Source organism: Novosphingobium sp. NFX11, from assembly GCF_057376415.1.
On the sequence record NZ_CP080384.1, the window covers coordinates 2,102,654 to 2,159,420 of the forward strand.

A 56,767-nucleotide genomic window follows, 5' to 3' on the forward strand; every position below is an offset into this window, starting at 1 on the left:
ACCGTCCCGCCTGCCTGCGCCAGCGCCGTCCAGTCGAGCCGCAGCGGCTCCCCGGCCTTGAGATGCGCCGTGACCAGCGTGATCCCGCGCGCCCGCCCACGCAGCGTCAGCGAGGCATTGGCGCTCGCCGCCGCCGCGCTGGCGGTGGTGACGCCGGGGCACACGCGTACCGGCACTCCCGCCGCGGCAAGGTGGTCCATCTCCTCGGCAGAACGGCCGAAAACGGATGGATCGCCGCCCTTGAGGCGCACCACGCGCCTGCCCTGCAGTGCCGCGTCCAGCAGCAGGTCGTTGATCGAACCCTGCACCTTGCTGTGGCGGCCAGAGCGCTTGCCGACGCTGATCGCTTCAGTCCCGGCCGGGATCAGCTCCAGCACGCCGGGGCCGACGAGAGCATCGTAGAACACCACATCGGCGGCCCGGATCAGACGTTCCGCCTTGCGCGTCAGCAGGTCCGGGTCGCCCGGTCCGGCGCCGACCAGCCAGACTTCACCGGCGGCGATCAGTTCATTCGGCTGCATCGAGAACCTCCTCGTGGGTCTGGGTGAGAATCTTGGCGAGCGCGGGGCGGCACGATCCGCAATTGGTGCCCGCGCCCAGCGCCTTGCCGATGGCGGGAACGTCCACCAGCGCCTGTTCGCGGATGGCGGCGACGATCTGGTTGAGGCCGATGTCGAAGCAGACGCAGACGGTCGCGCCCTTGTCCGGCTGGCTGCCGGGGCCGCGCGCGGCGAGCACGGTGGCGCCCACGTCGCCCGCCGCGAGCTGCCCGATCAGCCAGTCGCGCGAAGGCAGCAGGCCGGTGCGGGTGACGAAAAGCACGCCTGCCAGCCTGCCCTCGACGATCACCGCGATGCGGCGCGAGCCCCGGGTATGGTCGATGGCCTCGATGCGCTCGCCCTTGGGCAGGCAGGCTTCGATGCGCGCGGCATCGCCATTGCCCGCGATCTCGTAGAGCGCGCCGCCGGGCACCGCCACGCGCGTCGCCCACAGGCAGGGCACGCGGGCGGGTTCATCGCCGCGCAGGATGAGGAAGCCCTTCCATTCGGTCTCGACTTTGGCGAGCGCGGCGGGGGTGGACTTGAAACCGGGCTGGCCGGAGTGTGGATCGACCAGCGGGCGCGGCAGCAGGCCGGTGCGGCCGCCGGTGGAGATCTGGTCGGTCCAGTGGATCGGCGTGAAGATCTCGCCCGGACGCTGGCCGTCGCTGAGCAGCACGCGAAAAGTGCTGTTGCCCTGCGGGGTCGAAACGCGGGCGAGATCGCCGTCCTTCAGGTCCTGCGCGGCGGCATCGGCGGGGTGGACCTCGACCAGCGGCTCCTCGCGGTGGCGCGCCAGCTTGGGGCGAGCCCGGTGCGCGTCATCGTGTGCCACTGGTCGCGGTAGCGTCCGGTGTTGAGCGTCAGCGGCCAGTCGGCGAGCGGGGCCTGAAGGTCCATCTGCCCGACCTTGACCATCCGCGCGCGTCCGCTCGGCGTCGGGAAGCGGCCGTCGGCGAACGGTATGTCGCCCCAGCGGAACGGCTCCATCGCGTCATAGGCAAGGTTGCCGATCGCGGCGTGGGCGGCAAGGTTCAGGACGCGCGCGCCATCATTCTGATAGGCCGTGAGGCGCGCATGTTCACGCCAGATGTCGGCGGGGGTGTCATAGGCGAAGGCGCTCCCCCAGCCCATTCGGCGGCCCACTTCCTTGACGATCCACCAGTCCGGCTTGGCCTCTCCGGGCAGGTCCATGAACGGACGCTGGCGGCTGACGGTGCGCTCCGAATTGGTGACGGTGCCGTCCTTCTCGCCCCATGCGGCGGCGGGGAGGCGAACGTCGGCATAGGCGGTGGTGTCGGTGTTGGCGATAACGTCGGAGACGACGACGAAGGGGCACTTCTCCAGCGCGGCGCGCACGTTGCCCGCGTCGGGCAGCGAGACGGAGGGGTTGGTCGCCATGACCCACAGCGCCTTGATGCGCCCCTCGCCGATGGCGCGAAACAGGTCCACCGCCTTGAGACCCGGCTTCGTCGCCATCGTCGGTGCGGCCCAGAAGCGGCCGACGCGCGCGACGTTCTCGGCCGCGAAGTCCATGTGCGCAGCCAGCGTCGAGGCGAGCCCGCCGACCTCGCGCCCGCCCATCGCATTGGGCTGGCCGGTGATCGAAAACGGCGCCGCGCCCGGCTGGCCGATCCGCCCCGTCGCGAGGTGGACGTTGATGATCGCGTTGACCTGATCGGTGCCGCGGATCGACTGGTTGATTCCCTGGCTGAACATCGTGACCGTGCGCGGGTTCGCGGCGAACATCTCGTAGAACCGCAACAGCAGCGCGGGGTCGAGGTCGCAGGTCTTCGCGGTGGTCCACACGTCATGGCCAGTGGCGAGGTGCTCCCAGAAACCCTCGGGCACATCGACGTGGGCAGTCATGAACGCCTTGTCGACCATGCCCTGCTCGGCGAGCCATGCCAGCAGCCCGTTCATCAGCGCAACGTCGCTGCCGGGGCGCAGCGGCAGGTGGAGGTCGGCGCCCTCGCACGTCTCGGTACGGCGCGGGTCGATGACGATCAGCTTCGTGCCCCGCTCTGCACGAGCCGCCTGGATGCGCTGATAGACGATCGGATGGCACCATGCCGTGTTCGAGCCGACCAGCACGACGAGGTCGGCCTTGTCCAGATCCTCGTAGCCGGCGGGCACCACGTCCTCGCCGAAAGCGCGGGTGTGGCCGGCCACCGCGCTCGACATGCACAGGCGCGAATTGGTGTCGATGTTGGCCGAACCGATGAAGCCCTTCATCAGCTTGTTGGCGACGTAGTAGTCCTCGGTCAGCAGCTGGCCGGAGACATAGAACGCCACGCTGTCCGGGCCATGACGCGCGATGGTGTCGCGAAAGCGCTTGGCGACGAGGTCCAGCGCCTTGTCCCAGCGTACGCGCCTGTCGCCGATCATCGGGTGGAGCAGGCGGCCGGTCAGTCCGACCGTCTCGCCCAGATGCGTGCCCTTGGAGCAGAGGCGCCCCGCATTCGCCGGGTGTGCCTCATCCCCCGGATCGTCACCTCGCGCGCACCCGTGGGGAGGCCGAGATGCCGCAGCCGACGCCGCAATAGGCGCAGGTCGTGCGGACCGCCTCGCGCATCAGGCCGCGTCCCTCATCACTTCGGGGCTCTGGGTTTCGGGTCGGGCCAGCAGGATGCGCCCGTTCTCCTCACGCACGGCGATGGTCGGGGTGCAGCCGCTGTCCGCCCCTTGCGCCTCGCCGCTCGCCAGCGCGATGTTCCAGTTGTGCAGCGGACAGGCGACCGCGTGGCCATGGACGATGCCCTGGCTGAGCGGCCCCTTCTTGTGCGGGCATTCGTTGACGAGCGCGAAGACCTTGTCGTCGCCGGTGCGGAACACGGCGATCTCCGGCTCCCCCTCGAACCGCACGGTGCGCGCGCCGCGCTGGGGGATGTCGCTCAGTGTTCCGATATCGATCCAGTCGGTCATGGGTGTCACTCCGCCGCTTCGAGGGCTTGGGGTTCGAGGTGCTGGTGCAGGTCGGTGCGATCGCCCGAGGCGCGTTCGGCCCACGGATCGTCCTGGCTGAAGCTCTGCGAATAGAGGAACCGCGCGGCGAGCGCCTTGCGGCCCGCCTCGTCCTCGACCACGCGGGACTTCACGTAGTCGACGCCGACGCGCTCGATCCACGGTGCGGTGCGTTCCAGATAGCGCGCCTCCTCACGGTAGACCTGGATGAAGGCGGCGCAATATTCGAGCGCCTCCTCCTCGGTCGCGACCTTGCACAGGAAGTCGGTGGCGCGCACCTTGATGCCGCCGTTTCCGCCCACGCTCAGTTCGTAGCCGGAATCCACGCAGACGATCCCGAAGTCCTTGATCGTCGCCTCGGCGCAGTTGCGCGGGCACCCGGAAACCGCGATCTTGAACTTGTGCGGCATCCAACTACCCCAGGTCATCCGCTCGGTCTTGACGCCGAGGCCGGTCGAATCCTGCGTGCCGAAGCGGCACCATTCCGAACCCACGCAAGTCTTCACCGTGCGCAGGGACTTGCCGTAGGCATGGCCCGAGACCATCCCGGCGGCGTTGAGATCGGCCCAGACGGCGGGCAAATCCTCCTTCTTGATGCCGAAGATGTCGAGGCGCTGACCGCCGGTCACCTTCACCATCGGCGCATCGTACTTCTCGACCACGTCGGCGATGGCCCGCAACTCGCGCGGGTTGGTGAGGCCGCCCCACATGCGCGGGACCACCGAATAGGTGCCGTCCTTCTGGATGTTGGCGTGCATACGCTCGTTGACGAAGCGGCTCTGCTGGTCGTCCACGTATTCGCCGGGCAGCGCGCAGAGCAGGTAATAGTTGAGCGCCGGGCGGCAGGAAGAACAACCATCCGGCGTCGCCCAGTGCAGCTTCTGCATCACTTCGGGGATCGAGCGCATGTCCTGCGCCACGATCTCGCGGCGCACGTCGTCGTGAGTGAAGCTGGTGCACTTGCACAATGTCTTCGGCCCTGCCTCGACCTCTTCGCCCAGCGTCAGCGCCAGCAGGCTCTCGACAAGGCCGGTGCACTGCCCGCAGCTGGCCGAGGCCTTGCAGGTAGCGCGCACCGCATCGAGGCTGCAGGCACCCGCCTCGATGCAACCGACGACCTGGCCCTTGGAGACGCCGTTGCAGCCGCAGATCTCGGCATCGTCCGAGAGCGCCGCAACGGCCGCCTTAGGGTCCAGCGCGCCTCCTCCCGAGGCGAAGGCCTGGCCGAAAATCAGCAGGTCGCGGACCTCGGAGACGTCCTCGCCCTTCTTCAGCAGGTCGAAGTACCAACCACCGTCCGCCGTATCGCCGTAGAGTACGGCGCCGACGACCTTGTCTTCCTTCACCACGACGCGCTTGTAGACCCCGCGCGCGGCATCGCGCAGCACGATGTCCTCGCATCCCTCGCCGCCCGAGAAGTCGCCGGCCGAGAACACGTCGAGCCCGGCGACTTTCAGCTTGGTCGAGGTGACTGAGCCGCGATAGCCGGTGTGGCGGTCGGTCAGCCCGTCGGCGAGGCTGCGGCACATGTCCCACAGCGGCGCGACGAGGCCGTAGACGTTGCCGTCATGCTCCACGCATTCGCCGACCGCGAGCACCGAGGGGTCGCTGGTGACCATGTGGTCGTCGACCTTGATGCCGCGCCCGACGTCCAGCCCCGCCTCGCGCGCCAGCGCGGTGGCGGGACGGATGCCCACGGCCATGACGACGAGGCTGGCCGGAATCTCGCGCCCGTCCTTGAGGCGCACGCCCTCGACTTTGCCCTCGCCATAGATTTCGGCGGTGTCGGCGCCCGTCAGGATGGTCTGGCCGCGACCTTCCAGCGCGGACTTGAGCAGCCAGCCCGCGGCCTCGTCCAGCTGGCGCTCCATCAGCGTGGACATGAGGTGGATGACGGTGACCTTCATGCCGCGCAGGGTCAGACCATGCGCCGCCTCGAGGCCCAGCAGGCCGCCGCCGATGACCACGGCCGAGCCGCCGCCTTGCGCTTTTCCGGCTTCGGCAGCCGCCAGCATCGTATCGACGTCGTTCATGTCGCGGAACGAGATCACGCCGGGCAGATCCTTGCCGGGCACCGGAATGATGAACGGATCGGAGCCGGTCGCGATCAGTAGGCGGTCGTAATGCACCGTGCGGCCCGAGCGCGAGGTGACGGTTTTCGCCGCGCGGTCGATCGCGGTGACGGGGTCGGCGGTGATGAGGTCGATGCCGTTCTCGTCGTACCACTCGCGGGTATTGATGACGATCTGGTCGAAGGTCTTCTCACCCGCCAGCACCGGCGAAAGCATGATGCGGTTGTAGTTCACATGCGGCTCTGCGCCGAAGATCGTCACACGGTAGCGGTCCGCATCGCGCGCCAGCAGTTCCTCGACCGCGCGGCAGCCCGCCATGCCGTTGCCGACGACGACCAGATGCTCGCGCACATCGTCCGACGGGACGTTCAGCGCGTCGTCGTAGTCGGAATTGGGTTCGATCCCGTCCTGAAAGTCCATGTTCGAAACTCCGGCAATGTCATGGGAAAGGGAGTTGAAAACGAGAAAAGGCCGCCATCCAGACCCCCGGTTCGAAACCGGAAGTCAGGATGGCGGCCTTGCCATCATTCGGTGCCTACGTGCCCCGTCAGTGGGACATTTCGGCGATGTAGGAAGGACAACGCTGCCCTTTGCACTGCAACATAAATGGAATCGCCCGAAGGCTCAAGCGATTCCGTAACGAACCTGTCAAATCGCCCAGTCGAACTGGACCCAGACCTTGTCGGTATCGGTCGCGAAGGTCTTCGCGTCATAGTGGGCATAGCGCAGCGCGATCGTCGTCTTGCGCAGTTTTGCCGAGGCCAGGAGATTGATTTCGTTGCCGTAGTGCTGGTCCAGCCGGTCGCTGTCGAAGCGATGCCAAGTCGCCTGCAGGGTGACGGCGGACAATGCGCCGATCTGCTTCGTGCCATACCCGCCGCCGACATAGAGATCGCGCACGCCGTTCGCGGGGGTGGTCAGGAACTTGTCCGCCCAGCCCTGGAACTTGAAGTTGGTGCCCAGCGGCGTCTGGAAGCTGGTCAGCGCCGCGCCCTTGTCGGAGCCAAGCACTTCGTAACCGGCATTGGCCTTCCAACCCTTCACGTCGAGCGTCGCGTCGGCCAGCCAGTATTCGGCGCTGTAGTCGCTGGGATTGCGGTGCCAGTCCGACTGGCGCGCGTAACTCGCCTGATACGCCAGTTTCACCGCCTTGCCGAACGCATGAGTCCCCGCGAAACGGGCACCATATGTCTGGCTGGAGAGGCGAAACGCCTGCACCGCCGCCTCATCCTGATCGACGAGGTAGGCGAACCCCGTCAGCACCCCAAGCGGTGTCTCCCACGAGAGGTTGGCGAGCAGATTGTCCCCGCCCACCGCCTGCTGGCGCGCGGCGTTGCCGTCGATGCCCCAGATCGTGCGCACGCTCCAGGCATAAGCGAGGTCCAGTTTCAGGCCCTTGACCGGGGTGACCTCGGCCCGCACCGCGTCGAAGGTCTGCGCATTGTCGCGGAAGGCGACGTTGCCGACGAAGCGCTCGTCGTCCAGAGCGATCTTCTGGCGCCCGGCGGTCAGCGTCACGCCTTTCGCCTTGTACTGCAACTGCGCGATGTAGAGCGCGATGTTCTGCGGATCGGCCACAAGCGGCCGCGTGGCCGCGCCGTTCACGCCATCGTAGTAGTCGTCGACCACGGCGAGGTTGCCCTGCGCGACCACGGTGGCGCTCAGCGCCCCGCTGGTGGCCTGCGCGCCGCCGCGTACCCGCAAGGTCAGCGCATCGGCCTTGGCGGCGATGCCGTCCTGATCGACATGCTCGTAGCGCACCCGCGCCTCGGCGACCGGCTTGACGGTGATGTCCTGGGCCTGCGCCGATCCCGCGCAAGCGACCCCGCCGACGACCAGCACGGCCGCCGCTTTTGTTATGTTTTTCATGGTGAAAGCGTCCCCCTCAGGACGAAAGGAAGTGGGGCGGCGGCGCTGGGGTGCCGCCGCCCCGGTTGTCGGCTCAGATGCGCGCGCCGGTTTTCCAGGTCGCGCGCCAGCGGCCCTTGACGCTCGCCACCGAGGCGAGAGCCACGACCGCAAGGCCGGCAAAGATCAGGAAGCCCGGCGCGAAGCTGCCGGTGAACTGCTTGGCAAGGCCGAGCGAGCTGGCGAGGTAGAACCCGCCGACACCGCCCGCCATGCCGACGAGGCCGGTCATCACGCCGATCTCGGCCTGGAAACGCTGCGGGACCAGCTGGAACACCGACCCGTTGCCGGTGCCGAGCGCCAGCATCGCCACCACGAAAAGCCCGAGCGCCGCGATCAGGCTCGGCGCCTGCGACACGCCGACAAGCGCGATGGCGGCAACCGCATAGACCATCATCAGCGCCTTCACGCCGCCGATCTTGTCGGCCAGCGCGCCGCCCATCGGACGGACCAGCGATCCGGCGAAGACGCAGCCCGCCGTGCAATATCCGGCGACGACGGTGCTGAGACCGAACTGGTCGGTGAAGTAGATCGGCAGCGACGCGGCGAGCCCCACGAAACCGCCGAAAGTCACGGCGTAGAAGGCCATCAGCCACCATGCGTCCGCCTGCTTGAGCAGCGCCGCATAGTCCACCAGCTTGCGCGGCGCGGGCTGGTTCGGTGCGTCCTTGGCGAGCGCGAGATAGATGCACAGCACCACGGTCAGCGGGATGCAGGCAAGGCCCAGCACCGCGTTCCAGCCGAACATCTTCGCCAGCGTCGGCGCGAAGAGCGCGGCGAAGACGGTGCCCGAATTGCCCATGCCCGCCAGGCCCATCGCCTTGCCCTGATGCTCGGCCGGATACCAGCGGCTGGCGAGCGGCAGTGCGATCGCGAAGCTCGCCCCCGCAAAGCCCAGGATCACGCCCAGCGCCAGCGTGCCGCCAAAGCTGGTGACGCCCATCGACCAGGCGAAGAACAGCCCGGTGATGACGATGACCTGATTGATCGCGCCCGAGCGCTTCGGCCCGATACGATCGACCAGCAGCCCGTTGACGACGCGCAGGAGAGCGCCCGCCAGCGTGGGAAGCGCCACCATCAGGCCCTTCTGCGCGGGCGTGAGCCCGAGAGTCTTCGAAATCTCCGGCGCCAGCGGGCCGAGCAGGACCCAGACCATGAAGGCGAGGTCGAAATAGAGGAAAGCTGCGATCAGAGTCGGCGTGTGGCCGGCCTTCCAGAAGCCGACGGCGGGCTTCTGCGCGGGCGCAAGCACGTCATTGTCTTCGTCAGGTCGGAAGAATGCGGTTGCCATGGTACGTCCCCCATAAATCATGAAAGCGGACACGAAAAAAGCCGCAGGCCGGACGTCACCCTTGCGGTGAGCCCGGTCAGCGGCTTTGCTGCGAATTTCGGTGAGGATGGCGTCCCGCCTTTGGGACAGCCTATCCGGTGTGGTCGCGCTTCATCGCGAGACCCCTATATAGTCACGCGATTCCGCAGATCTGGCAAGACGTAAAATTATGCGCGTTTTCAGCGCACTGGTATTTTCAATGCTGCAAAATCCCGGAAAGGCCAGCCCTACCCTCGATCGTCATTGCGAGCGCAGCGAAGCAATCCAGGGTGCGTAACACTGCCCTGGATTGCTTCGCTGCGCTCGCAATGACGAGGGGTGGGTCAACCCATTGACACCGCATTCTAGCGGGCAAAACCGGCAAGGTAGTCCTCGATCCGCTCCGGGTCGAACACGCGGCCGTCGAAGAACCGGTCAGGCCCCAGCAGCAGGTCGCCCTTGCGCGAACCCACGCCCAGCGGCGCACCCACCGCCCCTTCCAGCTTCATGCTCGCCCCTGGCATCGGCAGGTCGCTGCCCGCAAGCGCGCGGCGGTAGACGTCAGGCCGGAACACCGCCGCCGCTCGCGCCTCTGTTTCGGCGGAAGGCTCCACCATGTTCCAGCGCACCAGCTGCGAATAGATCCACAGCGCCTGGCTGCGCCACGGAAACGGCGTCGCCTCGCGGGAGAACAGCACGAAGTCGGGGCAGGACACCGCCGCATCGCCCGCCCTGGGGACGATCGTGCCGCTCAGCGTGCGCAGGATCAGGTCGGAAGGCTGCCCGACATAGCGCGGGTCGGCGAGAATATCGGCCAGTATCTCGCGGTTGTCCGGCTCGTCGCACCAGACGGCGGCGCGGGCGAGCGCGCGCAGCAGGCGGTCGGTGGTCTCGGGGTTCTCCTCAAGCCATGGCTCGCGGAAGGCCAGCACTTTCTCCACCCCGCGCTGCCAGATGCGCTGGCCGATCGCCACCGCCTCCGCGCGTCCGGACTCGATCGCGGCGCTGCCCCAGGGCTCGCCCGCGATGAAACCGTCGATCTCGCCGGCATGGATCGCCTCGACCGTCAGCGAGGGCGGCAGCACGCGCAGCACCACGTCGCGGTCGGGATCGATGCCCGCGCTGGCCAGCCAGTACCGCAGCATCAGCGCATGGCTGGAAAAGCGGTGGACGACGCCGATGATCGGCTTGCGGCGCCACAGCCCGATGGCGGCGGCAAAGTCATGCGCGGTGCCCAGCGGGTCGGCCAGCCGCGCGGCGGGATCGGGTGCGAGGGCGGCGGCGAAGTCCTTCGCCATGACCAGCATGTTGCCGTTGACGCCCAGCTTGAACGGCGCCGCCAGTGCGGCGGGCTGCTGGCTCAGGCCCAGCGTCACCGCGACCGCCAGCGGCGCCAGCATGTGCGCGGCCTGCACTTGTCCGTAGACCAGCCGGTCGCGCAAGGTCGCCCAGCTCGTCGTGCGCACGAGGTCGAGGGCGAGGCCCTCCTCCTCGGCAAAGCCGCGTTCGCGGGCGGCGGCGAGCACCGCGACGTCGTTGAGCGGCAGGAAGGCGATGCGAAGATTGGTCGTCATTATACCCCTCCCAGCAGGTCGCTGGCGGTAATCAGCGCCTGCGCGACCTCGGCGATCTTCTTGCCCTGGTTCATCGCGGTGGAGCGCAGGAGCGCATAGGCGTCCTGTTCGGACAAGGCGCGCTGGTTCATCAGGATCGACTTGGCGCGGTCGATCACCTTGCGGTCGGCAAGCGCGGTGCGCGCCTCCTCAAGCTCGGTCTGCATGCGCGAGAAGGCGTTGAAACGGCGCACCGCCAGTTCCAGCACCGGCTTCACCCGCTCCTTGCGCAAGCCATCGACGACATAGGCGGAGACGCCCGCGTCGATGGCGGCGCCGATCATCGCCTCGTCCGACTGGTCGACGAACATCGCGATCGGCCGCGCCAGCGCCCGGCTGACGGTGAGCATTTCCTCCAGCGTATCGCGGCTGGGGCTGCCGAGGTCCATGAGCACGACGTCGGGCGCCATGCGCTCCAGCCGCGCCACGAACGCGCCGCGCGGGGGACGATGTGGATGTCGTCGTAGCCCGCGTCGCGCAGGCCCTCCTCGAGCACGGTCGCGCGAAGGCCGCTGTCATCGATGATGACGATTCTCATGTAACCCGCCCCGACGTCATTTCGCTGCCATCGCCCAGCAGGAGCGCCGCGTCAACGCGCGGTCGCTCAGCGCATGCACAGCCCCCGCGCGACGTCGGGGCGCAGTTGCCAGCGGCCCTGCTTGAGCAGCCAGCTGCGCGCGCCTTCCTTGCTGACGGCGTAACCCTCGATGTCCTCGCGGCGACCTCCCCGCCTGTGACGGCGCCCGCCTGCTGCGGCTCGATCGCGCAGGACATGAGCCGCCCGGCGCTGTCGTAGACCAAGCTGGCCCCGGTGGCGCCCATGAAACCGCTGGCGTCCCGATCGGTGAAGCTGCGGCAGACGACTTCGAGTACGGTGCCGAACTCGGTCATGCCGCCGGGGCCGGGCCTTGCGAAGCTGCGCAAGCCGACGATGTCGGCGCGGGTCTCGCTGCCCGCGCCTTCGAGGCCCAGCAGCGCCTGCCACGCCGCCGCTTCCTCGCCGTTCATATGCGCGGCGACGCGCGCCGCCTGAATCGCGGCGATGTCGAGCGACAGCAGGTCGCCCGGATTGCCCTGGAACGCGGTCTGCGCGAAGCTCAGCATGGCGAGATCGAAGGCCGCCACATCCTCCGGCAAGGGCCAGGCCAGCTGCTCCTCGGCATAATGCAGCCCGTCGCTCGGGAAGATGCGGTGGTGCCGGAACGCTTCCATCCACGCAACGCGGATGTTCTCGTCGTCCACCGGCACGAGGCGCATGTCGGCCGAGATCACCGCGCGCAGGAAGGTGAAGAAGGTGATGCCGAACGGCGGCGCATAGTCCAGCGCGCGGATCAGCATCGACTGGAACATCTGCGCCGTCTTGCCCAGCCGCGCGGCGATCTCCTGCGCCAGCGCGGGCGACAGGGCGCCGCGCGGGAGGATGCCGCTGCCGTTGGTGGCGATGGCGATCAGCCCCTCGATCCGCGCGCTCGCGACTTTCTGGAAGGCGCGGTAGACTGCCTGCACCAGCACGTTGCCGAGCTGGTGCGGCTCGTCGCCGATCTCCGGGCTGTCGTAGAGCAGGTCGCCGATCAGCGGGCGCAGCGTCGCGCCGCCGCCCGCTGTCTCGGAGAACGTGCGCGCCAGCGATCCGAGCACGCCCAGCCGCTCTATGTCGCCGCGCGCCTCGGTGATCTGGGCGGCGACGAGTTCGCCGTAGGAGTAGCGCTGGAAGATCGCCGCGAGGTCGGCGAAAGCCTCGTGGAAGGCGAGCACGTCGCGGTGGGTGGCGGTCATGAACTCGGGCTTCACCGCGTCCAGCAGGGCGTGCGTCATCTCGTGGACGATAACGTCGTGCGACAGCGCGGTGAACACCCGGCTGCCGGGGGATAGCCCACCGTGTCGCTGCGCGCCTTGTAGTAGCCGAAGACCACGCAGGCGCGCGCCGGGTCGAACCACGCCTGCGCCTCCTCGACCTCCCACGGCGCGAGGTGGAAGCGATCCGCGCGCGACCATTCGCCGGTCGCCGGATCGTGCATGAGGCCGAGCACGATCTCGCGCCCCAGCGCCTTGCGGAAGGTGCCGTAAAGCTGCGAGGCGGTGGCATAGACCATCTGCGCGATGAAACGCGGATCGCTCAGCGAAGGCGGATAGCCCGCATCGGCGATCGTGACGATGCTGTTGGGCTTCATCGCGTCGATGATCGTCCGCACCGAGCGCCACTGCGGCTTGTCCTCCGACCAGACCGGCAACGTGACGGCGAAGCGGCGGCCGCGCAGGTTCTTGCCGTCGCCTGAGAACTTCAGCGGCTCGTAAGGCTCGGACACGGTGACGACCCCACCGCGATCGGAGCGGGCGGTGGGGTCGATGGCGAATATCCGCATCCGGCGCACCATCGGCATGTCGGTCTCGGCGCCAATACCGGGGGCAGTATCGGCGGCCGGGCAGCGGTCCCTCGCCCGCTTGCGCTCGTCCGCCTCGTCCTCGGCGCTGCGCACTTCGCGCAGGACGCGGGGGAGACGGTTATGACCACGCCGTCAGTCATGCGGGCAGACCGAACAGCGCCTGCGCGCTGTAGAGCGCCGAGCCTTCGAGCAGCGGCTTCTGGTCCTCGCCCGCCATCTCGCGGGCAATGGCGGCGAAGACGTCCTGCGCGGTCATCCCGGCGCCCTGCCCGCGCAGGATCTTCGTCGCCGCGCGGGTGAATACGCCCGAGCCCGCCTCCTCCATCGCCGACTGCTCGGGCAGGCAGGCGCAGAAGGTGACATAGGACAAGTCCGCGCCGTAGATCTCGGAAGGGCTGGCCGCCGCTGCCCGGCTTCCGCGCGCGGCTTTGCGCGCCTCGTAAGCCTTGAGCGCGATCGCATCGGGCAGGCTGACGCTGCGTGGGCGACGGTCAGTGCGCCCGCCGAGCATCATCCGGCTCGACCGGCCGGAATGGCAGAAGTCATGGAAGCGGATGACCTTCACGCCGTCCGCCACTCTCATCAGATCGGGCCATTCGTCGTCGATGATCAGCCCGCCGTCACGCCAGTCGAGCGCCACCAGCGCCTCGTCCTTGTCGTCGGCGAACTGCTTGTCCTGCAACTCGTCCCCGTCGACGTCGAGGACGCGGGTGCCGTGGGAGGAGATATGGATCATCACGCTGTCCCCGGCGCGCGCCTTGCCGAGAACCCCGCGCAATGCCTCGCGGATCTGTCCTGCCCCGGCATCGGAAAGCACGGTGGCGGCGTAGCCCTGCTGGCGGAACGTATCCGCCCAGGTGTTCGCATCGTTGACGCAGCCGTAGAGGCGCATGCCTTCAGGAAAAGCGTCGTTGCCGATGCACAGCGCGATCTTCTGGCCACCGGGCTGCACCGGCGTCGCGGTCTGAGGCGGCGGCGCGGCGGGCACGAACTCGGCAGGCTGCTCGAACAGCCCCGCCGGCATGCCGTAGTAGTTCGCCGCCACGATCGCCCGGCCGACGCGCGGCTCGCCCGCCAGAAAGCGCGGCTTGACCACGCCCGCATCGCCCAGCCCCAGCATCCGCCGCAGCACGTTCTCGAGGGTCGCCACGTCATTGTCGAACCCGCCGTGCGAGCGCGAGCCCGAGGCCATCGTCGGCTTCGCGGCAGGCGCGGTGGGAGACAGGATCACCGCGTCCCGGAACGCGCGCTTCACCTCCGGGTCGGTGCGGATGAAGTCCTCCATCCCCAGGATCGGCGTCCCCTTCTTCGGCTCGAACGCGCGGCTGACGAGGTAGAGCAGCGACTTGCGGTAGATGTTGGCGCAGTTGTCCGCCCGCTCCGCCTCGCGCGTCATCGCGAAGAGGCTCGCCTCCTCGATCTTCTTCTTGCCGATCAGGCTGCCGAGCGTCTGCGCGAACAGGTCGTTGGTGATCGCCGGGGCCAGCAGGTGCATCTGCTTCACGCGCAGCTTGTCGGCGCAGAGCACCGGCAGGAAGTACGCATGGAAGATCGAGCCCGCACTGTGCCCCAGCGCGAAGATCGCACTCGGCTCCTTCCACGCCGCCGCCAGCTTTTCTGCGAACAGGCGCGCGCCGCCGCCGGTGTCGCTCGACCGGCGGGCGCTGTCCTTCATCGCGTCCCATAGCAGGGCGCCGACCTTGCCGCCGATCAGCTCCACCGCCGGGTCGGTGGTGTAATCGTAGATGTCGCGCGAGAGGGCGCGGCCCTTGCGCCGGTCACCCTCGACGATCTGCCAGAAGGTCTCCAGCCCGCCGGTCTCCCAGATGAAGAAGACAGGGTAGATGCCGTGCGCCATCCACCAGCGGTGATAGGCCCATGCCGCCGCGAGGCCGCTGCGCTCGTCGGTCAGCCCGCCGTGGGCGTAGAGCATCAGCCGGTAGCCCTGCTTGGCCTTGTCGACGATGGCGCTGACGAGCCGGTCGAGATCCGTCTCGTGCGTCGCCATGATCCCGTCGTCGGAAAGCACGCCCTTGCGCAAATTGACGACATGGAGCGCCAGTTCGCGCAGCTGCTCGGGCGCGCCGGTGAACGGGCCGGGATCGACGAAGACCGGCCAGGGCGACACCGCCACGGTGTCGCCACCGCGCGTCCTGGCCTCGGGCGCTTCCCCGGCCGAGGGCAGCCAGTCGGGTGCCACGACACTGGCCTTATCCCCGGCCGCATTCCAAGCCGCGAAGTAATCCCGCAAGGCCGCGATCCGCTCCAGCTGCTCCGCGCCCGGCTCAGCGCCCTCGCGCACCACCAGCAGTTCGACCGGCTGGCCGGGCTCCAGCCTGCGGTTGGCGCGGATCGATCCGTCGGGGAACAGCAGGTAGTGGAAGCGCTGGCTGAGCGCGGCCGAAGCCTTCAACTGCTCGGTCAGTTCCTTGACCGGGACATTGCCGACCCATTCGATCGCGAGCCAGTCCTTCTGCGCAGCGGCCATGAGCATCCTCCTAGGCATTGGCCTGTAGCGGCCGGGTGAAACGGGACAGCAGCATCGGCATCGTCGCGACGACGCCGGGAAGCAGGGTCAGCAGCGAGCCGGAGCCCTCGTGATCGAGGAAGGTGATGAGCACCGACCCCGCCGCGACCAGCAGCAGCAGCGGCACGCGCAGCACGTTCCACGCCCCGCCGCGCTGCGCGTCCTGCCGGAACTGGTGGAACCACTCGGGCTGCTCCAGCGTGCGGATCCAGTGCCCGAAGCTCTCGTTCATCAGCCGGAAGTTGGGATCGGTCTTGACCAGCCGCCGCGTCAGCAGGCTGTTGAGCACCGGGAAGTTGCTGGTGTTGATGAACTTGCCGTGCGCCAGATGGTGCAGCGTCAGATGCTCCTCCTTGCTGGAGCGCACCCATTCGCCCTGGTAGTAGTCGCCCAGGAAGTTCGCCATGTATTCGTGGATCTGCTCGCGGTAGACGTCGTTGAGATCGTTGAGCACGCCCAGTTCTCCCGGAGGCACAGGCGCGGTCATGTCGTCGATCGATATGCCGAACGAGCGAGATCTGGTCCTGGATGCGGTCGGACGGCACCTGTATCATCTCGCTGGCGATCGCCTCCGCCACCGCCGGATTGCGCGCCGCCCAGCGCCGCACCGAGGCACGGTTGACCGGGTCGTCGATCAGTTCCAGCAGCCGCTCCAGATTGGCGCCGCCGCGCGGCGGGTCTGGCTCAGCGTCGAGCGGCGCGGGCTCGGCCAGCGTCTCGGTCCAGGTGTAGGTGATGAATTCGGAGAACAGCTCGGCCCAGCGGTAGGACTCGCTCTCGTTCATGATCCCGGCGCTGCCCGCCACCTCGGCCTCGCGCTTCTCGCGGTCGCGCGCCTGCCGCAGCCGGACCAGCGGCATTGTCTGAACGAAGAAATAGACGTTGACCTCGGGCCGGGCGGTCAACTGCTCCAGCAGTGCCAGCGTCTTCACGCGCAGATCGCGGTTGGCGACGATGCTTTCGAAGCCGGTGACGATCCACGACTTGGCGGTGAGCAGCGCCATGCTCTTCTCGCCCAGCTTGCCGCGTTCGAGCGCAAGGTCGAACATCTCCAGCCGGTCGCGCGTGTCGAGCGAGTTCTGCAGCTTGCGGAATTCCCGCGTGGGATAGTTGATGAAGACGGCCTTGATCGGGCGGGTGGACTTGGTGCGGATCTGCTCGGGCGTGTGGCGCGGATGGAGCGCACGGAAGCCGAAATGCTGCAGGCCGAACAGGTTCTGCGCCGCCAGCACCAGCAGGCGCCAGGTCAGGAACGTCGCCACGCCCATGGCGCCGACCGCCAGCAGCCAGTCGCGCAGCACCACCAGCCCCGGGCTGCGCGGCATGGTGACGAGCGAGATGCCGGTGCGCGCCTGCGCCCAGCGCGCGTAGTCGGCCAGGACGCCGAGGCGAAGGTCGATCGGATGGTCGAAACGGACCGGATCGTCGGTCCACAGCTGCATGATCGCGGAGGCCATCTGCGAAGGCGCACCGGGCTCGGCGACGGCATGGTCGGCGACGAGCTTGCGGGCGGACAGATCGGCGGGCGCGGGCGTCTTCGCCTTGGGCGCGCCGTCGTAGAAGGGCCGCATCTGCGCGATGTCGTCGGCGATTTGCGTGCGCGATTGCTGCAGCACCCAGGCATCGGACAGCGAGCGGTCGGCGCGCAACTGCCCAGCCCCCGCGCAGCACGCAGCGAGTGCGGGGATGACCGCCAGCAAGTAGATCGTCACCAACTGATGGCGCAGCACGCGGTTGACGCGGCGCATGACGGAAGGCGGCACGAACCCGGCAGGCGCCGCGCGCATCCGCTCCATCCACGCCGGCAATCTGACGTCGATTTTGCGCAGCGAAAACCAGTCCAGCGCCGCGACTATCCACATCGCCACCAGCAGCACCGGATAGGCGAAGGCCCGCCAGTTCGCGCCAAGGCGGCAGGCCAGCACCACGCTCGCATAGATGCCGAGCGCGGCGTAGAACACAGTCGCGACCTTGCCCCAGCCGACCGGCAGAGTGCCCCAGCTATGGTCGGCATCCTTGCGCGCCAGCAGAATCAGCAGCAGGAACAGCCCCAGCGCCGCATGCAGGAACGCCGCGTCGCCCCGCGCCAGCAGCAGCCCGGCCGCCATCAGCACCACCACCGCCAGCTGCGCCGACATGCCGCGCAGATACCACTGGTCGGCCTCGGCGCTGTGGAACGGCTCGGGATCGGGCCAGAGCTTGCGCAGCAGCGAGCGCGGGTCGGTCGAGGCCATCACGCCCAGCCCCGCCGCCAGCACCAGCCCGACGCAGAGCATCGTCACCCCCGCGACGAAGGCCGGATCGAGCGCCGCCCTCTGCAGCTTCGAGCGGTCGTACCACGTCGCCACCAGCCAGTGCGCCGAGCAGGCGACGCCGATCGACATGCGCACCCGCTTGCCGCCGTAGCGCGCATCGAACGGAGCGCCTGCCGTGGGCTCCGCCGCGCGCCCATGCTGCGCAGCATCGGCAAGCCCGCAGCGCTCGTCGACCGATCCCGCGATGCGCGACAGCGTATCGACGGCGTCGAGCTGGCTGCCGAACGTCTCGTTGTGCGCGCGCGCCGGATCGGAATGCTGCAGCACTTCGAGGCTGGCGGGATCGATCACCGCATAGCCGAAGCCCTCGGGCACCGGCACCGCGAGCGTCGCGGCGGGCGGCTTTCCCGACATCACGAGGTTCGCGGCTCCCGCGCGGGTCAGCAGCACCACCATGCGCGCGTCGCCGTTGGCCGCCGCAGGCACCTGGTCGATCGTGTAGACCTGCCCCTTCCCGCAGCCGAAGCCGCCGTCAGCGCGCGTCTCCCCTTGGCGTCCGGTGCAGGGGATCACCTCCCCGGCGCGCAGGCGGCCGAAGTAGCGGCGCTCGCGAATGTCGGCGAGCGGGCGGTCCTTCGTCGGCAACTGGTCGATGATCGTGCTGCCGACCATGCTGCGCAACTGCAGCGCGGCCAGCGGCAATGGCGCCGGGTAAGTCTGCCACGGCGACGACGCCGCCCCTGCGCCCGATTGCTGCGACGAGGCCCAGCCATCCCCCCATACGGCCCTGGTATCCCGCTCGATCGCGCCGAGACTGAAGCCCACTTCGCGATCGACGTCCTGCGCGATGGCGGCGGCGAGGCCCTGCGCCATCGTGTCGTTGTCACGCCTGAGGTCGCCCCAGAACGCGATCACCGCGCAGGCGGTCACCAGCGTCGCCACCATCAGCGGCACCGCGGCGATGATGCCGACCACGTCCATCCAGCCGAGCGAGGCATTGTGGTCGATCGAGGCCAGCTTGATCAGCGGGATCAGCAGCAGCAGCACGACCACCGAGAATCCGAACGCCGCCTTGGTGAAGGGGCTCAGATTGTTGAGCACCGCCCCTGCGCTCGGCGGATCGCCCAGAGCGCTGAGCAGGCACCGGCGCGGCGCGCAGACATAGGGGCCTTCCTCGCGCTGGATCGTCACCGGCCGTCCAAGGTCGAGCGGCCACTGGTAGACCAGCCGCTCCCGCCCGCCGATCTCGATCTTCGGGGTCTTGCCCGAAGTGTCGGACGCGGGCACCGCGCCGCCTTCGAGCGCGGCCTTGTCCTTCGCTGCGGGCGGCTCGATGCGTTGGGGCCAGTCCCCGCGCAGCACGAGCAGGACTTCGCCGTCCGGCCCGGTGATCGCCAGTTCGCGCGCCCGCGTCTGCTCGCTACGCCCCGGAATTACCGGGGCCTGGATCACCGACTGCGCAGAACTCTGCGCACAGAAAGGCTCGCCGTCCTCGGTCGCGAAGGCCGACATCACCGGCTTGCGGTCACGCGCCTGGAAACCGTCGAGGGTCAGGCGCAGCTTCGTCGGCGCGGTCGGCATCGCGCGGCACCGGTCCTGCGCCGCGTAACGCACCTGGAAGCGGTCGCTTGAACTGTCGAGATTTGAACCGTCGCGCTGTCCATCCTGCGAGGCGCGCCGGGTCACCATGTCGCCAAGGTCCCGGAACAGGCTGGCCATGCGCGCCACTTCGCCGAAGTCCGCCTGTTGCCGCCGCAGCACGAGGTCCGAGCGCGCCTGGATCAGCAGCAGTCCGAAGAACAGCACCACCGCGATCGTGGTCGACAACAGCACAGCGAGCGAGCGGATGCCCGGCAGGGATGCGACGCCGGCCACGTCAGCCGATCCCGCACCGCGACGAACCTGCAAGGCGAAACCATCCGGCCACCGGCATGCCCCTATCCGAAGACGCCCTTAAGCATTTACCTCAGGGGCGCAACATTGTCCCAAATCCGCCGTATTTACCGGCGCTTTTCACGAACACTATTTACCGGACGCCGCAAGCCCCCAAATCATGACGATACATGCCATCAAACAGGACCGCTTAACTTCACCGAACGCCGTTCACTCTACAAGCCGTTGAATATCATGACGACTATTGGTCAACTTCAGCAATCCGGAAACCATCGTCTTCTTCCATTACAAATATCGTCACTTGACCGCCCTGCGAAACGGGAGCCTCCTTGAAGGGCATAGTCAGGCAAGGTGCTGTCGAGAGGGGGAGCATGGTGATCGCCAGAGGAATACTCCTGAGCGGATCGCTCGCGGCGCTGGCCGCCTGTCACGGCGGGCCGAAGGACGAGGCGCAGAAAGTCGGCGTGCGCGACGACACGCTCGTCCAGGCGGACGAAGACTACTTCCACGAAATGGACGACGGCGTCGCCCTCACCCCCGACGAAGTGAAGGGCCGCAACATGTGGCTGGTGTGGAGCGGCGGCAACGACCGCTTCTGGGACACCATGAGCAAGCCGACGCTGGGCGGCTTCGACCTGCTCAAGATCGTCGCCCCGCCGCCCGGCAGCCCCAATGCCCGGCCGACGCGCTGGAAAGTCATGGGCCTTGTCAACGAACCCTGCTTTTCCGCGCCGACGAATCCGGACGGCTACGGCCTCTGGCGAGACACGCGCGATCCGGGCTGCGCACCCGATCCCTTCGCGAATGAAAAGAAGTACCCCGGCATCCGCATCGGCGCGCGCGGGACGACGGTGCCGGTCGGCTCCTACTTCGGCGAGCCCTCGGGCATCCTCGGCCTGCGCCTGTTCCCCAATCCGGACTTCGACGAGAAGGCGAAGGCCCGCTGGGACGCGAAGCGCTATTACAGCGACGCGCGCTACTACAACGATCCCAGGCTGGTGCGCCCCTACCGCGTGGGCATGAGCTGCGGGTTCTGCCACCTCGGCCCCAGCCCGACGCGCCCGCCCGCCGATCCCGAGAAACCCGCCTTCGCCAACCTCAACTCCACGGTCGGCGCGCAGTACATGTGGGTGGACCGGCTGTTCATGTGGAAGGCCGACCCGTCGAACTACATGTACCAGCTCGTCTCGACATACCGGCCGGGCGCGATGGACACTTCGCTGGTCTCCACCGACAACATCAATAACCCGCGCACGATGAACGCGGTCTACCTGCTCGGCGACCGGCTCGGCGCCGCGCGCAAGTTCGGGCGCGAGACGCTGGCGGGCGGCAGCCGCAAGAACGTGCAGTTCAACGACATCCTCGATTCCGGCCCGCTCACGCAGTATTTCGAGAAGCCTGCGACCGTCTGGACACCGCACGTGCTCAAGGACGGCGCCGACGCGGTGGGCGCGCTGGGGGCTCTGAACCGCGTCTATCTCAACATCGGGCTGTTCTCGGAAGAGTGGCTGACGCACTTCAACCCGGTCGTCGGCGGCAAGATCATCAGCCCGATCGAGATCGCCACCGCCCGCCGCAACTCCGCCTACTGGCGCGCGACGGAGGCGGGGACGCCGCTCACCGCGCTGTTCTTCCTCAAGGCCGCGCGGCCCGATCCTCTGGCCAATGCGCCGGGCGGTGCGGGCTACCTCAAGGCGAGCCCGCAAGTGCTCCAGCGCGGCGCGATGGCTTTCGCCAATACCTGCGCGCGCTGCCACTCCAGCAAGCAGCCCGACGCGCCCGCAGGCGCTTCGCTGGTCGATGCCATCGGCCCCGACTACCTGACGCGCTTCAAGGCATGGTGGCGCTGGACCCAGACCGAGGACTTCAAGAGCAGGATGCGCGCCCTCGTCGCGCGGCCGGACTTCCGGCAGGGCAACTACTTCAGCACCGACGCGCGCATCCCGGTGACGCTGCTGCGCACCAACTTGTGCAGCCCGCTGGCGACCAATGCCCTGCGCGGGAACATCTGGGACAACTTCTCGTCCGAAAGCTACAAGGTCCTGCCCTCGGTCGGCACCGTCGCCTATCAGGACCCCTTCACCGGAGAGGCCCGCGCCTATCGCATGCCCGCCGGAGGACGCGGCTATACGCGCGTGCCCTCGCTGGTCTCGCTGTGGTCGACCGCGCCGTTCCTGCTGGCCAACACGGTCGGCACGTTCAACGGCGATCCGTCCGTGGCGGGACGCATGGCGGCGTTCGACGACGGCATCGCCAAGATGCTCTGGCCGAACCTTCGGGAACGCGACGCGATGCTGCCCGGCGCCTGGGGCATGATCGACCGCACGACGACGCGCAGCAAACTCTACGTGCCCTCCTCGTTCATCCCCGACGCCCCGGGACCGCTGGACGATCAGGCGCGCAAGGCCCTGCGCTCGCTGGAGAACGCGGACGGCGACATCGAACTGGGGCCGATCCCCAAGGGAATGCCCGTGAACCTGCTCGCCTCGCTCCAGCCGCTGGCGGAAAGCCGCGATCCGGCCACCATCGCGCGCCATTACCGCGACCTCATCGTGCTGCTGGCACAGCTCAAGAAGGGCCTGCTGACCCTGCCGCGCGGGGCCGACGACGCGGCGGTGCGCGCCCACTTCGCCTCGCTGCGGGGACCGTTGATGGCGCTCAACAAGTGCCCCGACTTCGTGGTCAATCGCGGCCACTACTTCGGCACCGAGGAGTTCAACCGCTATCAGCGCACCCGCGACGAGCGCGATTTCGGCCGCGAGCCTGTCCTGTCCGACGAGGACAAGCGGGCACTGGTCGAATACCTCAAGACGCTCTGAGCAGGCGGTGCCGCAGGGCGAACACGACTACATCGTGGTGGGGTCGGGCGCGGCCGGAGGCACCGTCGCGGCGCGGCTTGCCGAGGCGGGAATGCGGGTGCTGGTCATCGAGGCGGGGCCGGACCCCTGCGCCGGGGACGCGAGGACACAGGCGGACTACGCGGTGCCCGCCTTCCATCCCTTCGCCTCGGAGAACCCCGAATTCGCGTGGGATTACCGCGTGCGGCATTTCGCCGCTCCTGCAGGCGACCTCGTCAGCTACCCCCGCGCCGGGGCGCTCGGGGGCTGCACGGCGCACAATGCGATGATCTTCCTGGTCCCGCCAGACAGCGACTGGGCGCATCTGGCCACCCTGACCGGCGATCCGGGCTGGTCGCCCGAAGCGATGCGAGGGCACCGCAAGGTGGTCGAGGACTGCCGCCACCGCCCGCTCTGGCGCCTGCTCGCCCGCCTCGGCATCGACCCGACCGGACATGGCTGGGACGGCTGGCTGCCGGTCGGAAAAGCGGCGCCGATGCGCGCCTTTCGCGATGCGGCACTGATCCGCTCGCTGCTGCTGGCGACGCTGGTGGACGTGGCACGGGGCCGAAACTGGCTCTCGCGCATCGGCGTGTTCCTGCGCGACTGGGGCGATCCCAACGACGACAGGCGGCAGGACCGCGAACAGGTCTGCTACACCCCGCTCACCACGCGCGGCCACGCCCGCAGCGGCGCGCGCGAGCGGCTGGAGGCCGTGCGCGAGGCTCACCCCGACCGCATCACCATCCTGACGGACTGCCTCGCTACCCGCGTCCTGTTCGACAGGAGCGGGGTCGCAAACGGCGTCGCCTGGCTGAAAGGCCGCCACCTCCACCGCGCCAGCCCGCAGCCCCGTGCAGGAGGCGAGGAAGGCGCCAGCTTCGCCCGGCGCGAGGTCATCCTCGCAGGCGGCGCCTTCGCCACGCCGCAACTGCTGATGCTATCGGGCATCGGCGACGCCAGCCATCTCGCCGAACACGGCATCGCCTGCCGCAAGCATCTGCCGCAAGTCGGATGCAACCTGCAGGACCGCTACGAGATCGGTCTGGTCCACCGCATGGCGAAGCCCTGGCGCTCGCTGCAGGGCGCGACCTTCAGCCCCGGCGATCCGCTGCACCACATGTGGCGGAAGCGGCGGCGGGGCATGTACATCTCGAACGGCGCGGCGCTCGCCGCGCTGCGTCGCTCCAGCACCGCGCGGGACCACGCGCCCGACCTGTTCCTGATGGGGCTCATGGCGCGCTTTAAAGGGTACTATCCCGGCTATTCCGCCGAGCTTTGGCCGGGGCTCGACGGGTTCAGCTGGACCGTGCTCAAGGGCCAGACCGGCAACCGCGCGGGCACCGTGCGCCTTGCCTCCGCCGACCCGCGCGATCCGCCGCGTATCGACTTCGCCCACTTCACACAGAACGGGGAGGCCGACCTCACCGGCCTCGTCGAAGGACTGGAGATGGCCCGCGCCCTCGCCCGCCCGCTGATCGCGCGCGGGGTGATCGCCGAGGAGGAACTGCCCGGCCCTCACCTCACCGGCGCGCCCTTGCGCGACTGGGTTCGCGCCAACGCATGGGGACACCACGCCTGCGGCAGCGCGGCGATCGGGCCGGTGCTCGATCCCTCGGGCCGGGTCCACGGGATCGAGCGGCTGCGCGTGGTCGATGCCTCGATCTTCCCGCGCATCCCCGGCCTGTTCATCGCCGCGCCGATTTACCTCGCGGCCGAGAAGCTGGCCGCCGACATCCTGCGCCTGAATAGGAGAGCTGACCGATGCTGCGCTTTCTGCACCGCCTGCTCGAAGCGGGCCTCCACTTCGAGCGGCGCTTCGATCCCTTCTTCCGCCCCGCACTCGACGCGGTGGTGCGCATGCCGCTGACGCGGTTCTTCAACTGGACCATCAACGTCACCCGCAGCCGCGACGTTGCCGCCGCTGGCGCAGGGGCGCATCGATCCCGACGAGGACATCAGCCTCGACACCATCATCGCCGAGATGCAGCATCACCTCGACCTCGACTTCACCCCCGGCACTTACGAACGCGCGGGCAACACCAAGACCCACGGCCTCGTCCGGGCGACTTTCACGGTATTGCCGGGCCTGCCCGAGCACGTGCGCCGGGGCGTCTTCGCGGCGGAGCGCAGCTTTCCCGCATGGGTCCGCTTCTCCAACCCCGGCCCCCATGTCGAGCCCGACATCGACGACGTCGGCTTCGGCTCGATGAGCGTGAAGCTATGCGACGTGCCCGGCCCCAAGCTGATGGACGACGAGCATTCCACGCAGGACTTCACCTCGGTCACCGTCATCACCTTCCCCACGCCCGACACGCGCACCAACGCGCACCTGCAATACTGGAGCCGCCGCGAGATGGGGGTCTGGTACTTCCTGAACCTCAGGCGCCCGCACGTGCGCGACTTCATCATGCAGGCGCTGTGGAACCGTACGCTCGCCAATCCGCTGGCCAACACGTACTTCTCCTGCACGCCCTACCTGCTGGGAGAGGGGCAGGCGATGCAGTACAGTTTCCACCCCCTCACCCCCGTCACGACGCGCATTCCCCGCCTGCCGCTGCGTCCCGGCGACGACTACCTGCGCGACAACCTCGCCGCCTCGCTGCGGGAAGGCGAGGCCTGTTTCGAGATGCGCCTGAGGCTGCAGCGCGACCCGTTCCTTCAGCCGATCGAGCAAGGCGCGGTGCTGTGGGACCCGGCGCGCACGCCCTATATTCCGGGGGCGCGGATCACGATCCCGGCCCAGGAATTCCGCTCGCCTGCACAGTTCGCCTTCGCCCGGCAACTGACGTGGAACCCCTGGCACTGCGTTCCCGAGCACCGCCCCCTCGGCAACCAGAACCGCGCACGGCGGCGGCTCTACTTCGAAATGTCGCGCTACCGGCAGGGCAAGAACGGCGAAAGCCACGCCGAGCCGACCGGGCACGAACAGTTCGACTAGGGCCTGATCGTGTTTGACTGAAACACCGTCCGTCATCCCCGCGAAGGCGGGGACCCATCTGATGACGGTGCAATTTGCCACTTCAGGAGTTGGGTTCCCGCCTTCGCGGGAATGACGATGATTGAATTGAAGTCGGTCACACGCCAGCTTTTCGCCACCCGCAAGCACAGCGAAGCAATGACGAATTAGGGCGCGTCCTCGAGTATCCGCGCCAGCCCGCCGATCCCCGGCAGGAAGAAGTACGCCCCGCCAACCACCGTCACGAAGCGCGGCAGTCCGGCGACGAGGCGCGGATTGCCATCCCCGTCGTGCCACGCGAAGGCGTCCGTCGCCTGCCCGCTGCGGACCGGACAGCGGTTGCCCAGCAGCGGGTCCTGCTCGCCCGAAAGCCCGCCGAAGTAGGGGCTGGCGATCCAGCTACCCTGCACGAATTCGAACTGCCGCGCGAGGCTGGCGTTGAGGCAGATGAAGTGCAGCCCGCACTCTTGCGCCACCGCCTCTCCGGCGATCACCGCAAGCGGCTCCGGCGCCGCGCCATAGGGCCGCCCCCGCCGCAGGAGCCGGTGAAACCGCGCCGAGGCCACCGCGTCATGGATGGCCGTGCCCTTGAACCCGAGCGAGGACACCACATCCCGCAGGAACCCGCGCCGTCCTTGCGGATCGTCGCCGCTGCGCGGATTGGCGCGGCGGACGTGTGCGCCCACCGGGCATGCAATCCCGTCCGGGTCGCCCGCGAAAGTAAAGCCGTTGAGCCCGTGCGCGGCCAGTTCCGGCAGCGGCTGCCCCTCGATGCCCCGCCCCACCATCCGCTCGGCCAGCGCGACTGCCCCGTCCCTGCCGGCGATCCGCGCGGTCCAGTCCCAGAAGCCGCCCACGTCCTGCATCAACTGGCGATAGACGAGGTACGTCCCGTTACGCCCGATCCCCCGCTGCACCGGATGATCCGCCACGAACCCGTACTCGTTGCCATGCCCCAGCAGGAATTCGCCGAGCGCGATCCGATCGCGATAGTCGCGGTCCTTCGCCCCGCCGGGTCTCAGCGTGCCCTCCCAGTCGACCTCCGGTTGCGAGACACCGTCCACGAAGCCGAACGGCTCGCGCCCGACCGGTCCACTCGCGTCGTTGATACGCAGAAGCGTGCAGGCGTCCGGCGGCATCGCGCCGAGTATCGCATCCTGCCACGCGGCAATGTCCCCCTCCCCGCCAACAGCATCAGCAGCACATGCGGCTCCGCCTCGCCGCTGCCCCAGCGCCAGTATTCGGGCGCACTTTCCTCCACGTCCCCCAGCCGCCGCGAGCGCGAGGGATCGCCCGCCATCCCGTCGAGGAACTCGGGCGCGAAGCCGGGCACATCGTCCACCGGCAGGCCCAATGCCCGCAGCCCCGCCGCCGTGAAGGCCAGCTGGCAGACCCGCTCCAGCCGCCGCGCCTCCGCCTCGGCCAGCGTCGTCACCGCCAGCGAGCGCAGCCACGCCCGCGCCGCGCCCGGCTGCGCAACCTGCAGCAGCACATAGCGCGCGCCGCCGAGCGACCCGAACCCGCGCCCGACGAGCGCCTGCACGTCGGTGCCCAGCCCTTTCATCTCTCGGCGCCCGTTCATATCTCGGCGATCCAGCGGCGCAGCGCACGCCCGCGCGGCCTCGCCTCGAACCCCGCGCGGATGCGGGCATTGCGCGCCATGTCGTAGTTGGACAGCCCCGGAAACGCCTTGAACCATACCTGCGTCGGGATCTGGTGATGGAACAGGTAGCGCTTGAAGTCCTCCTCCCGCCGCGCCCCGCCGCGGATCAGCCAGTCGGTGCGCGGATAGCCGAGGCCGTTGGAGAACGACAGGTTCAGCCCGAAGGCCACCTTGTTGATGAAGTCGTCGTTGTACGCCTCGCGGCTGCCGTCGTAATTGCTGGCGAAATAGACGCGGCGCCTGTCGTCGAGGAACGTCCAGCTCGCGAAGTGGATCGTGTTCACCCGCGCGAGCCGCCCCTTGCGATAGATGTGCCGCGCGCCCCAGCCGATTACCCACAGGATCACCACCGCCAGCCACCGCCGGAAGCGCCCCGGCTTGAGCGAGCCGATGGCGCTGTACTGGTTGGTGATGTCGTGGTCCTCCTGCGCCGAGAGCATGCGGTTGCGCTCCCGGTCAGGCACCGGGGCGAGCACCGGGTCGGTCTTCTCCCGGCGGCGCAGCAGCAGCACGAACGGCAGCAGACCCAGCACGATCAGCGGCAGCAGGAGCAACCCCAGCACCGGCAGCAGCAGGAAGTGCGCCAGTTCTCCGAGCCGGTGCAGGATCGGCATCTTCTGCAAAGGCGTCAGCGGCACTGCCTGCCCCGCTTGCGCCAGGATCGGCCAGAGCGTTTCCGGATCTTCCGTCCGGTGCGCCAGCCGCGCCACGCGCAGCGCGCGATGCAGCGCCGCCTCCTCGGCAATCTGCCGGGTGCCCCGCCCGCGCCAGTTGATGTAATTGGCCGCCGTCCGGCAGCGATGCGCGCGCATCCACGCGATCAGGTCGGTGCGCGGCTCGAAGTCGATGCAGAACCCGAATATCTTGCGCAGCCCCGGCCCCGCCACCACCGCCAGCGCCTCGAGGAACTCCGCATCCCCGCCATCGTAGTCGGCGATGAACGCCAATCGCACCGGCTCGGTCACCGGCAGGCTCTCGGCCAGCGCGATGCGGTCCCGCAGCGAGGGATCGTCGAGCACGACGAACCGCGCGACATGGATGCGCTTGAGCCGCCCGAACGGCACCAGCCAATTCTCGGGCTCTGCCTGGCCGGGAGACGAGGTCATCGACGCCAGCGTCCGCTCCAGTTCGACGCGTACGCCGAAGCGGAGGGGCGAGGCGATGAAGATGTGTCCCTGCCGGATCACGGCGGCCCGATCAGCCGCCGAACTCGAGCGCGAAGTCGATCAGCCGCGTCTTGTCCCAGTAGACCTTGCCCAGATAGAGCCCCGGCTCGATCATCCGGATCTCGTCGCGCACGTGCGATGCCAGCAGCGAAGTGTCGGAATAGTCGAGCACGATGCACTCCTTGCCGTCCAGCCAGCTCGGCTCCTTGTAGACTTTGGCGACGATCGCCTTGAGCCCGAACGGCAGGATGGTGTTGCGCAGGAAACCATGCTCGCCGTCGAAGACCTTGCCCTGCCAGGCGAAGATATTGATGAGCTTGGCGATCTCGTCCGAAACCGAGGTGCCCGGCGCGATGATCGCCGTCCCCTTGGCCTCGCCATCGGGAATCGGCCCCGCCTCATGCGCGGAAAACAGCGCATCGAGCGCCGCCTGGTCCATCTTGAGCCACTGCGATACCGACTGTCCCATGGCGATCCTCCCAAATCGGCCTGCCAGGTCTGTGCGCATCAGAAATCAATACAATATAATGACTTATACATTTGATTAAACTGGCGGCAATATTCTGATATTCGCCTTAATCCGACCTGCCTGATCACAATCAACACAGCGAACAAAATGCGCCAACCACAGCGTACTATTCTGCACACTCTGCCACCACTGACATTGGTTGTTAAGCGATTACGTCTCCGCCATGGACGCTGAAACATGCGCCCCAAAGGGATTAGTAAGCGATATGCCCCGTCGTAACGAGCACACATATGAGGATGTAAGTGGCGGAGAGGGTGGCAGCTAAATCAAGCCATTATATAACTGATGTAGCTGAATATTTTTTCATCTCAATTCGTCAATGCCATGCCTGATACCATGGATTGAAAATTTGCCGCCGTTTTGAGTTTAAGAGGGATTCGAACCAGTGTCAGATTTTTTCTGGATCCAGTTCGATGTCTTGGATACGACACCGTTGGGCCACGGCATCTCGAATTTGAGATATGGGCGCCTTGATCTTAGCCAGGGCTCCGATCTTTAGGGCTTTGTCATCTGTTGCCTGCGCTTCGGCAAGTGCCGCAAGTACAAGGTCCCAGGAGCTTTCACTTCCGGTCCAAACGCCGTTAGCAACGGAAATCCAATCTTTCCCTTCGCAGTATCCAGAATGCTCTGCGTCAGCCAAAGCGGAAGCCAGCCTGTCTTGAGCCTGAACCAGAGTGAGGTTGAGGGCGTCGATCGACGCGCTGTCAGGCTTTGTCGCGTCAGCGGACTGAGCCTGCCTGAGGACGATGAAGCCCGCATCGACGAGGCCATCGATAGCCTTATCAATGCTGCCCCGGATCCGCGTCCATTGGCCGCTACGATATTGCTCAATGCGCAGCTTTTTTGCCACTGCGCCAGTACGGAGAAAATTAAATAGGTTCCAACTGAGACTCGCAGCAATGCCCAGCCCAGTGAGGCTCCAACCCACGGTCTGCACCGTGGTTACTCCGTCCCCTGCCATTGGGCTCTACTATTAACGGGCGACCAAATCGCGGTTCGTAAGGATTGCGGAGATTCCTCGGTCGAACTGACGCTTGATCAAGTCGCTCGCGGTCAATTTATAATGCGAAAAAAACGCATCCCGATCGAGGCCGACCTTCTGAAAACTAGTCGCCAGCAAGCCCTGCACAAAAGACGGACTAACGGCATAGATGTGGTCAGGCACGACGATTTCGACCGGATCGAGGAGATCATCGAACTCGTCCAAACCAAAGGCTTCACGGGCCGCTAGGCCGCGCTCATGCCCGCTCAGGTTATGGACCTTCCCGTTCTCAGTCAGCTGATCGAGATCAATCATCAACTTGCCCATCTTCGTCATCCTCCGGGGTAAACAATCCCGGATCCAATGTGAATGCCACGCTAACGAGCGTGCCTGCAAAATGTGCCGGGAGATCAAATGCCATCTCCCGGTCTGGTGGGGATATAGGGTCATTGCCCTCATTACACCACTGTACGCGATTACCCTTTCCGTCGGCCTTCCCTACAAGATTCGGCGATCGGAGTCGAATACAGGATTTTCCGGACACGATCGTGACACGAGCATCGCAACCGACCTCAGGATGCCCCCGAGCTCACCGACGAAGTCGAGCATGTCCTGGAGGCCCGTCCCTCCGCGCCGGCCGTTGAACGCCTTATGCGCAGAAGTCACACCATCCTGTAGGGCTGCGATGGTGACGAGTGTCTCTTTTGACTGCCCCGAGCGCTCGTGCCGGGCGTAGTCATAGCAAAACTTTTGAATTGCATCGGGCGCAGATTCGATCGTCTGCGCGATCGATTTTCCGACGCTTAGAAATGCGAGAAAGCAGCGCATGGAGTTTGGCCGCCCTGGCATGTCGCGTTTGGCCATAAAGGCGGCCATCGACCAATCACCGTCACCGTCGCCCGAACTGTGCCGCTCCGCGTTATCCAGAATTTCGCCAACCATATTGGCGAGATGCGCCTTGCCCTCAAGAGTTAGCTCCCAGCCCAAATCATCGCCACCGGAAGAACTGTTTTTGGAGGCAACAGACAGCCACTCATCAACCACTTCGATAAGCTTGTCATTTAACTGCTCTCGGCTCTGTGGTCGCAGGAGAGCGCTGGGAGATTGTGTCGTGCCGTGAGGGCGCCGCCGCCAGATCTCGAATGGCCACACATTATCCCGGTTTTTTACGCCACCTAGCCGGATATTGAGGACCCGGCCGAGGCCAACGGCATCGAGAACCTTTTGCGTAGGCATGCTCATCCTGCCGCCCCGGAATATTGGGCTCAACTGATGCCAAATTTCGGCAACGACAAGATACGCGCCTATATCATCACAATAATCATCAACGAAATCGAGGTACGCATTGACCTCTTCGCGCTCTAAGCGAGACAAGGCCTTCAAACTTTCAATCGTCTCAACCGGATGATCAATAAAATTTAAGTTCCGCAGCTCAATTCGTGGAAACTCTGACTTATATCTCCGCGCCGCGATCCGCTTCCAGTGGAGCAGGCGGTCAGGGTCGATGTGATCGAGTAGAGCCGACGGACTTCGGTCACGCATCAGCACGGAGCGGTCAAGCTTACCGATCCGCCGGTTCGCAACAAGACGCTTTTTAAGAGATCGGGCCCGATCGTTAGCGAAGCGTTTGACATTGGCATTATGAGATGCGTCGTGACCGGCGCCCTTGGCGGCCTTCTTTATTCGGCGACGCTTGTCCGATAGAGTGTTGGCCAACACTAACTTAGCTTTCTGCTCTGCTTCGAGGCCCACTGCTTCAGGGCGAAAGCCATTTCGAATAATGCTGGTAATCCAACCCTTATTCTTTCCGCCACCCCACCTGCGCATTTTTATTCCGCTACCGCCTTCCACATCAAAGAGCATCAATACCTTGAGCTTCGAAAAAGAAAAGGTGACCCGTTCTAATTGCGCGATTAATTTCCTGCAAACGTCTCGATGCTCGCTCGATTGCCATATGCCCTGCGGTTCGATCTGGCCCAGAAATGCACGCTCCTCGATGCGTCCAGCATAAGGGCGGCAGCGGCGTCAGCTGCGATGTCGTAAGGGATCTCCCAACAACTAACGACGGCGACGGCCATCCGGTCATGCGGGTTGTCCGGCTCGCGTACCAGCCGCAGCTCTTCGCCGGGCGGCATAGCGCAAGCTCGCCTTGGCGGCCGAGCATCGACGAGGCCAGGGCCGATGCGATCAAGCCCAAGCTCGCATCTTGGGATGAAAGCTAGCGCGAGTGGTTCCTTGCGGTCCCGGTGGACTTGGTCTTCAGGAAGGCCGAGGAAGCCAGGCGCGCCGCCTGATATTAATAACTTCCGCTGTAGGCTTGACGTATGTAGGGTAATGCTCGCCGCATTCGCCTGGCCATGAGGGAGTGGATCGCCAATCATGTCTGTCCATTGTCTCTATGTCTGAGACCATCACTCTGAGCATCAGTGGTGCTGGCGTTGGCACTGATGCCCCGACGATCGAAGATCTTCTCGACCAACTCAGAGATTATTTCGTTGTCTATCATGGCGTTGAACAGGCTATCGCCGGCGACGCAATGAGGCGTGTAATTTGGCGCGTAACTGACGCGTCTAAGAACAGCCCGTTGCAACTGACCGTGACTGCCTACCCTGCGAATGTTGCGAGCAAGGATTTCGAGCAGGCAGCGCGGGCGACGAAGATCGCTGCGGCAGACGGGTTACGTCGCCTCATTGAAAGCGGCGAACGCCCTTCGTTCTTCACTGATAATGTTCTTCAGGCAGCGGACCGCTTTGTACGGCGCGTGACTGATGGGCTCAGCAGGACCGCCATTGATAACGATGACGGTCAGCCCCCCGTGGTCCTTACTCCGCTTTTGGCGCGCGATACTGCCGAGCACATCAGAGCAGTGCTGGAGCCGCCCCCGATTAAAACCTACCGAGAACTCGGAACCTTGGAGGGAACGATAAAACGCGTCGGGCGGGATGGCTACGGCCACCCCTACTCTGGCTCGAGCACAGGTTGACTGGCAGCGAGGTTAAGTGCTTCCTTGAAGGAGAAGCCTTGCGGCTGGTGGAAGAACATACGGTAGACGATGTCGTTTTCCGCGGACGACAAGCTGAAGTTGTTGGCCGCATCGATTATAAATCCGTAGGGCGCATCAGCGCCGCGCATATCCACACAATCCGCTTCAAGCCAGCCGATGATAAGTTGCCCGCTCTAGAGGACGTCATCGACCAGGCGTTTACGCGGGGGCTCCAGTCAGACGTTTATCTAGAAAGGCTGCGTGCCGGTGCCCAAGCCTAAGCGTATCGCCTGGGACGCATGCGTGTGGATCGCAGCGATCACGCGGGAGCAGTACCCTTTGGAAGACGGAACAATAGAGGATAGAGATATTCTCTGCCGTGCCATAATCGACGATGCGAAAGCAGGTAAGATTGAAATCACCACGTCGGCTTTTTCCCTCGTAGAGGTTTGTAAAGTCGCGGACGATACGGACGAGCCTGGAGACCGGCTCTTCGACTTTTTCAGACACCATTGGATTTTGATGGTGTCTGTGGATACCAATGTCGGGCAGATCGGCAGGGCGCTGATGAGAGCGGGGCACCCGAAGCTAAAGCCTGCAGACGCGACCCATATTGCATGCGCAATTGTTGCAGAAGCCACCGAATTTCAGACCTTTGATCGCGCGCTGCTCGCGCTCGACGGCAAGATCGAACTGCCATCTGGGGGAAAATTGGCAATTAAGAAGCCCTCCATTCATGGATCGCTACCTCTATTCGCCTCCGCGCCATCCGGTCCATCTGCACCAGTCCCGGTTGATGTGCCTGTAGGCGAAACGTACCCCGCCCTCACTTCCTCTGTCGGGCTCAGCAGTTCTATGCCCAGACTCACTGAAAACAGCGACCCAACGGCAACGGAGTAGGTGAACGCAAAAAAGGCGCCTGCGGCCGAAGCCCAAGCGCCATCTAATAATTACCGGAGGTGGTCATGAGCAGTCGACAGTTAGAAGAGCAGCAAGAACGCGAGTTCCGTGCGTGGGTCGCATCGGAAGTCGGGCTTACCTTAGAAGAGCTGGAAACGCTGGACTTCGACGTCGACGCTCGGGATGGAAATGACGACATGGTTTACGGCCACATCGTTACTTTTCATGAGGGGTCCGATCCAGATCTGTTGGCGAAGGTGGGCGGCCTTCAAGATGGCCGCTGGGTTTCGATTGGCTTCCCGCCAGAGGATCCCGAGCCGGAAAGTGAATGAGCGCCTGAATGCCGGACTGCAAAAATCAGCGCACCCATGAGGCGTTTTTCGCGTTTGCAACATGAACCAAGTTTCAAGATAAGGAGTGTGCCTTTCTAGGCATCCTCTCCCAAACTTCAAAAGGGGCCGGTCATTTGATCGGCCCTTCTTTTATGCGGGACCCGCTCTCGGGCTGCTGGTCACTCGTCAGCTTTGACTGCCCATCCTTCATAGATTCAGCGGTCGCCCAGCGTGTGGAGGCGCAGCAGGCGGTCGGTGTTGCCGGTTAGGGTGTCGAAGTCCTGGCGGCTGAGCCAAACGAAGGCAGTGGCACCGAATCGGTCATCGCCCTTGTGGGGGCCGCTTCGACGGACTCCGCAATCAGGCTGGCTACCGCCGTCAGGAAGTTGATCGCTTGTACGTCGCTGTCACTCCATGGCCCCGTCAGGCCGCATCGATGGAAGTTATCAAGCCCTTGGCCGTGGTGATCTTGATCCCGGCTAAAGTGTGCTCTCCGTCGGCGATAGGAGATACCTCGGCGATTTCAGTCAGGGTGGCGTTTTCCGGCTGGGCTCCGATTGCGGCCAGCCAGGCAGCCCCGTCCGCACTGTCGACGATCGAGAGCGTGAAAGCACTCGGCGTATCCCCAGCCGCATAGGCGGTTAGCACCGCCGGCAGTTCGATTGCGGCATATGGCAGGTCGATCCAGTCCGTTATGCCGTCTCCATACTTCACCAGCCGCGTGTCGGACTCCACGCCCGGCTCACCGGGCCCCAGCGTGGGGTTGACCGACGTCCAGTTCGCCGCGGTGTCGCGCCGGAGCTTGTATCGCACGAGGGGCATCAGTCGACCTCCGTCGTTGCGTCGCCGCCATCGAGGATGATCTCATCCGAATCACTGATCGGCTCCGCCTCGTCGAGCTCGCCGACCTCGCCGGGCTCGAGGTAGCTGTCCGGGTCGAATTCGAACATCTCGGCGTTGTGCTCCTCGAGCTGCAGGCCGCAGGAGAAATCCTGATTGAGGCCCCACGACGTCACGCTGAATGCATAGTTGGACAGGCCGTAGCGCGACGTCGCCAGTTGCACGGTGTCGAGAGTTGAAATCGCGATGCCCATTATGTTCATCGGCCAGGTCACCCGGCGCTCGGCCGCCGACTTGCGCAGGTAGTATTCCAGGATGCGCTGCCCCCGGTATGGCGAGGTGATGTGCGGAAGGTCATAGGAGGCCTGCCGGACGTCGTCGGCATACTGCGAGCGCGTGGGCACGTCGGTAGGCTGATATTTGTTGGGTTCTATGTATGAGCCGGAGATCTCGTTTGCGATCTGATCTCCTTCGAGAAGCGCAGGAACGGTGATCGGGCCTGCGAGGTCCATTTCCTGCAGCGTCGCCGATGGAGGAACATAGTATCCTGTACGCAGCAGCATTTTGCCACCGCTGTACGTGAACCGACCCGCGCAGCAGGTGACGAACGTGTCGCGAACTTCGCTGGGCGACGCGCCGGTCTGGATGTAGCTGTCGAACTCATACTTACGCTCCGGCCCGGCAGGTGTGTCGACGAGCTCATCGCAGACGTTGGCTTCAGCCGCGACCCAATCCCAATCGACTTCGTCATCATAACAGCCGAAGCCGCCTTCCTCGCGGCGGGTCAGCATCCAGTCGTAGAAGACGAGGGCCGCGTTGCGGGTGTAGCCCACGGTGCCGGTGCGTGGGTCGCTGATGGTGTCTTTGCCCTCCACCTCGGCAGTAATGTTGGGCATTCCAGCTTGGACAGTATCGTTGTCGAGCCGAAACTTCGCATAGATTAGCGCCGTGCCCCGCGCGCGGTGATTGGCGGTCCATTTTCCCGCCGTCTCCGCAACGAACAGCGGATGCGACAGCTGGTTCGGAGTGCCGCGATAGAACCAGAGCCATGCGCGCCCGGCGAACTTGCCGCTCGTCACCATGCCAGAGCTATTCACGTTGACCTGCTCGTCGCCCAGCCACCAGCGCACCACGCCCTTGCACTGGTGTCCTGCCACCGCGATGACGAAGTAGCGCTCTCGCTTCCCGCGCGGGTGAAAGAAGATGAGCAGCCCGCTCACCCGGCGCTTGCCGTAGATGATGAAGCTGTTCGAGATCGACTGCCGAAACATGATCGGCCCGGCCGTGCCGGCCGAGGGCTTCCCCGCTAACAAGGCGAAGCCGGCGGCTGCCGCAAGGGAAAGCACGGCTGACACGGCTGCGGTCGTCGCAGCAACGGTGGCCGCCGAAGCCGACGCCGATAAAATCGCAGCCGATATCTGCGGTGCGAAGTATGCGATGGCGACGGCCACCGCGATAACTGCGATCGCTTTTACAACCTTGCCCATTTGTGCACTTTCGTTGAAAAGTCCGCATCGTGGAGGAGGCGGCATGATGTTGATTTTCTTGGCGCTGGCGATGCAGCCAGCTGACGCGATCAGGGCGGAGGCATGGGCGAAGAAGGCCGAGCCGATAGCGACCTGTGAATCTGCAAGTGAGTGCGATGAAAAGTGGCGTCGCGCGACCGACTGGATAAGGCAGAACACTCGCTTCCAGCTGGCTGTAGATCGTCCTGACTTGCTCGCAACGTATGGCGCCATTTACGCCAATACTGATCTTTCTTACGTTCTAGTTCGCCGCGCCAAGCCGGACGGCTCTGCAGTGATCGCTGCGCGCGCATGGTGCGGTAACGTCATTGCATGCAAGCCGAAGCCGAAAAACGCGATTGCTGCTCTCAAGAGAGAAATCGATTAACTCGCCAGGCGCGATCTATATTACAAAGGGCGACGAACTCAGCGCCGAAGAACTCCGCTTGGTGTCCTCGGCAAATCCCGATGGCCCAGCCCCGCTGAACAATATCCCCCCGCGCCGCCTGTCGATAGGGAATGGTCTCGCCGTGAACTGCGCTAATCACCCCTGCCATATCGCGGACGCCCAGCCGTCGCATCATCGACACCCAATCTCGGGGTTTGCGGGGAGACGATCCAACCATGTCGCAGATGTCGCGCCCAGTCGTCGCAAGAACGTGCTCTCGCCACTGGTCGCCGCAATGTAGCGACCACGCTGGATCGCTCAAAGGACAGCAGCCTGCTTCGACTTCGCCCAAAGGATGGGCACTTCTGACATCCTGGTTACGTACTGAAAGGCGACGTCGTCAGGATATTTGCTGCGCTGCCACCAGTCAGTGAAACGTTTGATGGCTGGGCGCCGCTGGTCCCGCATGCGGCTTTCGCCACCAGCGGTGACGGTAATTGTCTCACCGGCATCCACTACTTCATAGGTATCTAGGCGGCCCTTCCAAATATTCTTGAATCCCACGACATCTTGATAGCTCGGATCCAGCGCGCCGACGTAGAGCTCATACAAACAGCCTCGCTTAGCTTGATCCGCAATATCGTCACGAAACTCAGAAGGGATTTGGTATAGCGTCGCTTTGACGCCGGTTGCCGATCCGTCAGTGCCTTCACCTACGGTATCGATCTGCCCCAGGCCGCCGATAGCGCTCCATACTTCACCCGCATAGCTGATCGTAGCATTGCCCGTGACTGCATAAACCGGATCGGGCAGATCGATATGCACGCCGAGGAACGGGCGTAGTTCGGACTTTTCAATCTCCGCCTGCAGGTTCGGGTCAAGATCGCGAATACCGCTCATCACATGGGCTCCGGCATAGGAGGGCCATCCGGGTTACCGGGGCCACTTGGGGAAATCCGCTCGAGTCCGGCGGAAGCAGATCTTCGGTGAAATCGAGCACATACTCAGCGGGAGTGCCTACCTCCGCTTCGTTTTGCCCCGCATCGTCAGTGTTGAGCCGAAAGCGCGCCGTCACCTCGCGCGTTTCAAGGGGCGCGCCATCATCGATGGGGGCAGATAGGGGTGGCCGAAATTCGACGGTGAGCGCGCCCTCTGCCGGGAAAACCGACATCATCGTTGCATTGGTCGGAGTGACCTTCGTGACGATGTGAGGCCGGCCGTCACCGCCGATATAATCCCCAATGGAGGGCCCGATTCCGCCCTGCGAACCGCGCACGGTGATCGAGGTTGCACCCTTCGGTGCGAAATCGACCGTCCGGGGGCCATACACAGACATGTAACTCTGAGGCCTAGGGCGCCGGAAGTCGTGAAAGCGAACGCAATTGAGGCCGCCCTCCATCTCCGCAATCAGCGCATCCAGCCGCGCAGCATAGAAGGCCGGGTCATTCGTCCGCGGCCCCGTGTACCCTGTAGAGCCATCGTAACCGTGACCGGCCTTGAACGTCAGCCTGGCAATCCATCGCGGCGCCGAAAGTCCATAGACCTTCTTTGTGCGTGTGAGCGGGCTCTCCTGCCCGCCCACGTGGGGCTGCAGGTAGAATAGCGTCTTGTACGGGAAGAGGCCTTTGGGCCATTCGATGTCAGGCACGGCGCTTGTTCGCCTCCATGATGGCACTGATTGCGGCTTGCCGTCCGGCGTCCGCGAAGCGGATCGCCTCCGCCTTGGTCGCCAAGTCCATGGCCCCGCTGAACGTGATGCTTTGCTGCACAACGACGCCACCAGCAGGGCCGGTGTCGTTACCCGGCCGCTCGATATTTACGATCTCGCCTGCCGTCGCGCGGAAAGCGATAAGGTTACTGTCTATTCCGGGGTTGCCGCCGACCTTGAAGGAACCGCCAGTCTTGAAGCCCGGCAGGTCGTTCCAATTGACGCCAGCAGCGGCGGAAGCTGCGGAAGAGTTGCTGCTGAGGCTCGACCCACCCCCAACTACGCTACCAATAATGCTGCCGATCGTCCCCAAGATGCCGCCCCCTCCCCGGAGGAGCCGACGCGCGAGAAGAGTTGAGAGATGAGGTCTGCGAGGCTGTTGAGGGCTTCCTCCATTCCCTTGGCGACGCGATCGCGCCACCAGTTCTTGAACCAGCCCTTGAGGTCGCCATCGAGAGCAGCCCGGACGCCGTCCCTGAAGGTGTCGCGGAAAACCCCCGTTTGGCGGGCTTCTTCCATCTCGCTCCACTCTCGGTTGGCCTTATCGCGAGCCTCATCGTCACCCATCTCGGGAAAGTCGCGCTGAAGCTGTCGGATGCGCTCGCGGATGTCGATCTCGCGCTGAAGCTGCCGAATCCGCTCCTCGCTGTACCCCTGGCCTTCGCGAGAGCGAGTTGTCGATCCTGCTCGTCGTCCGCAAGCATGCGAGCGCGGATCTGGGCGCGCGCGGCGTCCACGTCCAGCTGCTGACGCAGCGCGCGCGCCGTCGCCTCCTCCATCGTCAGGCCATCGCGTTGGAACCCCGCGATGCGATCCTTGATCTCCTGCTGGCGCTCAAGGGTCTCTTCCAGCGTGCGGTTGCCGACAATGCGCGCAAGGTCGATCTGGTGAGCAGCCTCGTCACGCTCGAGATCCTTCGCCATCCCCTCCCGGCGAGCCGCCTCGAGGGTAGCCATATCGCGCTTCGCTGCTGCGGTCGCAGTTTCAAGGGACAGGCCCGTGCGCTGATAGGCTTCGATCTGCTTGCTAAGCTCCAGCCGAGCGCGGATCGATCGTTCCGCTTCACGATCGCCGCGGAGGCGCGCAGCCTCCAATTCAAGGTCGTCCTGAATCTGCTGGCGGTTGCCCGCGTCATAGGTCGTGTTGCGTCCTTTGGGGGTGCCGCCGACCTTCTTCTTCGACCCGCCGTCATCGTCAAAACTGACGGTGCGCTTCGGCGGTGGCGCGGGGGCGGGACCAGTCTCCGGGGCCGCCGGCGCAGCAGGAGTATTGTCCGCGCCGCCGCGCCGAGGCCCAGCCGCTGCTGGAGAGCCGCGTACTTGTCGCCTATCCACTTTGCGGCATTTCCGATCCACGTCATCAGCCCGCCGAACTTGTCGACGAGCCACGCCTTCACGCCTTGGTAGACGCCGCGCGCCGCCTCAACGACCCTCGGGAATGCGTTCGCAACGAAATTGACCCCGCTCTGCACGATCCCGCTGAGCGTCGCGAAGATCGAGCCAAAGCCATCGGCCAGCCACTTTTTCGCTTCGACCCAAGCCGCCTGCAATGGCGCGGCGATTTCGGGAACGAACGCGGAAATCATATCGACGATGGCGCCGATCACGTTCCCGACGATCCCGGCGATCGCGTTCCATGCGCCCTCGAAGTCGCCGCGCAGGAGTGCCGAGACCGCATCGACGACGCCGCTCACCACATCGACCAGGCCGGAAATGATGGCGATAGCCGCGCCAAGCACCCGCTCGATCACCTCGCCCGCATTGACGATCGTGCCGACCAGGAGCGTGCCGATCACATCGACGACGCCGCCGAGCAGACTGGTCAAGCCCTCGAGCGCCGAACCAATCGGGCCTCCGGTAAACTTCTGGAAGAGCGCCGACAGCTTTCCGAGGAGGGCCTCGACGGGCGGGCCGAGCGTTTCGGTCAGGCTCTTCCACACCTGCTGCAGTGCAAAGGCAATCTGGTCTTTGAACAGGAGGATAGCGCTTATCGCCAGGCCGACCGGGCCGAGAAAGCCCAGTAGGCGCGATCCGACGAGCGTCAGAACGCGCGCTAGCCCAAACTCACCGAGCATGCCGATAAGGGTAGAGACCGGCGAGATGATGAGCGCGATGGCGCGGCCGATGAGGCCAAACTTGGACGCAGCGAAGTTCGCCAACAGCACCGCGCCCAGATGCCCGACCACGAGCAGCAGCGGGCCGATGGCCGCGCCGATTGCCGAGAATACCGCGCCGACCTTGAGCAGCGCGGGAGGCGCCTTGGCGATCGTCTCGAGGAAACCGGCGAACCCATTCTTGATCGCCGTCACCACATCGAGAAGTCCGGTATCGACGCCGAGGGCAATCCTCACGCTCTCCCATGCTGCCGCAATGCGCTTGCCAGCCGCCTCGGAGCCCTCCATGCGCTTCGCGATCTTCGCTTCAACATCGCCGCCCGCGATCGCCGCCTGCAGCTTGTTGAAGCCGTCGGCGCCCTGCTCCATGAGACCGATGGCCGTGCGGGAGGCATCCGAGCCGAAGATCGTCTTCAGCGCCTCAGTCTTGCTTGCGTCGGTCAGGCCGCCGAGGGCTGTCCGCAGGATCTCCGCCTGCTCGGCGATCGGCTTCATCTGGCCGTTGGCATCGAAGAACGAGATACCCAGCTTCTGCATCGCCTCCTTCGCCTGCTTGCTGTTGCCGACCAAGCTCTGAATGTACGTCTTGAACGAGGTTCCCGCGTCGGCGCCGCTGGTGAACTGCGTGCTGGTCGCGGAGATCGCCGTTGCAAAATCGAGAAAGCCGACACCGGCGGACGCTGCGACCGCGCCACCCTGGCCGACCGCAAGGCGGAAGTCGTCGAAGCCGAACTTCGAGGTGTCGAGGGCACCGACGACCTTCTGAACCACGCCCGGCAGTTCCCCGGCCGATACCTTGAACTGACCCATGATGTCGGTGACCAGCGAAGCCGAGCTTTCTGCATCGACCATGCCAGCCGCCGAAAGGTCGAGCGCCGCCTTCAGTGCGCCGCCGAGGATGTCAGCGGTGGAAACGCCAGCGAGCCCGAGCGCCTCGATGGCCGTGGCGGCCTCGGTCGCGCCCTTGCCGACCTGCGGCCCGAGGGTACGGGCCTGATCGGAAAGCTGCTTCAGCTCATCTCCGCTGACGTTCCCGAGCGCGGCCTCGACCTTCTTCATCTGCGCTTCGAAAGAGCCGGCGCCCTTGTCAATGGAGCGGACCATCGCAGCGAACGGCACGGTAATGCCGAGCGTGATGCCCGCGCCGATATTCTTCAGGCGCTGCTCGACAGCATGAAACTTGTCGACCAGGCGGCCAAGAACGCCTTCAACGCCCTTGGCCCCCGCGTCGAAGTCCGAGGTGTCAGCGCCAAATACGACGCGCGCGGCGCCGACCACTGCCATGTTCATGCAGTGCTCCCCTCAGATACGATGATGCCACTTCCGGCCGCCCATGCGGCGGCCACGGCGTACAAGGATTGCCAGGTCTGCCGCTTGGGCTTGGCTGGCGGTGTCAGCATGAAGTTCTTCAGCGGCGGGATTTTCTTCGAGCGGCCGAGGGACGCCGAAGTCCACGATGCCTGCATCACCAGATCGTGCAGGCTGCGAGCCGCCCGCGCCCTTCCATCGAGGACGCGGGCCAACTCGCGAGGGTCTGCCGCCAGTAGCGGTCAGGATCTAGCCCTGCCTCGCACCACGTGATGTGGAGGCTCGGCCAGTCCCACGTCCTGCCTTCGGCGTCGCCGCCGCTGCCCGAGGGCTGCCGGTGCCAGTCTTGGCGGCCTCCGGGAACGCGGACTCGAGCGCGCGCATGATGAGCTCGCTCGATTGGGGCAGGCCGCCGATGGCGTCGATGATCGTGCCCGCCTCGGTGTCGGTCATGCCAGGATGGCAATCGGTCAGGCCGATGCGGAACAAGGTCCGGATGTGGCGCAGCGAAGGCCGTTCGCCCAGCACATTCTGAAGGTCCACGATGTTGTCGAGATTGAATTCCTCCTCGAGCTCGCAAAGAGCGTTCGTGGAGAAGGCGAAGACATACTGCCGAGGCTCGGCTTCGCCTTCGAACGGAAGTTCGAAGCCGAGATGCCCCGGTGCCTGTTGGCGGCCGTCATATCAGGCCGCCGGCGTCAGGACAGGCTTACCCGAGACCTTGAAGGTCGCGGAGCCGGTCATCTTGTCTTCCATCGGCGTGGCCCGACCATGCGCGGTGGCGAAACCGTTGAAGGACAGGATGGCGCCGTTGGGGAAGCGGATTTCCCACGGTTCAACCGCGCGGCTCGACAGGTGCGTGGCGATAACGGCGTCGTCGAGCAGACCGGGCACAAGGTTGTAGACGATGCTCACCTCGCCGCCGTCCGTGAGGCCAGGCTTGAACTCGCGGTAGAAGTCGGGGCTTCCGTGATGGGTGAAGTCCACGCTGTCGCGCGCGGCCTCGGGCGGATTGATCTCGGTGCATTCGGCGAAGGCCTGCCAGCCTACGCCGGTGCCCTTACCGAACATGGTAAGGAAGCCGATATCCGTGTCTTCGTGCGTTGCTGCCATCTAGGTTACTCCTGCTCGGCGCGACGCGCGCCCTTGTTGGCCTCGGGGGACGTGTCCGGGGCAGCCTGGTCGCTCGCGTCCTCGCTGTCGGCCGGTTCGGCCAGCTTGAGGGCGATAAGCTCCTGGCCGCGCTCGGCGGTCACGTTCAATTTCTTGCCCGCCGGGACGTGAGCGTCCGCGGGGTCGGTGGCGTGTTTGTCGACGAAAGCCGACGTCGTCTTGATCCACATGATTTCTCTCCTTCTCAGGCTGCGGGGCGGTGCCAGACGATCACATCGACCATCGTGCGATGGACTGGGCCCTTGCTGTCGGTGTCGCTGTCGGACCGGCGGGCGGCGATGAACGTGCGCAGCTGCACGCCCTCATGCGTCCCCGGTATCCGACCAGGATGCCGCCATCCCCGGCGATCAGACGGGCGAGGTTGCGCCCGGCGAGGAACGTGGTGCCCCAGCAATCAAACTGCAGTCGGTCGCGGTTCCAGCCGGTGGCACCGGACAGGTGCATATCCACCGCGCCGGTGACCTGGTTGATCGTGATCGCCGGCAGGGGCGAGCCCTGCACGCGCACACCCCAGTCCACCCGCCCATCCACGAGCGATACGACCGGCGCGGCGCTCAGGAGAAGGTGTCGGATCGCCTCTTCCATTGTCAGCCCTTGGTTGCGCGGTTGAATTCGATGCGGAGCCGGGCGACCGCGACGTTGGCGGCCTCTTTGCCCTTGGCGTCGAATGCCGGGCGCATGAACGGATGCGCGGGTGAATGGGCCGTGCCGAACTCGATCATATGGCCGTAGAAGCCGTTGTTCGGCTCGCCCTTCCCCTGCCGGGGGCCGACAAACACCTGAACGTCACCGCGCCCGAATTGCCCGGCGGACAGGTTGATCGTTTCCGTCGAGACGCCGATGCTGTCGCGCAGGTTGCCGGTCCTCACCGGAACGAGCGAGCGCGCCTCCTCGGCGATGACTTCGGCGCCTGCGGTGAGCGCCTCCTCCATGACCTCGCGGCGGCTGATCTCTGACAGCCTCTTGAGGTTTCGCTTGAGATCGCGCGAAACGACGAGCTTCACAGTCGGCCTCATGACCGGGCGTCCAGCCGCGCCGCGGTCGTGATCTCGATCTCGTCTTCCCGCTCCTCGCTCTCTTTCGCGCCCTTGACCTCGTAGACGACACCCTTGTGCCGGAGGGCGTCGCCGCCGGAGATCGTGCGCGTCAACGCATCGGACCGGACGGTCCAGCGGGTCGTGAGATCCTGAGCGTTCTCCCCGGCCCGCATGCGCTCGCCGTCGCTGATGTCCTGTCTCTTCGCCCAGCGCTTGCCGATTTCAGCAGGCTCGCCCGGCACGGTGGCGGTCCCGTCGTCCACCAGCTCGCTGCGCCAGATCGAAATGCGCCGGTCAAACCGGCCTGCGCTCGCCCGGGCCATCAGCGATAGATCTGGAAGGGCTGGAGCAGGTTTTCGACGGTGGTCGACATTGGAACCACATTCACGGCCCCATCGGTCGCCGTCTCGGGAAACCGGTACATGTCGCCGACCATGAGCAGGATCGCATGCCGGATCGGCTCCGGCACGTTATGTTGGACCGGATCCGCATCGATGTCGGCGGCATATCCGGCGCGGTACTGCACGCGGACCGTTTCCGCCTTGCCACGATATGCCCCCGGCGTCGGCCACGACTGTCCCCAGGCATTGCCGAGCACATCGCCGAACAACTCGTAGGCGGCGGGGTCGATCAGCTGGGGCTGACCCATGCTGTCGAGGTAGTGCGCCGAGACGACATCGATGACGGGCGCATACGGTAGCCGGATCAGGCCGGAACCGAAGCCGCACATGCGAGCCTCGAGCGTCTGCGGGCCTAGCGCGCGGTTGAGCCAGCCATCCGGACCATCGATATGGCTGGTGGCAGTCTTGATCAGGCGTTCCACCATCGTGCGCTGGTCTTCGTCGCCATCCAGCCGCAGATGCGCGTCAGCATCTTCCCAGGTGACGATGGGCGCGGGGGAGTGACGACGAAGGTGCGCATCAGGCAATCACCGTCGCGGTCGGCAGGGAAGTCGATGCCGTGCGGTTGACCGGGTTTCGGCTGCTGACCGCCGTCACCTCATAGGTCATCGTGGTGCCGACGTCCGCAGCCTGAACGGCATAGGTGGCCGCAGTGGCGCCCGCGATCGGGACGCCATTGCGCAGCCAACGGCGAGCGCTGGCCGCGCCGTCGACGATCGTTCCGCTCGCGCCCGTGAGCGTCTGCCCGACCTGGGCAGTGCCGGTGATCGACGGCCGAGAGGTGAACTTCGGCACGCAGACGTAGCCGCGCGAGCGGCGAGCGGAACGCGCCATGGTCAGGCCCCTTGTTTTCAGGCTCGGGGGCCTGCTTGTTGTCGGGATTCGGAGCCTGCTTGTCGTCAGGCTTCTCCGCCGCCTTCTTCTGGGCGGCGACGGCGGCGCGGATTTCCTTCGCCGTGCTGCGCGAGGCGTAGCCGTGCGGAGGATAGTTCTCAGCCGGGTAGCCCGCCTCCACGAACTCGGCGACGGTCGGGCCGTCTTCGCGCAGCTTTTCGGTCTCGTCCTTCTCGAAGGCATGCTGATCGCCTGCCTTGACCTCTTCTGCGGTGGCCTCGCGCACGAGGCCCTTCTTCGACAGTTCCTCGAATCGCTTCGAGGTCATGTCCTTCAGGATCATCCCGGCGGTGACGCTGCCGTCGTCGCCAAAATGATCGTCCAAAACCAATGCGTTTTTCATGGGGTTCTCCTTCTCAGGTCAACGGCGCAACGCGGCACCGCTGACCGGAAAAGAGGTCGACGGCAGCGCCGCCGACCTCGATCCATCACCGGACGATCAGGCGATCGCCAGCGAGCCCTTCACCAGGGCGCCGGGGCGGCGCACCACGAGGGCGAGGCGCTTCTCGGCGCGGACGGTGAGCATGTTCTTGATGAAGTTGTCGCGGTCCTGGTCGGAGATGCGAACTTCGGTGTCCATGCGGTCGAAGATCTGGCCGGCGAGCTTGAAGTTGCCGGTCAGGAAGTTGGTCGCGCCGATGCGCTTGGTCGGAACGACCGGGCGGCCCCAGAGGATCGGACCGGCCATGCCCTGCGGATTGGCGAAGATGTAACCGTTCGCCGAGTCCTTGGTCAGTTCGATGTTGGCCCACGACGTGGGGTGCAGGACGATGCCGTCCGGAGCGTAGTCGGCCAGCTCAACCTGAAGGATCGCCAGACGAAGGCGATCGATGCGGGTTTCGCCGGTGACCACGACGCCGGCAGGCTGCGAGTAAGGCGTCGCCTGCGTGTAGAGCCCGTTGAGGTGCTGGCCGGTACCGTCGCCGAGCAGCAGTTCCGCGTCCTCGACGTCGTCGAGACCGTAGCGCAGTTCGCCGTCGACGAGGCTTTCCAGCTGGGGGATGTCGTCCATCGCCTGGCGCGACACCGGCACCCAGTGGGCGATGGTGCGGACCGGGGCATTGGCGACTTCCCAGGTGTAGTCCGATTCCGGCTTCTGCGCGCCTTCCGCCACCGCGGCGGCGTTGTTCACGCGGGTTGCCTGGTAGGCATACTCGATGGAGTTGCCCTCGGTACGGCCCGGGGTCAGGAGGTCGCGGACGCGCAGCTGCACGCGCTGGAGGCCGACGACTTCGGTCTGGCGATCCGGACGGATCAGACCGCCGCCCGAGCCCGTTGCCGTGGTGACAGCCTTCACGCTGAAACCGACAGTGCCCTTGCATCCGCCCTCGATATAGGACTTCACGTCGGGGTGATTGGCGACTTCCACGCCGAGACTCTTGAGGATGACCTCGTCGTCGCCACCGCCGCGCCGGGCCTGCGCGAGCTTCTGCGAAAGCTCGGTAACTTCGCCGCGGATGGCTTCGAGGTCCACGAGGGCCTTGTCCGCCTTTTCCTTGGTCTCGGTGGCGACTTTTTCGCCAGCATCGTTCTTCGTTTTGAACTCGACGGCGAAGCCCTTCACCTCTTCGAGAGCATGGGCGAGACGCTGCTCGAGCGTCTTTTCGTCGGCACCGCCATCCTTGCGCCCGAACTCGGGCACGCGCGTGGCACCCGCGGCGAGCGCCGCAGGAGTAGTCAGCATATTCATAATGGGTACTCGCGTCAGGCGGACTTCAGGGAGAAGCCGGCCAGGGTGTCCGAAAGAGCCTTCAGGCTCGGGTTGCTCGTCGTGTCGCGCTCGGACTCCCTCCGGCGCAGTTCTCCCAGGCCGTTGCCGACGAGGCCGGCGGCCCGGGTCTTCGAGAAGCCTGCCTCGCGCAGGAACTTCTCAAATTCTCGATCAGTGGGGAGCTCGCCGTGGGCGAGCTTGAACTTGACGGCCTCGACCCGCGCATCGTCGTTCGCCGGGAACGTGACGAGGCTGATCTCGACGAGATCCAGCTTGGTCAGCGTGCGGATGCCCGTCTTTTCGTCGTAGCTGCTCTCGCGCACCCAGTAGCCGATGGACAGGCCGGTGACGGTGCGCGCCTTCATGTGCGCATAGGCGCGGCGCTCCATGTCGCCAGCGTCGAGCAGGATCTGCCCGTCCCCCCACAGGCCGTGGTCATCTTCCTTGAGGTTCGACCATGCGCCGATTGGCTCACTGGAACGATGCTGCCAGAGCACCGGCACCGGGCGGCCCTTCTTCGCCAGTTCCGCCAGGCTTTCGACGAATGCACCCTTGGCGACGACCTCCTGATAGCTGTCGACGACGCCGAAGACGGAGCCGTAACCGTTGAAGGTGCCGTCTTCGCCAACAGATTTTACCTCGAAGTCGAAATCTCGAACCTTGAGAGCGCCGCTGTGCTTGCGGCCGTATTCTGGATGCAGGCGCATCGTCAGTTCTCCTGGGGGATGCCGGACAGGTGATTGATAATGGCGTTCCGGCGGGCAAGCTCGGCCGGGTCCGGATCGCCCGCGTTGAGGCTGATGCCCAGCCAGTTGATGAGGGCGGAGCGGGCTTGCTGGTCGGCTCCCGTGGTCGCCTGGCCCAGCATATCGAGCGGGACCAAGTTGGACTGCACCGTCAGGAAGTCGTCGCCCGGCTTTGACGGCAGGTTCTCGCGAGCGCGCATCTCGCCGCGGGTCATCACGCCATTCTGGCCGAATGCGGAATAGAGCGCTGCGCGCGCGGCGCTGTCCGCCGCCATGAGCGCCTCGCGGTTGATCTCCGGATAGACCTTCTTCCGCTCGGCGACCGGCAGCAGCTGCTTTTTCACGGCCTGCTGGATGTTGGTCAGCAACGGGTTGAGCAGCAGCGTCTGCCAGCCGAGCAGCAGCTGCTCGATGCCGCTGCCCCACATCGTCTGCCCCTTGGCCGCGTGCCCGATCAGCATCGGCAGCACGCCGAACCAGCGACACACCTCCTCCACGTCCCATGCCCGCGATTCGAGAAGCTGGACCTCTGCCGGGTTCATCTTGAGCGGCGAGAACTTGAGATCCTTTTCCAGCGGAACGATCCGGCCGCGCATCGCATCGCCAACGAAGCTGTCGAAGATCGCCAGAAGATCCGCGCGCTGTTCCGGCGTCAGCTTGGTGGCGCCCGTCTCCATGAAGCCCGCCGCCTGAAGCCCGCTGCGGAATGTGTCCGCCGCCGTCTTGTTGGCCGCCATTGCCCCGCCCAGCGTGCGACGGCCGAATTCGATCGCCGAAAGCCCCACGTCCCCGCCGAGCGTCAGTCCGCGCAGGTGGAATATCTTGTCGGCCGGCAGTTCCTCCGTCTTCCCGCGGTCCGCCACCAGGTAGACCCGCTCGTTGTTCCGATTGCGCGCTACCTGCACCAGGTGCGGCGCAATCGGCGTCAGCGCGGTCGTGCGCTGGCCCAGCGTCTCCTTCTCGGCGTAGGCGTTCCCCCACAGGTCCATGGCCGCGACCTGACCCGACCAGAACTCGGCCGCCGTCTGATCCCGGTTCGGTTCCTCGTGGACGAGATCGTAAAGCCAGTGGTCAGGACGGCTCTTGCGCCCACCATCGGGCGCCTTCTCGAACACGCCCATACCCATCGACCCGACGACGTCGGACTTCAGTCGCACGCATGCCCACGCGGCCGGGAGGCCCAGGGTCGTCTTCTGGGTGACCGACTGACCGGCACTGTCGATGCCCGCACCGTAGCTGACCGCCTTGCGGGTCGGCTCGTCTTCGGGCGCGCCGCTGAGTTTGCCGTTGCCGCCGATCGTGCCGAAGCGGAAAACCGACCCGACCCACGTTCCGAACCCCATCACGCAGCCGCCTTCATCTGGGCGATGAAATCATCGATCGTGTCTTCTCCATCCGGCGGCGCAATCATCGGCGCAGTCGCGTTGATCATGGCGTCTACTCCGTCGATCTTGTTCGGGCTCTTGGGCGTCTCCTTCTTGGGAAGGAGAGATCCATTCACGCGGCGGTCCACTACGGCGTTGCCCGCCATCCATGCGAAAACCGGGTTCGCATCGTGCCGCAGGCGGGTCGGGCCAGCCTGCACACGAGCCTCGATCTGCTTGGCAGGGTCGGTGACGTTCGCCGCGTTCTTGGGCATCTGGACGGCGAAGGCCTCGCCGCCATCGTTGAAGTCGTCGTTCAGGCGCGCCGCCATGGCGAGCCCGCTGTTCCATTGGTCGAAGGTTACCCGGCGAACTGCCAGCCGCTTCTTGAGATCGCGGATCACAGCCTCGATCGCATTGTGGTCGATGAAGTCGCCCGGCGTTGCGATGAGGTGGCCGCCTTTCGACCACTCCTTGTAGAGGTCCGTGATCTGCTTGAGCGTCGTATCCTGCCGGTCGATCCTCGCTTGAGGGCAGAAAAACCACGACTTGATGAGCACTTGTCCGTCCGGCGTCTCCGCCGCCAGCACCAGGGCCGAGAGGTCGTCGACGTTCGAAAGGTCGGCCCCGATGTAACAATCGAGCCCGATGAAGTCGTCCAGCGTCAGCGTGTCGTCGCCGCAGGCCAGCCACTGCGACACGTTCAGCCAGGCCGACGCCGCGCCCAGCCAGCGGTTGAGGTTCTTCGTGAAGAAATTGCCCTCGGCAGAAGGACTTGCCTTCGCCTCGATGGCACGTTTCCTGATCTCTTTCAGCAATGACGGCGCAGCTGCGGCGAGCGGGTTGGCCTTGATCCAGTTGCGCTCGTCGTAGGGATCGTCCCCGACTTTCCGCTCGGGCGTGAAATCCTTCGGCCCGTCGAGCGTGTAGATCACGACGAACATGTGCTCGGCGATGATCGACCGCTCGAGCACCTTCGTTCCGAACGTCCGCTGCTCGTAGCAGATGCCCAGCGTGTTGAAGCCCGCCGTCGTGATGATCCAGAGCAGCGGCTGCAACCGCGCCCCGAAGGCCGACACCATGACGTCGTAGAGACCGCGATCCGAATGCGCGTGCAGCTCGTCGAGCGTGACGACATGTGGGTTGTGGCCGTCCTGCGACTTCGACTTGCTGTGAATCGGCTGCATGTAGCCGCCGTTGTCACCGCACGTGATCGACTTCGCCCAGGCAATGAGGCCGAACGCCTCCTGAAGCGCCGGCGTCTTCTCGATCATCCGCTTGGCGGGATGGAAGACCTTCTTCGCCTGGTCAAACGTCGTCGCCGCCGTCAGGATCTGCGGCCCCGGCTCATCCTCACAGGCGAGGCAATAGAGCGAGACGACTGCCGTCAGGGTCGACTTTGCGTTCTTGCGGGCCAGTTCCTCATAGACGACGGTGAACCGCCGCAGCCCGGTTTCCTTGTCTCGCCAGCCGAACACGACGACCAGGATGAAAATTTGAAAGTCCTCGAGGTCGATCAGCCCGCAACGGTCACTGTGCTCGCCGCGCAGAACCTTGGCGCGCGGACACTTGCACCAGTTTCCTTCGACGTGGGGCAGCTTCTCGGCGAAGTCGCACACGTCGTTGCCGTGCCACGGATCGAAGTAGTAGCCGAAGTCCTTCTTCTTCGAGCGTTTCAGGTCGTCGAGGTGGCGCTGCGCAGCGAGGCGAACCCACTTACAATGCGCCGTCTGCTTTTTGTCCGCCGCCGCGCGCCTGGCATATGCCAGCGCGATAGCGGTGTAGTCACGAGCGTGACCGGTGTCCGTTGCGCTGGAACGGGTTGCCCGGCTTCGTGCCATCCGCTCCACCTCCGCCGCCGCCGACGCGGCTCTTCGGCCCCGCAATGCGGAGCAATTCTTCGTATTGACGGCACACGGTCAGGTAGGCGGCTGGCGGCGGGTCTCCCCGGCCTTGAATGCCTGGCGAACTAGCGCTTCCGTCGAGCAGTACCGCGCCAGCAAAGCGCTATCGATTTCGGTCACCCCGGCCGACATGACCCGGCCCAGCACTTCCATCCAGACCTCCTGCGCCTGCGGCATCAGGTAGTCGGGCATGATGGGCGGATCGCCCGGGACGATAATTTCCGTTTTGCCCGCGTCTCGAAAAGGCCGTAGGGTGCCAGCCGCCGCCTTCTCGGTCGGTGTCTTAGGCTTGCGCCCTGGCTTCATCGCGACCTCCAAAATTTATATCGGCCCAAAAGTTTAATTCGGGCGCGCGAAAATTCTCCCCCACTCGTCGGTGTCCGGGCGGTGCCCGGCGAGTTTAGACCCGCCCCCAGGGGTGCTCAGCGACCCTGTTTCCAAGGCTGAACAGCCCGATGTTCCCACCGATTTATGCCCTCGATGGCCTCAGGCGTGCCCCGAGTCACCGCGCGGCGCTTGCACTCATCGACGCCCGGATGGAGCAAGAGGATCTCGCCACCCAGTTTCGTCTGCCACCAGGCGCGCTCATCGGCCGTTGGTGCGGCCACGATGAGCCACGCATGCGGCGCCGACGAGCGGGATAGCGAGCCGAGCATATCGTTCCGCACCCTGATCGCTCGGTTGAGCAAGCCCCGCTCCACATCCTCCGACCAATGCCGATAGGTCGGCTGCAACCGCGTCAGGATGCTGTCGAGGTCGATCACGACATCATCTTGACCCGCGTGCGCAGAGACATGCGTCGTCTTGCCGCTGCATGGCGGCCCGCACACGATCGTCAGCGCCACCGCGCTGGGCTTCAACCACTCCGGATGATTGGCCGCGCCGCCCCCGAACTGCGCCTCCAACGCGGATTTCTTGGCGTGACAGTCAGCGCACAGGCACTGGATGTTGCTGTCCACGTCTTCCCCGCCGAGGGCGAGCGCCAGGATATGGTCAGGCACGGTGGCCTGGGTAACTCTGCCATCGCGAAGGCAATGACGACATCGAGGCTCGGCAGCGAGCCGGCGGTGGCGAAGTTCCTGACCGCGACGCCCGCGAATGCGATTGTCCGGCACGTCCTTGCGCTTGGTCCAAGCCTTTCGAAGCGGTGCCCGCTTGATCGTCGGCGGGCGGCTGGGCATCGAATTCCCTTCAGATCAGACGGCGCTGCTGCGCGCAGTGATTTCCGCGAGGCGCTGCATTCCTTCGGCGATCGTCTTCGCGACCTCGACAGGATCTCCTTCCCGGGAACGCTGCTCCGCCGCCTTGCTCAGCGTGGCTTCGACCTGATCGAGCTTCGTCTGCATCCGCTCGTGGTCGCCGCGCGCGAGCGCCGATACGGCGTCGGCCAGCGACGCGATCGCCAGGCTGATCGTCGCATCGGACATCAGGCCGCTTCCTCGGCTACGACGGTGAACCCGTATTGACCCAGCTGCGCGACCATGACGTCAACGCGGTGAAGGATCTCCTGTCCGTAAGACGGCGCCACAGCCTCGATCATCTCCTGATCAAGGAATGGTCCCACACCCGGGAGGGCGTGGCCCGGCGCGTCGTACAGCTTTCGAAGGCGTTTCACGTCGGCCATCGTCTGGTAGACGATCTCCATCTCTTCGACGGTGAGCGCCTTCTCCGCGCTCATCGTGAACTTGATGTCGCTCATCGCTAACCTCCGAAATCTGGAGCGGCCAGTCGGGATCGAACCGACATCATCAGCTTGGAAGACTGAGGCCCTACCGTTGGACGATGGCCGCAGATACAGATACGCCCGCTCACCGTTTCCGGCTGCGGGCGCAACTCTAAATCCTGATAACAATTGCATATCCGTTGCCCCCGCGCAAGCGCCAAACATCGTCAATGTGGATTGCCTGTGCGGCGCGTTGCGGAGACAGTCCTCTCTCTGATTCGGAGGGCACAATGATCAAGTTCACCGTCGTCGTTCGCGATACTGGTTCGGATGAGCCGGACTACTCACTCGATTTCGAGGCACCAGCCTTGCCGCGGGTCGGAGACTACCTTTCCATCCAGCGGCCGGATAAACGCGCGCCATATGGAGAGGATCTCATTGTGCGCCACGTATGGTGGCGGTTGGCGCACCCTGAGACTGCTGTCGTCGCCTCGGATGAGCCGAAGACCGGCAGCCTGACCGAGATCATGATTGAGTGCGACCAGGTTGTTGGCCCCTATTCAAGCGATCAATGGCGCGACCGACTTACCGCCACGAGAGAGCGTGGGATCGACGTAGAAGATATGCCCTTCTCCCGGTTCTCGATCCGGGAAGACGCCATCAAGGATTGATCTCGCTGGCTTGCTGGACCTCAGCTATACCGAGGTCCAGCCCGCTGGCTTCAATCCCAATTTTCGCGTCCTCGTCGATGAGCTGGTTAAGAAGCGGTTTCGCGGCCCGTGTCAGCGCCTCAACTGCCTGATCGTTGGACTTGTACGTCAAATCCGCTCGGGCTTGGCCGTACAGGCGGCCATATACAGCGAGAACCGTGACGACCGAGCCGGAAAAGCCGTAGGCCCCCAAGGGGGCAGACGGCCCTTTCTCGATTACAGCGGTTCCGTCGCGATTTGCCCTGACCCAGATCGAAAGAGTTTGCCGCTCATCGTAAATCCAGCCCTTCAGGCGGCGGGACAGAAGGTCGAGCCCTGTCAGGAACTCCTCTCGGATCAACGCGCGGTGGCGGCCCGACTTTGGAACGACTGCATCCTTCCCGTTGGCGCCCTTCTTCAGTCGGGAGCCAAATCTCTCCATCGCTACCTGGCTGAAAGACTTATCCTCTAGCACCACGCTTCGCATGGTTGTGAGCGTTTGACCGAGGGCGGCTTCGCAGACCTTCACGCAGCGGCGGGCTAGCGTCTGATGCTCGGTATACGTGAACTCTGAATGGCCCGCACGGAAAAGCGTGTCGGGGCTGAGCGCGCACTTCGTCAATGATCGCTCGGTACGATCGAAGGACTGCCGGTAGTAGCGCAGCGCCGAGATCTGAAGATCGGAAAGCCCGATCTTCTCATGCATGCTTTCGATCAGGGGCTTCCGGCGATAAGCCAGCGCGAGCACCTGACCATTGTCAGCGATGACTTGGCCCAGCGTGTATTCGACGCGCGCTTCCATCTCGGGCGTCGGGCGCTCGATCGGGTTTCCAGCCGCCTTGGGCAGGCGGCCTTTCTTCGAAACGGCCTTACGCTTGGTGATCTTACGACGCTTCGACGCCACGCGCCTTCTCCATGATGCACGATGCTGAACCTAGGTCGGTGATTTCAAAGTCAGGAATCATCGCGTGCGCCTCTCTCATTCGCCCCTTCGTCCAGGTCTCGCGCTAGCCGCCGGAGTCGGTTTTCGATCTCGTCACGGTTCTCGAAATAGCGCTCCGGCGTGCGCCAATCGGGGCGGAGATGGCGCACGTCTCGCGCGATGGCTTGCAACAGCGCGGCTGGCCTGAGGTGCCGAGGCTTCATTCGCCGTCAACCGCGCGCGCCGACAAGACTGCCACCCGCACCTCGGCCACGAACTGAGCGAGATCCATGATGGCGGCCCGCTTCCACGCCGCAGGCGGATAGTGTTGCTCGGCCTGCACGATATCCCAAGGCGTGACCTCAGCGCCTGTCGGCGCCATCTGCACCCGCAACTCCGCGCACTCAGCCTCGGCGCGCTCAGCCCGGTTGCGATAGTCCTGCGCACTCGGGTGCTCCCTGTCGCCGGCGGCTGGCGGCGGCACGGTGGCGAGGCGCACGCGGTCGCTCGATAGCTGGGCCGCCGCCTGTCGGAGCAAATCATAAGCGACGTCGCCGAGCTCGCCCTTCAGCGGCTTGCCGTCCATAAGGTCCGCGGCAGTGCCGATCCGTTCGATCAGTGCCAGCCGCCGCTTGTCCTGCTCGTCGGCAAGGTCTTCGCCTTCTCCGGCCACGGCAGCGCGCACGAACGGATTGTGCCCCGTGATCCAGATCGGCGGGTGCGTGTGGCCCCAGCAGTTGAACCAGAAGGCACCGCCGCTCGCCACCACGGCTGCGAGCTCGTCGGGTGCGAACTGCCACTTGCTGATGACGTTCGGATTGCCGTCGAGATCACGGTACCGGTGGACGTGAAGGTCATAGACCGTGCCAGCCGCGGCATCCTCTGGTGTCGGAGCACTGAGCGTGAGGTTGGATTCGGGGAAAGGGATGCCGATCGCCATGTCAGTTACTTCCCTCGTCCACGCCTTCGGCCCGGCGCCGCGCAGCCTCTGCCTCGATCCGGCGTTCGTTGGCCTGGATGTTGAAACGACGACGCTCGCGCTCCGCCGTGGCGGCTGGGTCAGCAAGCGCTGCCTCCATCCGCTCCAGCCGCGCAATGTGCTGCCGCCTCTCTTCCGCCAACGGATCAGCGACGCGACGGATCTCGCCCACCGAAGGAATGAAGCCGTGCCGGCTCCTCCTGACCGCCTCGTCGATCGCGAATGCAACGATGTCGTGCGGAAGGTCGCAAAGGAGGTTGGATGCTTCCCCCATCCACACGGTGAGGTCGCGCTTATCGACGTCGCGACCGCCCATGAACATCGTCCATAGGACGCCAAGTCGGACCGTGAACCACGAGTACGGGGCGCGCGTCATCGCGCCTGTGAGGGTAGCGAGCGCGGCCGGGATCTCTGCTTCCATGCCCTTGCGAGCAGCGAAATCGAGCGCCCTTTCCGGAGACCATGCGGGCTGCCCGCTTGGCGCAAAGTCGCTATCCTCCAGCACCAAGCGCATTGACGGCGAAACTGACAGCATCGACGGCGCTACGGGAGCGGCGCGGGGCCCCGCCGTGGGAGTCTCGATCAGCGTGATGGCGGTCGTTGTCATCATAATTCCCTTCTCGAAGATCGCGAAGATTGTTGAAATCCTTGCCCCCCAGCATCCAGTCGAGCGTCGCCGGGAACGCCTTTCGAGAGGTTTCGCCTCGCAAGAACCTGTTCCCTCGGACGATGGTCAGAGCTTCGTCCCATGCTGGCAGGCCGCCGATTTTCTTCAGCGCGGCCGTCAGCTTCTTCCGCCGCTCAACCGTGAGCTCGACCGCCCGCGCGCCCTGAAGGAACTCACGCCGCATCTCGTCGTGGCGATCGAAGGCGATCTGCACGGCGTCAGGCTGATCGGCTAAAACGGGAAGCTGCACCTGCGAGGGGTCAACACGCTCTTCGTCGACGAGAGAGACCGAAGGTCTTTTATTAGAGTCTCTCTTCTCTCTCTCTTCTCTCTCTCTTGGAGCCTCATTCCCGGGGGACAGCCCCCCGTGTCCCCGGGGACAATCCCATCATGTCCCCGGGGACAACCATCATCAGTCCTAGGGGACACGCCCCGCTTTTCCCGAGGGAAGACGGTGGCTTCGCCAGCCGCTGACGTCAGGACCAACGGGCGACATCCTGATGCCACAAAGTCCTCAAAGGTCGGTGCAGCGAAGGCGGTCCCATGGCGCTGGTTGTGCTTTTTGATGCGGCCACATTCCGTGCTGTGTATCCGTCGACGCTTGGATTCCCACGCCGACAGCGCCGCTTCCGCAACGGTCGCATGATAGAGCCGCCCGTCAGCACACTTGATCCAGCCGTGCATGGCGAGCTCTTTCGCCTTGCGAAACGACTTCACGTCGAAGCCCATTTCCGCCAGGTAACAGAGCTCGTCATCGTCATCAGGCAGGGAGGCCGCCGGGACTTGATGCCAGCTGCGATACCAGAGCTTATGACCGATCATCCACGCAAGCGGATTGCGCGACGCCTTCGCGTTGAACGTCGACGAGAAGAGCCGATTGATATCGATCATCAGCTTCGGGAAGTCGCGCAGGTCGCAATCGGGGGGCGTGAGGGGCTCC

56 protein-coding genes, 1 tRNA gene and 2 pseudogenes (2 of these 59 cut by a window edge) are annotated in these 56,767 nt (G+C 65.3%); 11 read left to right on the forward strand and 48 right to left on the reverse strand.

Annotated features, from left to right (window positions below; translation table 11 throughout):
- The 12 genes and pseudogenes from cobA to KZO24_RS10665 all read right to left on the reverse strand — a co-directional run.
- Positions 1-521 carry the 5' portion of a uroporphyrinogen-III C-methyltransferase gene (gene cobA, locus KZO24_RS10610; protein WP_271181881.1) on the reverse strand. Its footprint begins 286 nt before the window's first position, so only the first 521 of its 807 coding nucleotides appear in the window; it begins with the start codon at positions 519-521; its stop codon lies beyond the left edge, outside the window.
- A pseudogene (locus KZO24_RS10615) lies at positions 508-3,114 on the reverse strand (molybdopterin-dependent oxidoreductase). The gene cobA and the pseudogene KZO24_RS10615 overlap by 14 nt, the downstream one beginning before the upstream one ends.
- Positions 3,114-3,464 carry a nitrite reductase small subunit NirD gene (gene nirD / locus KZO24_RS10620; RefSeq protein WP_271181883.1) on the reverse strand — a complete coding sequence of 117 codons (351 nt, stop codon included), beginning with the start codon at positions 3,462-3,464 and terminating at the stop codon, positions 3,114-3,116. The pseudogene KZO24_RS10615 and the gene nirD overlap by 1 nt, the downstream one beginning before the upstream one ends.
- A gap of 5 nt (positions 3,465-3,469) precedes the next feature.
- Positions 3,470-5,995, reverse strand: a complete 2,526-nt coding sequence (nirB, locus tag KZO24_RS10625) for a nitrite reductase large subunit NirB (RefSeq protein WP_271181884.1) — start codon at positions 5,993-5,995, stop codon at positions 3,470-3,472.
- Between the two features lie 228 nt (positions 5,996-6,223).
- Positions 6,224-7,444, reverse strand: coding sequence for a hypothetical protein (locus KZO24_RS10630; protein WP_271181885.1), 1,221 nt, complete (start codon positions 7,442-7,444; stop codon positions 6,224-6,226).
- Positions 7,445-7,517: 73 nt separating this feature from the next.
- Positions 7,518-8,774, reverse strand: a complete 1,257-nt coding sequence (locus KZO24_RS10635; RefSeq protein WP_036525175.1) for a nitrate/nitrite transporter — start codon at positions 8,772-8,774, stop codon at positions 7,518-7,520.
- 383 nt (positions 8,775-9,157) lie between these two features.
- Complete coding sequence (locus tag KZO24_RS10640) at positions 9,158-10,366, reverse strand: ABC transporter substrate-binding protein (RefSeq protein ID WP_271181886.1); 1,209 nt, start codon at positions 10,364-10,366, stop codon at positions 9,158-9,160.
- A pseudogene (locus tag KZO24_RS10645) lies at positions 10,366-10,943 on the reverse strand (ANTAR domain-containing response regulator). The gene KZO24_RS10640 and the pseudogene KZO24_RS10645 overlap by 1 nt, the downstream one beginning before the upstream one ends.
- The gene (locus KZO24_RS10650; RefSeq protein WP_486486146.1) at positions 10,940-12,259 is read right to left on the reverse strand and encodes a gluzincin family metallopeptidase; all 1,320 of its coding nucleotides are present in this window, start codon (positions 12,257-12,259) and stop codon (positions 10,940-10,942) included. The pseudogene KZO24_RS10645 and the gene KZO24_RS10650 overlap by 4 nt, the downstream one beginning before the upstream one ends.
- On the reverse strand, positions 12,217-12,882 hold the full coding sequence (locus tag KZO24_RS10655; protein WP_486486147.1) for a hypothetical protein: 666 nt from the start codon (positions 12,880-12,882) through the stop codon (positions 12,217-12,219). The genes KZO24_RS10650 and KZO24_RS10655 overlap by 43 nt, the downstream gene beginning before the upstream one ends.
- A 43-nt stretch (positions 12,883-12,925) precedes the next feature.
- On the reverse strand, positions 12,926-15,277 hold the full coding sequence (locus KZO24_RS10660; protein ID WP_271181888.1) for a caspase family protein: 2,352 nt from the start codon (positions 15,275-15,277) through the stop codon (positions 12,926-12,928).
- Entirely contained in the window at positions 15,211-19,446 is a 4,236-nt protein-coding gene (locus tag KZO24_RS10665; protein ID WP_486486148.1) for a hypothetical protein, read from the reverse strand. The genes KZO24_RS10660 and KZO24_RS10665 overlap by 67 nt, the downstream gene beginning before the upstream one ends.
- A 389-nt stretch (positions 19,447-19,835) precedes the next feature.
- Between KZO24_RS10665 and KZO24_RS10670 the strand changes: the two genes are divergently transcribed.
- From KZO24_RS10670 to KZO24_RS10680, 3 genes are read left to right on the forward strand one after another with little or no spacing between them, the layout of a single operon-like run.
- Positions 19,836-22,283, forward strand: coding sequence for a hypothetical protein (locus KZO24_RS10670; RefSeq protein ID WP_271181890.1), 2,448 nt, complete (start codon positions 19,836-19,838; stop codon positions 22,281-22,283).
- Positions 22,284-22,290: 7 nt separating this feature from the next.
- Positions 22,291-24,171 (forward strand): GMC family oxidoreductase, encoded by a 1,881-nt coding sequence (locus tag KZO24_RS10675; protein WP_486486149.1) that lies wholly within the window; start codon positions 22,291-22,293, stop codon positions 24,169-24,171.
- 45 nt (positions 24,172-24,216) lie between these two features.
- Positions 24,217-25,242 carry a catalase family protein gene (locus tag KZO24_RS10680; RefSeq protein ID WP_486486150.1) on the forward strand — a complete coding sequence of 342 codons (1,026 nt, stop codon included), beginning with the start codon at positions 24,217-24,219 and terminating at the stop codon, positions 25,240-25,242.
- Positions 25,243-25,427: 185 nt separating this feature from the next.
- Here KZO24_RS10680 and KZO24_RS10685 read toward each other — a convergent pair whose 3' ends face one another.
- The 7 genes from KZO24_RS10685 to KZO24_RS10715 all read right to left on the reverse strand — a co-directional run bounded on the left by KZO24_RS10685 (position 25,428) and on the right by KZO24_RS10715 (position 31,463).
- Positions 25,428-26,324, reverse strand: a complete 897-nt coding sequence (locus KZO24_RS10685; RefSeq protein ID WP_486486151.1) for a Dyp-type peroxidase — start codon at positions 26,322-26,324, stop codon at positions 25,428-25,430.
- Positions 26,279-26,824 carry a hypothetical protein gene (locus tag KZO24_RS10690; protein WP_486486152.1) on the reverse strand — a complete coding sequence of 182 codons (546 nt, stop codon included), beginning with the start codon at positions 26,822-26,824 and terminating at the stop codon, positions 26,279-26,281. Before KZO24_RS10690 ends, KZO24_RS10685 begins: the two co-directional genes overlap by 46 nt.
- A gap of 14 nt (positions 26,825-26,838) precedes the next feature.
- A complete protein-coding gene (locus tag KZO24_RS10695; protein ID WP_271181894.1) occupies positions 26,839-28,110 on the reverse strand; it encodes a hypothetical protein in 1,272 nt (423 codons plus the stop codon).
- Positions 28,111-28,120: 10 nt separating this feature from the next.
- Positions 28,121-28,558: a hypothetical protein gene (locus tag KZO24_RS10700; protein WP_271181895.1), complete on the reverse strand. Its 438-nt coding sequence runs from the start codon at positions 28,556-28,558 to the stop codon at positions 28,121-28,123.
- A gap of 448 nt (positions 28,559-29,006) precedes the next feature.
- A complete protein-coding gene (locus KZO24_RS10705; protein ID WP_486486153.1) occupies positions 29,007-29,555 on the reverse strand; it encodes a hypothetical protein in 549 nt (182 codons plus the stop codon).
- A 36-nt stretch (positions 29,556-29,591) separates the two neighbouring features.
- Positions 29,592-29,927: a hypothetical protein gene (locus tag KZO24_RS10710; RefSeq protein ID WP_486486154.1), complete on the reverse strand. Its 336-nt coding sequence runs from the start codon at positions 29,925-29,927 to the stop codon at positions 29,592-29,594.
- A 171-nt stretch (positions 29,928-30,098) separates the two neighbouring features.
- Complete coding sequence (locus tag KZO24_RS10715) at positions 30,099-31,463, reverse strand: hypothetical protein (protein WP_486486155.1); 1,365 nt, start codon at positions 31,461-31,463, stop codon at positions 30,099-30,101.
- A gap of 535 nt (positions 31,464-31,998) precedes the next feature.
- On the opposite strand from KZO24_RS10715, the gene KZO24_RS10720 reads away from it, so the two are divergent.
- From KZO24_RS10720 to KZO24_RS10735, 4 genes are all read left to right on the forward strand, one after another.
- Entirely contained in the window at positions 31,999-32,583 is a 585-nt protein-coding gene (locus KZO24_RS10720) for a hypothetical protein (protein ID WP_486486156.1), read from the forward strand.
- A 38-nt stretch (positions 32,584-32,621) separates the two neighbouring features.
- Positions 32,622-32,864 carry a hypothetical protein gene (locus KZO24_RS10725; RefSeq protein ID WP_486486157.1) on the forward strand — a complete coding sequence of 81 codons (243 nt, stop codon included), beginning with the start codon at positions 32,622-32,624 and terminating at the stop codon, positions 32,862-32,864.
- A complete protein-coding gene (locus KZO24_RS10730; RefSeq protein ID WP_486486158.1) occupies positions 32,851-33,483 on the forward strand; it encodes a type II toxin-antitoxin system VapC family toxin in 633 nt (210 codons plus the stop codon). Before KZO24_RS10725 ends, KZO24_RS10730 begins: the two co-directional genes overlap by 14 nt.
- Before the next feature lie 65 nt (positions 33,484-33,548).
- Positions 33,549-33,815: a hypothetical protein gene (locus KZO24_RS10735; RefSeq protein ID WP_486486159.1), complete on the forward strand. Its 267-nt coding sequence runs from the start codon at positions 33,549-33,551 to the stop codon at positions 33,813-33,815.
- Positions 33,816-34,238: 423 nt separating this feature from the next.
- On the opposite strand, the gene KZO24_RS10740 is transcribed toward KZO24_RS10735, so the two are convergent.
- A complete protein-coding gene (locus KZO24_RS10740; RefSeq protein WP_486486160.1) occupies positions 34,239-34,637 on the reverse strand; it encodes a hyaluronate lyase N-terminal domain-containing protein in 399 nt (132 codons plus the stop codon).
- Positions 34,637-36,142 (reverse strand): hypothetical protein, encoded by a 1,506-nt coding sequence (locus tag KZO24_RS10745; RefSeq protein WP_486486161.1) that lies wholly within the window; start codon positions 36,140-36,142, stop codon positions 34,637-34,639. Before KZO24_RS10745 ends, KZO24_RS10740 begins: the two co-directional genes overlap by 1 nt.
- 43 nt (positions 36,143-36,185) lie before the next feature.
- Between KZO24_RS10745 and KZO24_RS10750 the strand changes: the two genes are divergently transcribed.
- The gene (locus KZO24_RS10750) at positions 36,186-36,548 is read left to right on the forward strand and encodes a hypothetical protein (protein ID WP_486486162.1); all 363 of its coding nucleotides are present in this window, start codon (positions 36,186-36,188) and stop codon (positions 36,546-36,548) included.
- On the opposite strand, the gene KZO24_RS10755 is transcribed toward KZO24_RS10750, so the two are convergent.
- The 4 genes from KZO24_RS10755 to KZO24_RS10770 form a co-directional block, all read right to left on the reverse strand.
- Entirely contained in the window at positions 36,529-36,786 is a 258-nt protein-coding gene (locus KZO24_RS10755; RefSeq protein ID WP_486487167.1) for a DUF6950 family protein, read from the reverse strand. The two genes, KZO24_RS10750 and KZO24_RS10755, sit on opposite strands and share 20 nt — an antisense overlap.
- A gap of 80 nt (positions 36,787-36,866) precedes the next feature.
- Positions 36,867-37,448, reverse strand: a complete 582-nt coding sequence (locus KZO24_RS10760; RefSeq protein ID WP_486486163.1) for a hypothetical protein — start codon at positions 37,446-37,448, stop codon at positions 36,867-36,869.
- A complete protein-coding gene (locus KZO24_RS10765) occupies positions 37,426-38,196 on the reverse strand; it encodes a hypothetical protein (RefSeq protein ID WP_486486164.1) in 771 nt (256 codons plus the stop codon). Before KZO24_RS10765 ends, KZO24_RS10760 begins: the two co-directional genes overlap by 23 nt.
- Complete coding sequence (locus KZO24_RS10770; RefSeq protein WP_486486165.1) at positions 38,189-38,569, reverse strand: hypothetical protein; 381 nt, start codon at positions 38,567-38,569, stop codon at positions 38,189-38,191. Before KZO24_RS10770 ends, KZO24_RS10765 begins: the two co-directional genes overlap by 8 nt.
- Before the next feature lie 41 nt (positions 38,570-38,610).
- On the opposite strand from KZO24_RS10770, the gene KZO24_RS10775 reads away from it, so the two are divergent.
- Positions 38,611-39,006 carry a hypothetical protein gene (locus KZO24_RS10775; protein ID WP_486486166.1) on the forward strand — a complete coding sequence of 132 codons (396 nt, stop codon included), beginning with the start codon at positions 38,611-38,613 and terminating at the stop codon, positions 39,004-39,006.
- A 31-nt stretch (positions 39,007-39,037) separates the two neighbouring features.
- Here the strand turns inward: KZO24_RS10775 and KZO24_RS10780 are convergent, their stop codons facing one another.
- From KZO24_RS10780 to KZO24_RS10870, 19 genes are all read right to left on the reverse strand, one after another.
- Complete coding sequence (locus KZO24_RS10780; RefSeq protein ID WP_486486167.1) at positions 39,038-41,659, reverse strand: phage tail tape measure protein; 2,622 nt, start codon at positions 41,657-41,659, stop codon at positions 39,038-39,040.
- On the reverse strand, positions 41,656-41,892 hold the full coding sequence (locus tag KZO24_RS10785) for a hypothetical protein (protein WP_486486168.1): 237 nt from the start codon (positions 41,890-41,892) through the stop codon (positions 41,656-41,658). Before KZO24_RS10785 ends, KZO24_RS10780 begins: the two co-directional genes overlap by 4 nt.
- A gap of 34 nt (positions 41,893-41,926) precedes the next feature.
- Entirely contained in the window at positions 41,927-42,220 is a 294-nt protein-coding gene (locus tag KZO24_RS10790; RefSeq protein WP_486486169.1) for a hypothetical protein, read from the reverse strand.
- A gap of 141 nt (positions 42,221-42,361) precedes the next feature.
- Positions 42,362-42,790, reverse strand: coding sequence for a phage tail tube protein (locus KZO24_RS10795; protein WP_486486170.1), 429 nt, complete (start codon positions 42,788-42,790; stop codon positions 42,362-42,364).
- 5 nt (positions 42,791-42,795) lie between these two features.
- A complete protein-coding gene (locus tag KZO24_RS10800) occupies positions 42,796-43,020 on the reverse strand; it encodes a hypothetical protein (protein ID WP_486486171.1) in 225 nt (74 codons plus the stop codon).
- A 40-nt stretch (positions 43,021-43,060) separates the two neighbouring features.
- Positions 43,061-43,435, reverse strand: a complete 375-nt coding sequence (locus KZO24_RS10805; protein ID WP_486486172.1) for a DUF3168 domain-containing protein — start codon at positions 43,433-43,435, stop codon at positions 43,061-43,063.
- A gap of 2 nt (positions 43,436-43,437) precedes the next feature.
- On the reverse strand, positions 43,438-43,782 hold the full coding sequence (locus tag KZO24_RS10810; RefSeq protein WP_486486173.1) for an HK97-gp10 family putative phage morphogenesis protein: 345 nt from the start codon (positions 43,780-43,782) through the stop codon (positions 43,438-43,440).
- Positions 43,783-43,862: 80 nt separating this feature from the next.
- Positions 43,863-44,210, reverse strand: coding sequence for a phage head completion protein (locus tag KZO24_RS10815; RefSeq protein ID WP_486486174.1), 348 nt, complete (start codon positions 44,208-44,210; stop codon positions 43,863-43,865).
- Complete coding sequence (locus KZO24_RS10820) at positions 44,210-44,815, reverse strand: head-tail connector protein (RefSeq protein ID WP_486486175.1); 606 nt, start codon at positions 44,813-44,815, stop codon at positions 44,210-44,212. Before KZO24_RS10820 ends, KZO24_RS10815 begins: the two co-directional genes overlap by 1 nt.
- Positions 44,816-44,886: 71 nt before the next feature.
- Entirely contained in the window at positions 44,887-45,525 is a 639-nt protein-coding gene (locus KZO24_RS10825) for a hypothetical protein (protein ID WP_486486176.1), read from the reverse strand.
- A 96-nt stretch (positions 45,526-45,621) separates the two neighbouring features.
- Positions 45,622-46,872, reverse strand: coding sequence for a phage major capsid protein (locus KZO24_RS10830; RefSeq protein WP_486486177.1), 1,251 nt, complete (start codon positions 46,870-46,872; stop codon positions 45,622-45,624).
- 14 nt (positions 46,873-46,886) lie between these two features.
- On the reverse strand, positions 46,887-47,600 hold the full coding sequence (locus tag KZO24_RS10835; protein ID WP_486486178.1) for an HK97 family phage prohead protease: 714 nt from the start codon (positions 47,598-47,600) through the stop codon (positions 46,887-46,889).
- A 2-nt stretch (positions 47,601-47,602) separates the two neighbouring features.
- Positions 47,603-48,982 (reverse strand): phage portal protein, encoded by a 1,380-nt coding sequence (locus KZO24_RS10840; RefSeq protein ID WP_486486179.1) that lies wholly within the window; start codon positions 48,980-48,982, stop codon positions 47,603-47,605.
- Positions 48,982-50,844 carry a terminase large subunit gene (locus KZO24_RS10845; protein ID WP_486486180.1) on the reverse strand — a complete coding sequence of 621 codons (1,863 nt, stop codon included), beginning with the start codon at positions 50,842-50,844 and terminating at the stop codon, positions 48,982-48,984. Before KZO24_RS10845 ends, KZO24_RS10840 begins: the two co-directional genes overlap by 1 nt.
- Before the next feature lie 78 nt (positions 50,845-50,922).
- Complete coding sequence (locus KZO24_RS10850) at positions 50,923-51,099, reverse strand: hypothetical protein (protein ID WP_486486181.1); 177 nt, start codon at positions 51,097-51,099, stop codon at positions 50,923-50,925.
- Positions 51,100-51,329: 230 nt separating this feature from the next.
- Complete coding sequence (locus tag KZO24_RS10855; RefSeq protein WP_486486182.1) at positions 51,330-52,088, reverse strand: HNH endonuclease; 759 nt, start codon at positions 52,086-52,088, stop codon at positions 51,330-51,332.
- Positions 52,089-52,103: 15 nt separating this feature from the next.
- The gene (locus tag KZO24_RS10860; RefSeq protein ID WP_486486183.1) at positions 52,104-52,334 is read right to left on the reverse strand and encodes a hypothetical protein; all 231 of its coding nucleotides are present in this window, start codon (positions 52,332-52,334) and stop codon (positions 52,104-52,106) included.
- Positions 52,334-52,606: a hypothetical protein gene (locus KZO24_RS10865; RefSeq protein WP_486486184.1), complete on the reverse strand. Its 273-nt coding sequence runs from the start codon at positions 52,604-52,606 to the stop codon at positions 52,334-52,336. Before KZO24_RS10865 ends, KZO24_RS10860 begins: the two co-directional genes overlap by 1 nt.
- A gap of 17 nt (positions 52,607-52,623) precedes the next feature.
- A tRNA-Gly gene (locus KZO24_RS10870) sits at positions 52,624-52,697 on the reverse strand.
- Positions 52,698-52,860: 163 nt separating this feature from the next.
- On the opposite strand from KZO24_RS10870, the gene KZO24_RS10875 reads away from it, so the two are divergent.
- On the forward strand, positions 52,861-53,241 hold the full coding sequence (locus KZO24_RS10875; RefSeq protein WP_486486185.1) for a hypothetical protein: 381 nt from the start codon (positions 52,861-52,863) through the stop codon (positions 53,239-53,241).
- Here KZO24_RS10875 and KZO24_RS10880 read toward each other — a convergent pair.
- The 3 genes from KZO24_RS10880 to KZO24_RS10890 all read right to left on the reverse strand — a co-directional run bounded on the left by KZO24_RS10880 (position 53,231) and on the right by KZO24_RS10890 (position 55,476).
- Entirely contained in the window at positions 53,231-54,163 is a 933-nt protein-coding gene (locus tag KZO24_RS10880; protein WP_486486186.1) for a hypothetical protein, read from the reverse strand. The two genes, KZO24_RS10875 and KZO24_RS10880, sit on opposite strands and share 11 nt — an antisense overlap.
- A 238-nt stretch (positions 54,164-54,401) precedes the next feature.
- Complete coding sequence (locus KZO24_RS10885; RefSeq protein WP_486486187.1) at positions 54,402-55,121, reverse strand: hypothetical protein; 720 nt, start codon at positions 55,119-55,121, stop codon at positions 54,402-54,404.
- 1 nt (position 55,122) lies between these two features.
- The gene (locus tag KZO24_RS10890) at positions 55,123-55,476 is read right to left on the reverse strand and encodes a hypothetical protein (protein WP_486486188.1); all 354 of its coding nucleotides are present in this window, start codon (positions 55,474-55,476) and stop codon (positions 55,123-55,125) included.
- Positions 55,477-55,507: 31 nt separating this feature from the next.
- On the opposite strand from KZO24_RS10890, the gene KZO24_RS10895 reads away from it, so the two are divergent.
- Complete coding sequence (locus KZO24_RS10895; protein WP_486486189.1) at positions 55,508-56,062, forward strand: hypothetical protein; 555 nt, start codon at positions 55,508-55,510, stop codon at positions 56,060-56,062.
- Here KZO24_RS10895 and KZO24_RS10900 read toward each other — a convergent pair.
- Positions 56,059-56,767, reverse strand: partial view of a DnaB-like helicase C-terminal domain-containing protein gene (locus KZO24_RS10900; protein ID WP_486487168.1) — the 3' portion only. Its footprint extends 554 nt past the window's final position; only the last 709 of its 1,263 coding nucleotides appear in the window; the start codon falls outside the window, past its right edge; its stop codon occupies positions 56,059-56,061. The genes KZO24_RS10895 and KZO24_RS10900 overlap by 4 nt on opposite strands.

Excerpts from the sequence above, each read along its gene's own strand:
- KZO24_RS10720 (WP_486486156.1), top strand. The coding sequence starts at position 31,999 with ATGTCTGAGACCATCACTCTGAGCATCAGTGGTGCTGGCGTTGGCACT.
- KZO24_RS10845 (WP_486486180.1), bottom strand. The coding sequence starts at position 50,844 with ATGGCACGAAGCCGGGCAACCCGTTCCAGCGCAACGGACACCGGTCAC.
- nirB (WP_271181884.1), bottom strand. The coding sequence starts at position 5,995 with ATGGACTTTCAGGACGGGATCGAACCCAATTCCGACTACGACGACGCG.
- KZO24_RS10715 (WP_486486155.1), bottom strand. The coding sequence starts at position 31,463 with ATGCTCTTTGATGTGGAAGGCGGTAGCGGAATAAAAATGCGCAGGTGG.
- KZO24_RS10660 (WP_271181888.1), bottom strand. The coding sequence starts at position 15,277 with ATGGCCGCTGCGCAGAAGGACTGGCTCGCGATCGAATGGGTCGGCAAT.
- KZO24_RS10875 (WP_486486185.1), top strand. The coding sequence starts at position 52,861 with ATGATCAAGTTCACCGTCGTCGTTCGCGATACTGGTTCGGATGAGCCG.
- KZO24_RS10710 (WP_486486154.1), bottom strand. The coding sequence starts at position 29,927 with ATGGGCAAGTTGATGATTGATCTCGATCAGCTGACTGAGAACGGGAAG.
- KZO24_RS10890 (WP_486486188.1), bottom strand. The coding sequence starts at position 55,476 with ATGGGCGGTCGCGACGTCGATAAGCGCGACCTCACCGTGTGGATGGGG.
- KZO24_RS10835 (WP_486486178.1), bottom strand. The coding sequence starts at position 47,600 with ATGCGCCTGCATCCAGAATACGGCCGCAAGCACAGCGGCGCTCTCAAG.
- KZO24_RS10865 (WP_486486184.1), bottom strand. The coding sequence starts at position 52,606 with ATGAGCGACATCAAGTTCACGATGAGCGCGGAGAAGGCGCTCACCGTC.
- KZO24_RS10700 (WP_271181895.1), bottom strand. The coding sequence starts at position 28,558 with ATGGGACAGTCGGTATCGCAGTGGCTCAAGATGGACCAGGCGGCGCTC.
- KZO24_RS10690 (WP_486486152.1), bottom strand. The coding sequence starts at position 26,824 with ATGAAAGGGCTGGGCACCGACGTGCAGGCGCTCGTCGGGCGCGGGTTC.
- KZO24_RS10825 (WP_486486176.1), bottom strand. The coding sequence starts at position 45,525 with ATGAAAAACGCATTGGTTTTGGACGATCATTTTGGCGACGACGGCAGC.
- KZO24_RS10745 (WP_486486161.1), bottom strand. The coding sequence starts at position 36,142 with ATGGGCAAGGTTGTAAAAGCGATCGCAGTTATCGCGGTGGCCGTCGCC.
- KZO24_RS10760 (WP_486486163.1), bottom strand. The coding sequence starts at position 37,448 with ATGAGCGGTATTCGCGATCTTGACCCGAACCTGCAGGCGGAGATTGAA.
- KZO24_RS10810 (WP_486486173.1), bottom strand. The coding sequence starts at position 43,782 with ATGGAGGAGGCGCTCACCGCAGGCGCCGAAGTCATCGCCGAGGAGGCG.
- KZO24_RS10830 (WP_486486177.1), bottom strand. The coding sequence starts at position 46,872 with ATGAATATGCTGACTACTCCTGCGGCGCTCGCCGCGGGTGCCACGCGC.
- KZO24_RS10670 (WP_271181890.1), top strand. The coding sequence starts at position 19,836 with ATGGTGATCGCCAGAGGAATACTCCTGAGCGGATCGCTCGCGGCGCTG.
- KZO24_RS10750 (WP_486486162.1), top strand. The coding sequence starts at position 36,186 with ATGATGTTGATTTTCTTGGCGCTGGCGATGCAGCCAGCTGACGCGATC.
- KZO24_RS10800 (WP_486486171.1), bottom strand. The coding sequence starts at position 43,020 with ATGTGGATCAAGACGACGTCGGCTTTCGTCGACAAACACGCCACCGAC.
- KZO24_RS10735 (WP_486486159.1), top strand. The coding sequence starts at position 33,549 with ATGAGCAGTCGACAGTTAGAAGAGCAGCAAGAACGCGAGTTCCGTGCG.
- KZO24_RS10780 (WP_486486167.1), bottom strand. The coding sequence starts at position 41,659 with ATGAACATGGCAGTGGTCGGCGCCGCGCGCGTCGTATTTGGCGCTGAC.
- KZO24_RS10640 (WP_271181886.1), bottom strand. The coding sequence starts at position 10,366 with ATGACGACCAATCTTCGCATCGCCTTCCTGCCGCTCAACGACGTCGCG.
- KZO24_RS10755 (WP_486487167.1), bottom strand. The coding sequence starts at position 36,786 with ATGGTTGGATCGTCTCCCCGCAAACCCCGAGATTGGGTGTCGATGATG.
- KZO24_RS10815 (WP_486486174.1), bottom strand. The coding sequence starts at position 44,210 with ATGGCCCGGGCGAGCGCAGGCCGGTTTGACCGGCGCATTTCGATCTGG.
- KZO24_RS10860 (WP_486486183.1), bottom strand. The coding sequence starts at position 52,334 with ATGTCCGATGCGACGATCAGCCTGGCGATCGCGTCGCTGGCCGACGCC.
- KZO24_RS10805 (WP_486486172.1), bottom strand. The coding sequence starts at position 43,435 with ATGGAAGAGGCGATCCGACACCTTCTCCTGAGCGCCGCGCCGGTCGTA.
- KZO24_RS10635 (WP_036525175.1), bottom strand. The coding sequence starts at position 8,774 with ATGGCAACCGCATTCTTCCGACCTGACGAAGACAATGACGTGCTTGCG.
- KZO24_RS10630 (WP_271181885.1), bottom strand. The coding sequence starts at position 7,444 with ATGAAAAACATAACAAAAGCGGCGGCCGTGCTGGTCGTCGGCGGGGTC.
- nirD (WP_271181883.1), bottom strand. The coding sequence starts at position 3,464 with ATGACCGACTGGATCGATATCGGAACACTGAGCGACATCCCCCAGCGC.
- KZO24_RS10795 (WP_486486170.1), bottom strand. The coding sequence starts at position 42,790 with ATGGCAGCAACGCACGAAGACACGGATATCGGCTTCCTTACCATGTTC.
- KZO24_RS10740 (WP_486486160.1), bottom strand. The coding sequence starts at position 34,637 with ATGCCCCTCGTGCGATACAAGCTCCGGCGCGACACCGCGGCGAACTGG.
- KZO24_RS10850 (WP_486486181.1), bottom strand. The coding sequence starts at position 51,099 with ATGCCCGACTACCTGATGCCGCAGGCGCAGGAGGTCTGGATGGAAGTG.
- KZO24_RS10840 (WP_486486179.1), bottom strand. The coding sequence starts at position 48,982 with ATGGGGTTCGGAACGTGGGTCGGGTCGGTTTTCCGCTTCGGCACGATC.
- KZO24_RS10885 (WP_486486187.1), bottom strand. The coding sequence starts at position 55,121 with ATGGCGATCGGCATCCCTTTCCCCGAATCCAACCTCACGCTCAGTGCT.
- KZO24_RS10855 (WP_486486182.1), bottom strand. The coding sequence starts at position 52,088 with ATGCCCAGCCGCCCGCCGACGATCAAGCGGGCACCGCTTCGAAAGGCT.